Here is a 57,671-nt window from a genome sequence, read left to right as displayed (position 1 = left end):
ATCAAAATATGATTTTTTGGTTTGCATTACCAGCAGACCAAGTGCCAGTAGGAAGAACTGACTTTGTAACAGTTAATTCAGATGGAACAAATGTACAATGGAGTCATGGAGCAGGAGCAGGTGCAAATAAACCACTTCAACAAATGTGGGAATATGGAGTAAATGATCCTCATCGTTCACATGACTTTAAAATAAGAAATAGAAGTGGCCAAGTAATATATGACTGGCCAACTGTCCATATTTATTCTTTAGAAGATTTATCTAGAGCGAGTGATTATTTTAGTGAAGCTGGAGCGACACCTGCTACTAAAGCTTTTGGTAGACAAAATTTTGAATATATTAATGGTCAAAAACCTGCTGAATCACCGGGTGTTCCTAAAGTTTATACTTTCATCGGTCAAGGTGATGCAAGTTATACAATTTCATTTAAAACACAAGGTCCAACTGTTAATAAATTGTACTATGCAGCAGGTGGGCGTGCTTTAGAGTACAATCAATTATTTATGTTCAGTCAACTATACGTCGAATCAACGCAAGACCATCAACAACGTCTTAATGGTTTAAGACAAGTGGTTAATCGTACATATCGCATAGGTACAACTAAACGTGTAGAAGTGAGTCAAGGAAATGTACAAACGAAAAAGGTATTAGAAAGTACAAACCTAAATATAGATGATTTTGTTGATGATCCTTTAAGTTATGTTAAGACGCCGAGTAATAAAGTGTTAGGATTTTATTCGAATAATGCAAATACTAATGCTTTTAGACCGGGTGGAGCCCAACAATTAAATGAATATCAATTAAGTCAATTATTTACTGATCAAAAATTACAAGAAGCAGCAAGAACTAGAAACCCAATAAGATTAATGATTGGTTTCGACTATCCTGATGCTTATGGTAATAGTGAAACTTTAGTTCCTGTTAACTTAACGGTATTACCTGAAATCCAACATAATATTAAATTCTTTAAAAATGACGATACTCAAAATATTGCTGAAAAACCATTTTCAAAACAAGCTGGGCATCCAGTTTTCTATGTATATGCAGGTAACCAAGGGAATGCTTCCGTGAATTTAGGTGGTAGCGTAACATCTATTCAACCATTACGTATTAATTTAACAAGTAATGAGAATTTTACAGATAAAGATTGGCAAATTACAGGTATTCCGCGTACATTACACATTGAAAACTCGACAAATAGACCTAATAATGCCAGAGAACGCAATATTGAACTTGTTGGTAACTTATTACCAGGGGATTACTTACTTTGGAACGATACGTTTTGGACGTAAAGAACAATTATTCGAAATTCGTGTTAAACCACATACACCAACAATTACAACGACAGCTGAGCAATTAAGAGGTACAGCATTACAAAAAGTACCTGTTAATATTTCGGGAATACCGTTGGATCCATCTGCATTGGTTTATTTAGTTGCACCAACAAATCAAACTACGAATGGTGGTAGTGAGGCAGATCAAATACCATCTGGTTATACGATACTTGCGACTGGTACACCTGATGGGGTCCATAACACAATTACTATACAACCAAAAGATTATGTTGTATTCATACCACCAGTAGGTAAACAAATTAGAGCAGTAGTTTATTATAATAAAGTAGTTGCATCTAATATGAGTAATGCTGTTACTATTTTGCCAGATGACATTCCACCAACAATCAATAATCCTGTTGGAATAAATGCCAAATATTATCGTGGTGATGAAGTTAGCTTTACTATGGGGGTTTCAGATAGACATTCTGGATTAAAAAGTACAACTATTACGACATTGCCAAGTGGTTGGACATCAAATTTAACTAAATCCGACAACAAAAACGGCTCATTAGCTATTACAGGTAGAGTCTCTATGAATCAGGCATTTAACAGTGATATTACATTTAAAGTATCAGCGACAGACAATGTCAATAATACGACAAATGATAGTCAATCTAAACATGTGTCAATTCATGTAGGTAAAATTAGTGAAGATGCTCATCCGATTGTATTAGGAAATACTGAGAAAGTTGTAGTAGTCAATCCGACTGCTGTATCTAATGATGAAAAGCAAAGCATAATTACTGCCTTTATGAATAAAAACCAAAATATAAGAGGATATTTAGCATCAACTGATCCAGTAACTGTCGATAATAATGGTAATGTCACATTACATTACCGTGATGGCTCATCAACAACGCTTGATGCTACAAATGTGATGACATACGAACCAGTTGTGAAATCTGAATATCAAACTGCCAATGCAGCTAAAACAGCAACGGTAACGATTGCTAAAGGACAATCATTTAATATTGGTGATATTAAACAATATTTTACTTTAAGTAATGGACAAGCTATTCCAAGTGGCACATTTACAAATATTACATCTGATAGAACTATTCCAACTGCACAAGAAGTTAGTCAAATGAATGCAGGCACGCAGTTATATCACATAGTTGCTTCAAATGCATATCATAAAGACACTGAAGATTTCTATATTAGTTTAAAAATCGTTGATGTGAAACAACCTGAAGGCGATCAACGTGTCTATCGTACGTCAACATATGATTTAACTACTGATGAAATCTCAAAAGTAAAACAAGCTTTTATTAATGCAAATAGAGATGTAATTACACTTGCCGAAGGTGATATTTCAGTTACAAATACACCTAATGGTGCTAATGTAAGTACTATTACAGTAAATATTAATAAAGGTCGATTAACGAAATCATTCGCGTCAAACCTAGCTAATATGAATTTCTTGCGTTGGGTTAATTTCCCACAAGATTATACAGTGACATGGACGAATGCAAAAATTGCAAACAGACCAACAGATGGTGGTTTATCATGGTCTGATGACCATAAATCTTTAATTTATCGTTATGATGCTACATTAGGTACTCAAATTACGACGAATGACATTTTAACAATGTTAAAAGCAACAACTACAGTGCCTGGATTGCGAAATAACATTACTGGTAATGAAAAATCACAAGCAGAAGCTGGCGGAAGACCTAACTTTAGAACGACTGGTTATTCACAATCAAATGCGACAACTGATGGTCAACGTCAATTTACGTTGAATGGTCAAGTGATTCAAGTGTTAGACATCATCAACCCTTCAAACGGTTATGGTGGGCAACCTGTTACAAATTCAAATACTCGTGTAAACCATAGTAATTCAACTGTTGTTAACGTAAACGAACCGGCAGCTAATGGTGCTGGCGCATTTACAATTGACCACGTTGTAAAAAGTAATTCTACACATAATGCAAGTGATGCAGTTTATAAAGCACAGTTATACTTAACGCCATATGGTCCAAAACAATATGTTGAACATTTAAATCAAAATACAGGAAATACTACTGACGCTATTAACATTTATTTTGTACCAAGTGATTTAGTGAATCCAACAATTTCAGTAGGTAATTACACTAATCATCAAGTGTTCTCAGGTGAAACATTTACAAATACGATTACAGCGAATGATAACTTTGGTGTGCAATCTGTAACTGTACCAAATACATCACAAATTACAGGTACTGTTGATAATAACCATCAACATGTTTCTGCAACGGCACCAAATGTGACATCAGCAACTAGTAAGACAATCAATTTATTAGCAACTGATACAAGTGGTAATACAGCTACAACTTCATTCAATGTAACAGTGAAACCTTTGCGTGATAAATATCGAGTTGGTACTTCATCAACGGCTGCTAATCCTGTGAGAATTGCCAATATTTCGAATAATGCGACAGTATCACAAGCTGATCAAACGGCAATTATTAATTCATTAACGTTTACTGAAACAGTACCAAATAGAAGTTATGCAAGAGCAAGTGCGAATGAAATCACTAGTAAAACAGTTAGTAATGTCAGTCGTACTGGAAATAATGCCAATGTCACAGTAACTGTTACTTATCAAGATGGAACAACATCAACAGTGACTGTACCTGTAAAGCATGTCATTCCAGAAATCGTTGCACATTCGCATTACACTGTACAAGGCCAAGACTTCCCAGCAGGTAATGGTTCTAGTGCATCAGATTACTTTAAGTTATCTAATGGTAGTGCCATTCCAGATGCGACGATTACTTGGGTAAGTGGTCAAGCGCCAAATAAAGATAATACACGTATTGGTGAAGATATAACAGTAACTGCACATATCTTAATTGATGGTGAAACAACGCCGATTACGAAAACAGCAACATATAAAGTAGTAAGTACAGTACCGAAGCATGTCTTTGAGACGAATAGAGGCGCTGTGTTCCCAGGCGTATCTGATGTGTATGATGCGAAACAATATGTTAAACCAGTTAATGATTCTTGGACACAAAATGCGCAACGTATGAATTTCCAATTTACAAATTCATATGGACCAAGTAAAGATGTGGTTGGTATTTCAACAAGGGATATTCGAGTTGCTTATGATAATCACCAAACGCAAATTATCAAGATTTTAGCAAAAGTTAAACCAGATCCACCGCGAATTGATGGCAACTCTGTGACTTATAAAGCAGGTCTTACTAACCAACAAATTAAAATTAATAATGTGTTAAGTAGTTCATCTATTAAATTATTTAAAGCAGATAATACGCCATTAACGATTACAAACACGACTTATGGTAGTGGTAATACTGCAGTTGTAACGGTAAGTGATGCGTTACCAAATGGTGTGATTAAGGCAAGGTCTTCTATCACAATGAATAATGTGACGTACACTACTCAAGATGAACATGGTCGAGCGATAGATGTAACAAGAAATGAATCTGTTGATTCAAATGACAGTGCAACAGTAACAGTGACACCACAATTACAAGCAACTACTGAAGGCGCTGTATTTATTAAAGGTGGCGACGGTTTTGATTTCGGACACGTAGAAAGATTTATTCAAAACCCGCCACATGGGGCAACGGTTGCATGGCATGATAGTCCAGATACATGGAAGAATACAGTCGGTAACACTCATAAAACTGCGGTTGTAACATTACCTAGTGGTCAAGGTACGCGTAATGTTGAAGTTCCAGTCAAAGTTTATCCAGTTGCTAATGCTAAGGCGCCATCACGTGATGTGAAAGGTCAAAATTTGACACATGGTACAAACGCTATTGATTACATTACATTTGATCCAAATACTAATACGAATGGTATTACAGCAGCATGGGCAAATAGACAACAACCAAATAACCAGCAAGCAGGCGTTCAACATTTAAATGTCGATGTCACATATCCAGGTATTTCAGCTGCTAAACGAGTTCCTGTAACTGTGAACGTATATCAATTTGAATTCCCTCAAACTACTTATACAACAACAGTTGGTGGCACTTTAGCAAGTGGTACGCAAGCATCAGGATATGCACATATGCAAAACGCTAATGGTTTACCAACAGATGGATTTACGTATAAATGGAATAATGCAGCAACTGGTACAAACGATGCAAACTGGGCAGCTATGAATAAACCTAATATGGCTAAAGTCGTTAACGCAAAATATGACGTCATCTATAACGGACATACTTTTGCAACATCTTTACCAGCGAAATTTGTAGTAAAAGATGTGCAACCAGCGAAACCAACTGTGACTGAAACAGCGGCAGGAGCGATTACAATTGCACCTGGAGCAAACCAAACAGTGAATACACATGCCGGTAACGTAACGACGTATGCTGATAAATTAGTTATTAAACGTAACGGCAGTGTCGTGACAACATTTACACGTCGCAATAATACAAGTCCATGGGTGAAAGAAGCATCTGCAGCAACTGTAGCAGGTATTGCTGGAACTAATAATGGTATTACTGTTGCAGCAGGTACTTTCAATCCTGCTGATACAATTCAAGTTGTTGCAACACAAGGTAGTGGTGAAACAATCAGTGATGAGCAACGTAGTGATGATTTCACAGTTGTCGCACCACAACCGAACCAAGCGACTACTAAGATTTGGCAAAATGGTCATATTGATATCACGCCTAATAATCCATCAGGACATTTAATTAATCCAACACAAGCAATGGATATTGCTTACACTGAAAAAGTGGGTAATGGTGCAGAACATAGTAAGACAATTAATGTTGTTCGTGGTCAGAATAATCAATGGACAATTGCGAATAAGCCTGACTATGTAACGTTAGATGCACAAACTGGTAAAGTGACGTTCAATGCCAATACTATAAAACCAAATTCATCAATCACAATTACTCCGAAAGCAGGTACAGGTCACTCAGTAAGTAGTAATCCAAGTACATTAACTGCACCGGCAGCACATACTGTCAACACAACTGAAATTGTGAAAGATTATGGTTCAAATGTAACAGCAGCTGAAATTAACAATGCAGTTCAAGTTGCTAATAAACGTACTGCAACGATTAAAAATGGCACAGCAATGCCTACTAATTTAGCTGGTGGTAGCACAACGACGATTCCTGTGACAGTAACTTACAATGATGGTAGTACTGAAGAAGTACAAGAGTCCATTTTCACAAAAGCGGATAAACGTGAGTTAATCACAGCTAAAAATCATTTAGATGATCCAGTAAGCACTGAAGGTAAAAAGCCAGGTACAATTACGCAGTACAATAATGCAATGCATAATGCGCAACAACAAATCAATACTGCGAAAACAGAAGCACAACAAGTGATTAATAATGAGCGTGCAACACCACAACAAGTTTCTGACGCACTAACTAAAGTTCGTGCAGCACAAACTAAGATTGATCAAGCTAAAGCATTACTTCAAAATAAAGAAGATAATAGCCAATTAGTAACGTCTAAAAATAACTTACAAAGTTCTGTGAACCAAGTACCATCAACTGCTGGTATGACGCAACAAAGTATTGATAACTATAATGCGAAGAAGCGTGAAGCAGAAACTGAAATAACTGCAGCTCAACGTGTTATTGACAATGGCGATGCAACTGCACAACAAATTTCAGATGAAAAACATCGTGTTGATAACGCATTAACAGCATTAAACCAAGCGAAACATGATTTAACTGCAGATACACATGCCTTAGAGCAAGCAGTGCAACAATTGAATCGCACAGGTACAACGACTGGTAAGAAGCCGGCAAGTATTACTGCTTACAATAATTCGATTCGTGCACTTCAAAGTGACTTAACAAGTGCTAAAAATAGCGCTAATGCTATCATTCAGAAGCCAATAAGAACAGTGCAAGAGGTACAATCTGCGTTAACAAATGTAAATCGTGTCAATGAGCGATTAACGCAAGCAATTAATCAATTAGTACCTTTAGCTGATAATAGTGCTTTAAGAACTGCTAAGACGAAACTTGATGAAGAAATCAATAAATCAGTAACTACTGATGGTATGACACAATCATCAATCCAAGCATATGAAAATGCTAAACGTGCAGGTCAAACAGAATCAACAAATGCACAAAATGTTATTAACAATGGTGACGCGACAGACCAACAAATTGCCGCAGAAAAAACAAAAGTAGAAGAAAAATATAATAGCTTAAAACAAGCAATTTCTGGATTAACACCAGACTTGGCACCATTACAAACTGCAAAAACTCAGTTGCAAAATGATATTGATCAGCCAACGAGTACGACTGGTATGACAAGCGCATCTGTTGCTGCATTTAATGACAAACTTTCAGCAGCTAGAACTAAAATTCAAGAAATTGATCGCGTACTGGCTTCTCATCCAGATGTTGCAACGATTCGTCAAAACGTGACAGCAGCGAATGCCGCTAAATCAGCACTTGATCAAGCACGTAATGGCTTAACAGTCGATAAAGCGCCTTTAGAAAATGCGAAAGCTCAATTACAACAAAGTATTGATACGCAAACAAGTACAACTGGTATGACGCAAGACTCTGTAAATGCATACAATGCGAAGTTAACGGCTGCACGTAATAAGATTCAACAAATCAATCAAGTATTAGCAGGTTCACCAACAGTAGATCAAATTAATACAAATACGTCTGCAGCAAATCAAGCTAAATCTGATTTGGATCATGCACGTCAAGCTTTAACACCAGATAAAGCATCGCTTCAAACTGCGAAAACGCAATTAGAACAAAGCATTAATCAACCAACGGATACAACAGGTATGACGACCGCTTCGTTAAATGCGTACAACCAAAAATTACAAGCAGCGCGTCAAAAGTTAACTGAAATTAATCAAGTGTTGAATGGCAACCCAACTGTCCAAAATATCAATGATAAAGTGGCAGAAGCAAACCAAGCTAAGGATCAATTAAATACAGCACGTCAAGGTTTAACATTAGATAGACAGCCAGCGTTAACAACATTACATGGTGCATCTAACTTAAACCAAGCACAACAAAATAATTTCACGCAACAAATTAATGCTGCTCAAAATCATGCTGCGCTTGAAACAATTAAGTCTAACATTACGGCTTTAAATACTGCGATGACGAAATTAAAAGACAGTGTTGCGGATAATAATACAATTAAATCAGGTCAAAATTACACTGACGCAACACCAGCTAATAAACAAGCGTATGATAATGCAGTTAATGCGGCTAAAGGTGTCATTGGAGAAACGACTAATCCAACGATGGATGTTAACACAGTGAACCAAAAAGCAGCATCTGTTAAATCGACGAAAGATGCTTTAGATGGTCAACAAAACTTACAACGTGCGAAAACAGAAGCAACAAATGCGATTACGCATGCAAGTGATTTAAACCAAGCACAAAAGAATGCATTAACACAACAAGTGAATAGTGCACAAAACGTGCAAGCAGTAAATGATATTAAACAAACGACTCAAAGCTTAAATACTGCTATGACAGGTTTAAAACGTGGCGTTGCTAATCATAACCAAGTCGTACAAAGTGATAATTATGTCAACGCAGATACTAATAAGAAAAATGATTACAACAATGCATACAACCATGCAAATGACATTATTAATGGTAATGCACAACATCCAGTTATAACACCAAGTGATGTTAACAATGCTTTATCAAATGTCACAAGTAAAGAACAAGCATTGAATGGTAATACAAAGTTAAATGCTGCGAAACAAGAAGCGAATACTGCATTAGGTCATTTAAACAATTTAAATAATGCACAACGTCAAAACTTACAATCGCAAATTAATGGTGCGCATCAAATTGATGCAGTTAATACAATTAAGCAAAATGCAACAAACTTGAATAGTGCAATGGGTAACTTAAGACAAGCTGTTGCAGATAAAGATCAAGTGAAACGTACAGAAGATTATGCGGATGCAGATACAGCTAAACAAAATGCATATAACAGTGCAGTTTCAAGTGCCGAAACAATCATTAATCAAACAACAAATCCAACGATGTCTGTTGATGATGTTAATCGTGCAACTTCAGCTGTTACTTCTAATAAAAATGCATTAAATGGTGATGAAAAATTAGCACAATCTAAAACAGATGCTGCAAGAGCAATTGATGCATTACCGCATTTAAATAATGCACAAAAAGCAGATGTTAAATCTAAAATTAATGCTGCATCAAATATTGCTGGCGTAAATACTGTTAAACAACAAGGTACAGATTTAAATACAGCGATGGGTAACTTGCAAGGTGCAATCAATGACGAACAAACGACATTAAATAGTCAAAATTATCAAGATGCGACACCAAGTAAGAAAACAGCATACACAAATGCGGTACAAGCTGCGAAAGATATTTTAAATAAATCAAATGGTCAAAATAAAACGAAAGATCAAGTTACTGAAGCGATGAATCAAGTGAATTCTGCTAAAAATAACTTAGATGGTACGCGTTTATTAGATCAAGCGAAGCAAACAGCGAAACAGCAGTTAAATAATATGACGCATTTAACAACTGCACAAAAAACGAATTTAACAAACCAAATTAATAGTGGTACTACTGTCGCTGGTGTTCATACGGTTCAATCAAATGCCAATACATTAGATCAAGCCATGAATACGTTAAGACAAAGTATTGCCAACAAAGATGCGACTAAAGCAAGTGAAGATTACGTAGATGCTAATAATGATAAGCAAACAGCATATAACAACGCAGTAGCTGCTGCTGAAACGATTATTAATGCAAATAGTAATCCAGAAATGAATCCAAGTACGATTACACAAAAAGCAGAGCAAGTGAATAGTTCTAAAACGGCACTTAACGGTGATGAAAACTTAGCTACGGCAAAACAAAATGCGAAAACGTACTTAAACACATTAACGAGTATTACAGATGCTCAAAAGAACAATTTGATTAGTCAAATTAGTAGTGCGACAAGAGTTAGTGGTGTTGATACTGTAAAACAAAATGCACAACATCTAGATCAAGCTATGGCTAGCTTGCAAAGTGGTATTAACAACGAATCTCAAGTTAAATCATCTGAGAAATATCGTGATGCTGATACAAATAAACAACAAGAGTATGATAATGCTATTACTGCAGCGAAAGCGATTTTAAATAAACAACATGGTCCAAACACTGCGCAAAATGCAGTTGAAGCAGCATTGCAACGTGTGAATACTGCGAAAGATGCATTGAATGGCGATGCAAAATTAATTGCAGCTCAAAACGCAGCGAAACAACATTTAGGTACTTTAACGCATATCACTACAGCTCAACGTAATGATTTAACAAATCAAATTTCACAAGCTACAAACTTAGCTGGTGTTGAATCTGTTAAACAAAGTGCAAATAGTTTAGATGGCGCAATGGGTAACTTACAAACGGCTATCAACGATAAGTCAGGAACATTAGCGAGCCAAAACTTCTTGGATGCTGATGAGCAAAAACGTAATGCATACAATCAAGCTGTATCAGCAGCCGAAACCATTTTAAATAAACAAACTGGACCGAATACAGCGAAAACAGCAGTCGAACAAGCACTTAATAATGTTAATAATGCGAAACATGCATTAAATGGTACGCAAAACTTAAACAATGCGAAACAAGCAGCGATTACAGCAATCAATGGCGCATCTGATTTAAATCAACATCAAAAAGATGCATTAAAAGCACAAGCTAATGGTGCTCAACGCGTATCTAATGCACAAGATGTACAGCACAATGCGACTGAACTGAACACGTCAATGGGCACATTAAAACATGCCATCGCAGATAAGACGAATACGTTAGCAAGCAGTAAATATGTTAATGCCGATAGCACTAAACAAAATGCTTACACAACTAAAGTTACCAATGCTGAACATATTATTAGCGGTACGCCAACGGTTGTTACGACACCTTCAGAAGTAACAGCTGCAGCTAATCAAGTAAACAGCGCGAAACAAGAATTAAATGGTGACGAAAGATTAAATGAAGCAAAACAAAACGCCAATACTGCTATTGATGTATTAACACAATTAAATACACCTCAAAAAGCTAAATTAAAAGAACAAGTGGGACAAGCCAATAGATTAGAAGACGTACAAACTGTTCAAACAAATGGACAAGCATTGAACAATGCAATGAAAGGCTTAAGAGATAGTATTGCTAACGAAACAACAGTCAAAGCAAGTCAAAACTATACAGACGCAAGTCCGAATAACCAATCAACATATAATAGCGCTGTGTCAAATGCGAAAGGTATCATTAATCAAACTAACAATCCGACTATGGATACTAGTGCGATTACCCAAGCTACAACACAAGTGAATAATGCTAAAAATGGTTTAAACGGTGCTGAAAACTTAAGAAATGCACAAAACACTGCTAAGCAAAACTTAAATACGTTATCACACTTAACAAATAACCAAAAATCTGCCATCTCATCACAAATTGACCGTGCAGGTCATGTGAGTGAGGTAACAGCTGCTAAAAATGCAGCAACTGAGTTAAACACGCAAATGGGCAACTTGGAACAATCTATCCATGATCAAAACACAGTTAAACAAGGTGTTAACTTCACTGATGCAGATAAAGCTAAACGTGATGCGTATACAAATGCGGTAAGCAGAGCAGAAGCAATTCTGAATAAAACGCAAGGTGCAAATACGTCTAAACAAGATGTTGAAGCGGCTATTCAAAATGTTACAAGTGCTAAAAATGCATTGAATGGTGATCAAAACGTTACAAATGCGAAGAATGCAGCTAAAAATGCATTAAATAACTTAACGTCAATTAATAATGCACAAAAACGTGACTTAACAACTAAAATTGATCAAGCAACAACAGTAGCTGGTGTTGAAGCGGTATCTAATACAGGTACACAATTGAATACAGCGATGGCTAACTTGCAAAATGGTATTAATGATAAAGCGAATACTTTAGCGAGCGAAAACTATCATGATGCTGATTCAGATAAGAAAACTGCTTATACTCAAGCCGTTACGAACGCAGAAAATATTTTAAATAAAAATAGTGGATCAAATTTAGATAAAGCTGCCGTTGAAAACGCGTTATCACAAGTTGCTAATGCGAAAGGTGCCTTAAATGGTAACCATAATTTAGAGCAAGCTAAATCAAATGCAAACACTACTATAAACGGACTTCAACATTTAACAACTGCACAAAAAGATAAATTGAAACAACAAGTGCAACAAGCACAAAATGTTGCAGGTGTAGATAATGTTAAATCAAGTGCCAACACATTAAATGGTGCTATGGGTACATTGAGAAATAGTATTCAAGATAATGCGGCTACGAAAAATGGCCAAAACTATCTTGATGCTACAGAAAGTAACAAAACAAACTATAACAATGCTGTTGATAGTGCTAATGGTGTCATTAATGCAACAAGCAATCCAAATATGGATGCTCATGCAATTAACCAAATCGCTACACAAGTGACATCAACGAAAAATGCATTAGATGGTACACATAATTTAACGCAAGCGAAACAAACAGCAACAAATGCCATCGATGGTGCTACTAACTTAAATAAAGCGCAAAAAGATGCGTTAAAAGCACAAGTGACAAGTGCGCAACGTGTTGCAAATGTAACAAGTATCCAACAAACTGCAAATGAACTTAATACAGCTATGGGTCAATTACAACATGGTATTGATGATGAAAATGCAACAAAACAAACTCAAAAATATCGTGATGCAGAACAAAGTAAGAAAACTGCTTATGATCAAGCTGTAGCTGCTGCGAAAGCAATTTTAAATAAACAAACTGGATCAAATTCAGATAAAGCAGCAGTTGACCGTGCATTACAACAAGTAACAAGTACGAAAGATGCATTGAATGGTGATGCTAAACTGGCAGAAGCGAAAGCGGCAGCTAAACAAAACTTAGGCACTTTAAACCATATTACGAATGCACAACGTACTGACTTAGAAGGCCAAATCAATCAAGCGACGACTGTTGATGGCGTTAATACTGTAAAAACAAATGCCAATACATTAGACGGCGCAATGAATAGCTTACAAGGTGCAATCAATGATAAAGATGCGACATTAAGAAATCAAAATTATCTTGATGCAGATGAATCAAAACGAAATGCATATACGCAAGCTGTCACAGCGGCTGAAGGCATTTTAAATAAACAAACTGGTGGTAACACATCTAAAGCAGACGTTGATAATGCATTAAATGCAGTTACAAGAGCGAAAGCGGCTTTAAATGGTGCTGAAAACTTAAGAAATGCGAAAACTTCAGCAACAAATACGATTAATGGTTTACGACACTTAACACAATTACAAAAAGACAACTTGAAGCATCAAGTTGAACAAGCGCAAAATGTAGCAGGTGTAAATGGTGTTAAAGATAAAGGTAATACCTTAAATACTGCCATGGGTGCATTACGTACAAGTATCCAAAATGATAATACGACGAAAACAAGTCAAAATTATCTTGATGCATCTGATAGCAACAAAAATAATTACAATACTGCTGTAAATAATGCAAATGGTGTTATTAATGCAACGAACAATCCAAATATGGATGCTAATGCGATTAATGACATGGCAAATCAAGTCAATACAACAAAAGCAGCGTTAAATGGTGCACAAAACTTAGCTCAAGCTAAAACAAATGCGACGAACACAATTAACAACGCACATGACTTAAACCAATAACAAAAAGATGCATTAAAAACACAAGTTAACAATGCACAACGTGTATCTGATGCGAATAACGTTCAACATACAGTTACTGAATTGAACGGCGCGATGACAGCACTTAAAGCAACTATTGCGGATAAAGAAAGAACAAAAGCAAGCGGTAATTATGTCAATGCTGATCAAGAAAAACGTCAAGCTTATGATTCAAAAGTGACGAACGCTGAAAATATCATTAATGGTACACCAAATGCGACATTAACAGTCAATGACGTAAATAGTGCGGCATCACAAGTCAATGCGGCTAAAACAGCATTAAATGGTGATAACAACTTACGTGTAGCGAAAGAGCATGCCAACAATACAATTGACGGCTTAGCACAATTGAATAATGTACAAAAAGCAAAATTAAAAGAACAAGTTCAAAGTGCAACTACATTAGATGGTGTTCAAACTGTTAAAAATAGTTCTCAAACGTTGAATACAGCGATGAAAGGCTTAAGAGATAGTATTGCGAATGAAGCAACAATTAAAGCAGGTCAAAACTACACTGACGCAAGTCCAAATAATCGTAACGAGTACGACAGCGCAGTTACTGCAGCAAAAGCAATCATTAATCAAACATCGAACCCAACGATGGAACCAAATACTATTACGCAAGCAACATCACAAGTGACAACTAAAGAACATGCATTAAATGGTGCGCAAAACTTAGCTCAAGCTAAGACAACTGCGAAAAACAACTTAAATAACTTAACATCAATTAACAATGCACAAAAAGATGCGTTAACGCGTAGCATTGATGGTGCAACAACAGTAGCTGGTGTAAATCAAGAAACTGTCAAAGCAACAGAATTAAATAACGCAATGCATAGTTTACAAAACGGTATCAATGATGAGACACAAACAAAACAAACTCAGAAATACCTAGATGCAGAGCCAAGTAAGAAATCAGCTTATGATCAAGCTGTAAATGCAGCGAAAGCAATTTTAACAAAAGCTAGTGGTCAAAATGTAGACAAAGCAGCAGTTGAACAAGCATTACAAAATGTAAACAGTACGAAGACGGCGTTGAACGGTGATGCGAAATTAAATGAAGCTAAAGCCGCTGCGAAACAAACGTTAGGTATATTAACACACATTAATAATGCACAACGTACAGCGTTAGATAATGAAATTACACAAGCAACAAATGTTGAAGGTGTTAATACAGTTAAAGCCAAAGCGCAACAATTAGATGGTGCTATGGGTCAATTAGAAACATCAATTCGTGATAAAGACACGACGTTACAAAGTCAAAATTATCAAGATGCTGATGATGCTAAACGAACTGCTTATTCTCAAGCAGTAAATGCAGCAGCTACAATTTTAAATAAAACAGCTGGCGGTAATACACCTAAAGCAGATGTTGAAAGAGCAATGCAAGCTGTTACGCAAGCAAATACTGCATTAAACGGTATTCAAAACTTAGAACGTGCGAAACAAGCTGCTAACACAGCGATTACAAATGCTTCGGACTTAAATACAAAACAAAAAGAAGCATTAAAAGCACAAGTAACAAGTGCAGGACGCGTATCTGCAGCAAATGGTGTTGAACATACTGCGACTGAATTAAATACAGCGATGACAGCTATAAAACGTGCCATTGCTGATAAAGTTGAGACAAAAGCTAGTGGTAACTATGTCAATGCTGATGCGAATAAACGCCAAGCATATGATGAAAAAGTGACAGCTGCAGAACATATCGTTAGTGGTACATCAACACCAACGTTAACACCGTCAGATGTTACAAATGCAGCAACACAAGTAACGAATGCGAAGACGCAGTTAAACGGTAATCATAATTTAGAAGTAGCGAAACAAAATGCTAACACTGCAATTGATGGTTTAACTTCTTTAAATGGTCCGCAAAAAGCAAAACTTAAAGAACAAGTGGGTCAAGCGACGACGTTGCCAAATGTTCAAACTGTTCGTGATAATGCACAAACATTAAACACTGCAATGAAAGGTCTACGAGATAGCATTGCGAATGAAGCAACGATTAAAGCAGATCAAAACTACACAGATGCAAGTCAAAACAAACAAAATGACTACAACAATGCAGTCACTGCAGCAAAAGCAATCATTGGTCAAACAACTAGTCCATCAATGAATGCACAAGAAATTAATCAAGCGAAAGACCAAGTGACAGCTAAACAACAAGCGTTAAACGGTCAAGAAAACTTAAGAACTGCGCAAACAAATGCGAAGCAACATTTGAATGGCTTAAGTGACTTAACTGACGCTCAAAAAGATGCAGTGAAACGTCAAATCGAAGGTGCAACGCATGTTAATGAAGTAACACAAGCACAAAATAATGCGGATGCATTAAATACAGCTATGACGAACTTGAAAAATGGTATTCAAGATCAAAATACGATTAAGCAAGGTGTTAACTTCACTGATGCAGATGAAGCGAAACGTAATGCATATACAAATGCAGTGACGCAAGCTGAACAAATTTTAAATAAAGCACAAGGTCCAAATACTGCAAAAGACAATGTTGAATCTGCGTTACAAAATGTACAACGTGCTAAAAACGAATTGAACGGTAATCAAAATGTTGCGAACGCTAAGTCAACTGCGAAAAATGCATTGAATAATCTAACATCAATTAACAATGCACAAAAAGAAGCGTTGAAAACACAAATTGAAGGTGCGTCAACAGTTGCAGGTGTAAATCAAGTGTCTACAACGGCATCTGAATTAAATACTGCAATGAGCAACTTACAAAGCGGTATTAATGATGAAGCAGCTACAAAAGCAGCTCAGAAATATACTGATGCAGATAGAGATAAACAAACTGCATACAATGACGCTGTAACAGCAGCTAAAACATTATTAGATAAAACAGCTGGTTCAAATGACAATAAAGCAGCAGTTGAACAAGCATTACAACGTGTGAATACTGCTAAAACAGCATTAAATGGTGACGCGCGATTAAATGAAGCGAAGAACACAGCTAAACAACAATTAGCGACAATGTCACATTTAACTAATGCTCAAAAAGCAAACTTAACAGAACAAATTGAACGCGGTACGACTGTTGCTGGTGTTCAAGGTATTCAAGCTAATGCCGGTACTTTAGATCAAGCAATGAATCAATTAAGACAAAGTATTGCTTCTAAAGATACGACTAAATCAAGCGAAGATTATCAAGACGCGAATGCAAATCTACAAAATGCATACAATGATGCGGTAACTAATGCTGAAGGTATTATTAGTGCAACGAATAACCCTGAAATGAATCCTGATACAATTAACCAAAAAGCGAGCCAAGTGAACAGTGCGAAGTCTGCATTGAACGGTGATGAAAAATTAGCAGCAGCAAAACAAACTGCGAAATCAGATATCGGTCGTTTGACAGACTTGAACAATGCACAACGAACTGCGGCAAATGCTGAAGTGGATCAAGCACCAAATCTTGCAGCTGTCACAGCGGCTAAAAATAAAGCAACATCGTTAAACACAGCGATGGGTAATTTGAAACATGCACTTGCTGAAAAGGATAATACGAAACGTAGTGTCAATTACAAAGATGCGGATCAACCAAAACAACAAGCGTATGATACTGCGGTTACACAAGCAGAAGCAATTACTAATGCTAATGGCAGCAACGCGAATGAAACACAAGTTCAAGCAGCACTAAACCAATTGAATCAAGCTAAAAATGACTTGAATGGTGATAATAAAGTTGCTCAAGCAAAAGAGTCAGCGAAACGTGCATTAGCTTCATATAGTAACTTGAATAATGCGCAATCAACTGCAGCAACTAGTCAAATTGACAATGCAACGACAGTAGCAGGTGTAACTGCTGCACAAAATACTGCTAATGAATTAAATACAGCAATGGGTCAACTTCAAAATGGTATTAATGACCAAAACACTGTTAAACAACAAGTGAACTTTACAGATGCTGACCAAGGTAAGAAAGATGCTTACACAAATGCTGTTACGAATGCTCAAGGTATTTTAGATAAATCAAACGGTCAAAATATGACAAAAGCACAAGTTGAAGCTGCATTAAATCAAGTAACGACTGCTAAGAATGCTTTAAACGGTGATGCAAATGTAAGACAAGCAAAATCAGATGCGAAAGCAAACTTAGGTACATTAACACACTTAAATAATGCACAAAAACAAGATTTAACATCACAAATCGAAGGTGCAACAACAGTCAACGGTGTAAATAGTGTTAAAACGAAAGCACAAGACTTAGATGGTGCAATGCAACGATTAGAGACAGCAATCGCAAATAAAGATCAAACTAAAGCGAGCGAAAACTACATCGACGCAGATCCAACTAAGAAAACAGCATTTGATAATGCCATCATACAAGCTGAATCTTACTTAAATAAAGATCATGGTGCGAATAAAGATAAGCAAGCTGTTGAACAAGCAATTCAAAGTGTAACGTCTACTGAAAATGCTTTGAACGGTGACGCAAACTTACAACGCGCTAAAACTGAAGCTACACAAGCTATCGATAACTTGACACATTTGAATACGCCACAAAAAACAGCATTAAAACAACAAGTGAACGCTGCGCAACGTGTATCAGGTGTAACTGATCTGAAAAATAGTGCTACATCACTTAATAATGCGATGGATCAATTAAAACAAGCAATTGCTGATCATGACACAATTGTTGCTGGTGGTAATTACACTAACGCGAGTCCTGATAAGCAAGGTGCTTATACTGATGCATATAATGCTGCGAAAAACATTGTAAATGGTTCACCTAATGTGATTACAAATGCAGCAGATGTTACAGCAGTAACACAACGTGTTAATAATGCTGAAACAGGTTTAAACGGTGATACAAACTTAGCAACTGCGAAGCAACAAGCTAAAGATACATTACGTCAAATGACACATTTATCTGATGCACAAAAACAAAGTATTACTGGTCAAATTGATAGCGCGACACAAGTAACTGGCGTCCAAAGTGTGAAAGACAACGCGACAAATCTTGATAATGCAATGAATCAACTTCGAAATAGTATTGCGAATAAAGATGAAGTTAAAGCAAGTCAACCATATGTTGATGCAGATACGGATAAACAAAATGCATACAACACAGCTGTTACAAGTGCTGAAAATATCATTAATGCAACGAGTCAGCCGACACTTGATCCATCTGCAGTAACACAAGCAGCTAATCAAGTGAACACTAACAAAACTGCGCTTAATGGTACTCAAAACCTTGAAAAAGCTAAACAACACGCAAATACAGCAATTGACGGTTTAAGCCATTTAACAAATGCACAAAAAGAGGCATTAAAACAATTGGTACAACAATCGACTACTGTTGCAGAAGCACAAGGTAATGAGCAAAAAGCAAACAATGTTGATGCAGCAATGGACAAATTACGTCAAAGTATTGCAGATAATGCGACAACAAAACAAAACCAAAATTATACTGATGCAAGTCAGAATAAAAAGGATGCGTACAATAATGCTGTCACAACTGCACAAGGTATTATTGATCAAACTACAAGTCCAACTTTAGATCCGACTGTTATCAATCAAGCTGCTGGACAAGTAAGCACAACTAAAAATGCATTAAATGGTAATGAAAACCTAGAGGCAGCGAAACAACAAGCGTCACAATCATTAGGTTCATTAGATAACTTAAATAATGCGCAAAAACAAACAGTTACTGATCAAATTAATGGCGCGCATACTGTTGATGAAGCAAATCAAATTAAGCAAAATGCGCAAAACTTAAATACAGCGATGGGTAACTTGAAACAAGCGATAGCTGACAAAGATGCTACGAAAGCGACAGTTAACTTCACTGATGCAGATCAAGCAAAACAACAAGCATATAACACTGCTGTTACAAATGCTGAAAATATCATTTCAAAAGCTAATGGCGGCAATGCAACACAAGCTGAAGTTGAACAAGCAATCAAACAAGTTAATGCTGCAAAACAAGCATTAAATGGTAATGCCAACGTTCAACATGCGAAAGATGAAGCAACAGCATTAATTAATAACTCTAATGATCTTAACCAAGCACAGAAAGATGCATTAAAACAACAAGTACAAAATGCAACTACTGTAGCTGGTGTAAACAATGTTAAACAAACAGCACAAGAGTTAAACAATGCGATGACACAATTAAAACAAGGCATTGCAGATAAAGAACAAACGAAAGCTGATGGTAACTTTGTCAATGCAGATCCTGACAAGCAAAATGCATATAAACAAGCAGTAGCGAAAGCTGAAGCATTAATTAGTGGTACGCCTGATGTTGTCGTTACACCTAGCGAAATTACTGCAGCGTTAAATAAAGTTACGCAAGCTAAAAATGATTTAAATGGTAATACGAACTTAGCAACGGCGAAACAAAATGTTCAACATGCTATCGATCAATTGCCAAACTTGAATCAAGCGCAACGTGATGAATACAACAAACAAATTACGCAAGCAACTCTTGTACCAAACGTCAATGCTATTCAACAAGCGGCGACAACGCTTAATGACGCGATGACACAATTGAAACAAGGTATTGCGAATAAAGCACAAATTAAAGGTAGCGAGAACTATCACGATGCTGATACTGACAAGCAAACAGCATATGATAATGCAGTAACAAAAGCAGAAGAATTGTTAAAACAAACAACAAATCCAACAATGGATCCAAATACAATTCAACAAGCATTAACTAAAGTGAATGACACAAATCAACCACTTAACGGTAATCAAAAATTAGCTGATGCCAAACAAGATGCTAAGACAACACTTGGTACACTAGATCATTTAAATGATGCTCAAAAACAAGCGCTAACAACTCAAGTTGAACAAGCACCAGATATTGCAACAGTTAATAATGTTAAGCAAAATGCTCAAAATCTGAATAATGCTATGACTAACTTAAACAATGCATTACAAGATAAAACTGAGACATTAAATAGCATTAACTTTACTGATGCAGATCAAGCTAAGAAAGATGCTTATACTAATGCGGTTTCACATGCAGAAGGTATTTTATCTAAAGCAAATGGCAGCAATGCAAGTCAAACTGAAGTGGAACAAGCGATGCAACGTGTGAACGAAGCGAAACAAGCATTGAATGGTAATGACAATGTACAACGTGCAAAAGATGCAGCGAAACAAGTGATTACAAATGCAAATGATTTAAATCAAGCGCAAAAAGATGCATTAAAACAACAAGTCGATGCTGCGCAAACTGTTGCAAATGTAAACACGATTAAGCAAACAGCACAAGATTTAAATCAAGCAATGACACAATTGAAACAAGGTATTGCAGATAAAGACCAAACTAAAGCAAATGGTAACTTTGTCAATGCTGATACTGATAAGCAAAATGCATATAACAATGCGGTAGCACATGCTGAACAAATCATTAGTGGTACACCAAATGCAAACGTGGATCCACAACAAGTGGCTCAAGCGTTACAACAAGTGAATCAAGCTAAGGGTGATTTAAACGGTAACCATAACTTACAAGTTGCTAAAGACAATGCAAATACAGCCATTGATCAGTTACCAAACTTAAATCAACCACAAAAAACAGCATTAAAAGACCAAGTGTCGCATGCAGAACTTGTTACAGGTGTTAATGCTATTAAGCAAAATGCTGATGCGTTAAATAATGCAATGGGTACATTGAAACAACAAATTCAAGCGAACAGTCAAGTACCACAGTCAGTTGACTTTACACAAGCGGATCAAGACAAACAACAAGCATATAACAATGCGGCTAACCAAGCACAACAAATCGCAAATGGCATACCAACACCTGTATTGACGCCTGATACAGTAACACAAGCAGTGACAACTATGAATCAAGCGAAAGATGCATTAAACGGTGATGAAAAATTAGCACAAGCGAAACAAGAAGCTTTAGCAAATCTTGATACGTTACGCGACTTAAATCAACCACAACGTGATGCATTAAGAAACCAAATCAATCAAGCACAAGCGTTAGCTACAGTTGAACAAACTAAACAAAATGCACAAAATGTGAATACAGCAATGGGTAACTTGAAACAAGGTATTGCAAACAAAGATACTGTCAAAGCAAGTGAGAACTATCATGATGCTGATGCCGATAAGCAAACAGCATATACAAATGCAGTGTCTCAAGCGGAAGGTATTATCAATCAATCGACAAATCCAACGCTTAACCCAGATGAAATAACACGTGCATTAACTCAAGTGACTGATGCTAAAAATGGCTTAAACGGTGAAGCTAAATTGGCAACTGAAAAGCAAAATGCTAAAGATGCCGTAAGTGGGATGACGCATTTAAACGATGCTCAAAAACAAGCATTAAAAGGTCAAATCGATCAATCGCCTGAAATTGCTACAGTGAACCAAGTTAAACAAACAGCAACGAGCCTAGATCATGCAATGGATCAATTATCACAAGCTATTAATGATAAAGCTCAAACATTAGCGGACGGTAATTACTTAAATGCAGATCCTGACAAACAAAATGCGTATAAACAGGCAGTAGCAAAAGCTGAAGCATTATTGAATAAACAAAGTGGTACTAATGAAGTACAAGCACAAGTTGAAAGCATCACTAATGAAGTGAACGCAGCGAAACAAGCATTAAATGGTAATGACAATTTGGCAAATGCAAAACAACATGCAAAACAACAATTGGCGAACTTAACACACTTAAATGATGCACAAAAACAATCATTTGAAAGTCAAATTACACAAGCGCCACTTGTTACAGATGTCACTACGATTAATCAAAAAGCACAAACGTTAGATCATGCGATGGAATTATTAAGAAATAGTGTTGCGGATAATCAAACGACATTAGCGTCTGAAGATTATCATGATGCAACTACGCAAAGACAAAATGACTATAACCAAGCTGTAACAGCTGCTAATAATATCATTTATCAAACTACATCGCCTACGATGAATCCAGATGATGTTAATGGTGCAACGACACAAGTGAATAATACGAAAGTTGCATTAGATGGTGATGAAAACCTTGCAGTAGCTAAACAACAAGCAAACAACAGACTTGATCAATTAGATCATTTGAATAATGCGCAAAAGCAACAGTTACAATCACAAATTACGCAATCATCTGATATTGCTGCAGTTAATGGTCACAAACAAACAGCAGAATCTTTAAATACTGCGATGGGTAACTTAATTAATGCGATTGCAGATCATCAAGCCGTTGAACAACGTGATAACTTCATCAATGCTGATACTGATAAACAAACTGCTTATAATACAGCGGTAAATGAAGCAGCAGCAATGATTAACAAACAAACTGGTCAAAATGCGAACCAAACAGAAGTAGAACAAGCTATTACTAAAGTTCAAACAACACTTCAAGCGTTAAATGGAGATCATAATTTACAAGTTGCTAAAACAAATGCGACGCAAGCAATTGATGCTTTAACAAGCTTAAATGATCCTCAAAAAACAGCATTAAAAGACCAAGTTACAGCTGCAACTTTAGTAACTGCAGTTCATCAAATTGAACAAAATGCGAATACGCTTAACCAAGCAATGCATGGTTTAAGACAGAGCATTCAAGATAACGCAGCAACTAAAGCAAATAGCAAATATATCAACGAAGATCAACCAGAGCAACAAAACTATGATCAAGCTGTTCAAGCCGCAAATAATATTATCAATGAACAAACTGCAACATTAGATAATAATGCGATTAATCAAGCAGCGGCAACTGTGAATACAACGAAAGCAGCATTACATGGTGATGTGAAATTACAAAATGATAAAGATCATGCTAAACAAACGGTTAGTCAATTAGCACATCTAAACAATGCACAAAAACATATGGAAGATACGTTAATTGATAGCGAAACAACTAGAACAGCAGTTAAGCAAGATTTGACTGAAGCACCAGCATTAGATCAACTTATGGATGCATTGCAACAAAGTATTGCTGACAAAGATGCAACACGTATGAGCAGTGCATATGTCAATGCAGAACCGAATAAAAAACAAGCCTATGATGAAGCAGTTCAAAATGCTGAGTCTATCATTGCAGGATTAAATAATCCAACTATCAATAAAGGTAATGTATCAAGTGCGACTCAAGCAGTAACATCATCTAAAAATGCATTAGATGGTGTTGAACGATTAGCTCAAGATAAGCAAACTGCTGGAAATTCTCTAAATCATTTAGATCAATTAACACCAGCTCAACAACAAGCGCTAGAAAATCAAATTAATAATGCAACAACTCGTGATAAAGTGGCTGAAATCATTGCACAAGCGCAAGCATTAAATGAAGCGATGAAAGCATTAAAAGAAAGTATTAAGGATCAACCACAAACTGAAGCAAGTAGTAAATTTATTAACGAGGATCAAGCGCAAAAAGATGCTTATACGCAAGCAGTACAACACGCGAAAGATTTGATTAACAAAACAACTGATCCTACATTAGCTAAATCAATCATTGATCAAGCGACACAGGCAGTGACTGATGCTAAAAACAATTTACATGGTGATCAAAAACTAGCTCAAGATAAGCAACGTGCAACAGAAACGTTAAATAACTTGTCTAACTTGAATACACCACAACGTCAAGCACTTGAAAATCAAATCAATAATGCAGCAACTCGTGGCGAAGTAGCACAAAAATTAACTGAAGCAGAAGCACTTAACCAAGCAATGGAAGCTTTACGTAATAGCATTCAAGATCAACAGCAAACGGAAGCGGGTAGCAAGTTTATCAATGAAGATAAACCACAAAAAGATGCTTACCAAGCAGCAGTTCAAAATGCAAAAGATTTAATTAATCAAACTAACAATCCAACGCTTGATAAAGCACAAGTTGAACAATTGACACAAGCTGTTAACCAAGCTAAAGATAACCTACACGGTGATCAAAAACTTGCAGACGATAAACAACATGCGGTTACTGATTTAAATCAATTAAATGGTTTAAATAATCCACAGCGTCAAGCACTTGTAAGTCAAATAAACAATGCAGCAACTCGTGGCGAAGTAGCACAAAAATTAGCTGAAGCAAAAGCACTTGATCAAGCAATGCAAGCATTACGTAATAGTATTCAAGATCAACAACAAACAGAATCTGGTAGCAAGTTTATTAATGAAGATAAACCGCAAAAAGATGCTTACCAAGCAGCAGTTCAAAATGCACAAGATTTAATTAACCAAACAGGTAATCCAACACTCGACAAATCACAAGTAGAACAATTAACACAAGCAGTAACAACTGCAAAAGATAATCTACATGGTGATCAAAAACTAGCTCGTGATCAACAACAAGCAGTAACGACTGTTAATGCATTACCAAACTTAAATCATGCACAACAACAAGCATTAACTGATGCAATTAATGCAGCGCCTACAAGAACAGAGGTTGCACAACATGTTCAAACTGCTACTGAACTTGATCACGCAATGGAAATATTGAAAAATAAAGTTGATCAAGTGAATACAGATAAGGCTCAACCAAATTACACTGAAGCGTCAACTGATAAAAAAGAAGCAGTAGACCAAGCGTTACAAGCTGCAGAAAGCATTACAGACCCTACTAATGGTTCAAATGCAAATAAAGATGCTGTAGAACAAGCGTTAACTAAGCTTCAAGAAAAAGAAAATGAGTTAAATGGTAATGAGAGAGTCGCTGAAGCTAAAACACAAGCGAAACAAACTATTGACCAATTAACACATTTAAATGCTGATCAAATTGCAACTGCTAAACAAAACATTGATCAAGCGACGAAACTTCAACCAATTGCTGAATTAGTAGATCAAGCAACGCAATTGAATCAATCTATGGATCAATTACAACAAGCAGTTAATGAACATGCTAACGTTGAGCAAACTGTAGATTACACACAAGCAGATTCAGATAAGCAAAATGCTTATAAACAAGCTATTGCTGATGCTGAAAATGTATTGAAACAAAATGCGAATAAGCAACAAGTGGATCAAGCGCTTCAAAATATTTTAAATGCAAAACAAGCATTAAATGGTGATGAACGTGTAGCACTTGCTAAAACAAATGGTAAACATGACATCGACCAATTGAATGCATTAAACAATGCTCAACAAGATGGATTTAAAGGTCGCATCGATCAATCAAACGATTTAAATCAAATCCAACAAATTGTAGATGAGGCTAAGGCACTTAATCGTGCAATGGATCAATTATCACAAGAAATCACTGGCAATGAAGGACGCACGAAAGGTAGCACGAACTATGTCAATGCAGATACACAAGTCAAACAAGTATATGATGAAGCGGTTGATAAAGCGAAACAAGCACTTGATAAATCGTCTGGGCAAAACTTAACTGCAGAACAAGTTATCAAATTAAATGATGCAGTCACTGCAGCTAAGAAAGCATTAAATGGTGAAGAAAGACTTAATAATCGTAAAGCTGAAGCATTACAAAGATTGGATCAATTAACACATCTAAACAATGCTCAAAGACAATTAGCAATCCAACAAATTAATAATGCTGAAACGCTAAATAAAGCATCTCGAGCAATTAATAGAGCAACTAAATTAGATAATGCAATGGGTGCAGTACAACAATATATTGACGAACAGCACCTTGGTGTTATCAGCAGCACAAATTACATCAATGCAGATGACAATTTGAAAGCAAATTATGATAATGCAATTGCGAATGCAGCACATGAGTTAGATAAAGTGCAAGGTAATGCAATTGCAAAAGCTGAAGCAGAGCAATTGAAACAAAATATTATCGATGCTCAAAATGCATTAAATGGAGACCAAAACCTTGCAAATGCCAAAGATAAAGCAAATGCGTTTGTTAATTCGTTAAATGGATTAAATCAACAGCAACAAGATCTTGCACATAAAGCAATTAACAATGCCGGTACTGTATCAGATGTAACAGATATTGTTAATAATCAAATTGACTTAAATGATGCAATGGAAACATTGAAACATTTAGTTGACAATGAAATTCCAAATGCAGAGCAAACTGTCAATTACCAAAACGCTGACGATAATGCTAAAACAAACTTCGATGATGCCAAACGTCTAGCAAATACATTGCTAAATAGTGATAACACAAATGTGAATGATATTAACGGCGCAATTCAAACAGTCAATGATGCAATCCATAATCTTAATGGTGATCAACGACTACAAGATGCTAAAGACAAGGCAATTCAATCTATTAATCAAGCTTTAGCTAATAAGCTAAAAGAAATCGAAGCTTCAAATGCGACGGATCAAGACAAGCTTATTGCGAAAAATAAAGCAGAAGAATTGGCAAACAGCATCATCAACAACATTAATAAAGCAACAAGTAATCAGGCTGTATCTCAAGTTCAAACAGCAGGCAACCACGCGATTGAACAAGTGCATGCCAATGAAATACCAAAAGCAAAAATTGATGCCAATAAAGACGTTGATAAGCAAGTACAAGCATTAATTGACGAAATTGATCGAAATCCAAATCTAACAGATAAGGAAAAACAAGCACTTAAAGATCGTATTAATCAAATACTTCAACAAGGTCATAACGACATTAACAATGCGCTGACTAAAGAAGAAATTGAACAAGCTAAAGCACAACTTGCGCAAGCATTACAAGACATCAAAGATTTAGTGAAAGCTAAAGAAGATGCGAAACAAGATGTTGACAAGCAAGTTCAAGCATTAATTGACGAAATCGATCAAAATCCAAATCTAACAGATAAGGAAAAACAAGCACTTAAAGATCGTATTAATCAAATACTTCAACAAGGTCATAACGACATTAACAATGCGATGACAAAAGAAGCAATTGAACAAGCAAAAGAACGTTTAGCGCAAGCATTACAAGAAATTAAAAATTTAGTGAAAGCTAAAGAAAATGCGAAACAAGATGTTGATAAACGTGTACAAGCTTTAATTGATGAAATCGATCGAAATCCAAATCTAACAGATAAGGAAAAACAAGCGCTTAAAGATCGAATTAACCAAATACTTCAACAAGGTCATAACGACATTAACAATGCGATGACTAAAGAAGAAATTGAACAAGCCAAAGCACAACTTGCACAAGCATTACAAGACATCAAAGATTTAGTGAAAGCTAAAGAAGATGCGAAAAATGCAATAAAAGCCTTAGCTAATGCGAAGCGTGATCAAATCAATTCAAATCCAGATTTAACACCTGAGCAAAAAGCAAAAGCGCTCAAAGAAATTGACGAAGCTGAAAAACGAGCACTACAAAACGTTGAGAATGCTCAAACTATAGATCAATTAAATCGAGGATTAAACTTAGGTTTAGATGACATTAGAAATACACATGTATGGGAGGTTGATGAACAACCTGCTGTAAATGAAATTTTTGAAGCAACACCTGAGCAAATCCTAGTTAATGGTGAACTCATTGTACATCGTGATGACATCATTACAGAACAAGATATTCTTGCACACATAAACTTAATTGATCAGCTTTCAGCAGAAGTTATTGATACACCATCAACTGCAACGATTTCTGATAGCTTAACAGCAAAAGTTGAAGTTACATTGCTTGATGGATCAAAAGTGATTGTTAATGTTCCTGTAAAAGTTGTAGAAAAAGAATTGTCAGTAGTCAAACAACAGGCAATTGAATCAATCGAAAATGCGGCACAACAAAAGATTAATGAAATCAATAATAGTGTGACATTAACACTGGAACAAAAAGAAGCTGCAATTGCAGAAGTTAATAAGCTTAAACAACAAGCAATTGATCATATTAACAATGCACCTGATGTTCATTCAGTTGAAGAAATTCAACAACAAGAACAAGCGCATATTGAACAATTTAATCCAGAACAATTTACGATTGAACAAGCAAAATCAAATGCAATTAAATCGATTGAAGATGCAATTCAACATATGATTGATGAAATCAAAGCTCGTACTGATCTAACAGATAAAGAGAAGCAAGAAGCTATTGCTAAGTTAAATCAATTAAAAGAACAAGCAATTCAAGCGATTCAACGTGCGCAAAGCATCGATGAAATAACTGAGCAATTGGAACAATTTAAAGCTCAAATGAAAGCAGCTAATCCAACAGCAAAAGAACTAGCTAAACGCAAGCAAGAAGCTATTAGTAGAATTAAAGACTTTTCAAATGAAAAAATAAATAGTATTCGAAATAGTGAAATTGGCACAACTGATGAAAAACAAGCAGCAATGAATCAAATTAACGAAATTGTGCTTGAAACAATTAGAGATATTAATAATGCGCATACATTACAGCAAGTTGAGGCTGCATTGAACAATGGTATTGCTCGAATTTCAGCAGTACAAATTGTAATATCTGATCGTGCTAAACAATCGTCAAGTACTGGAAATGAATCTAATAGCCATTTAACAATTGGTTATGGAACTGCAAATCATCCATTTAACAGTTCGACTATTGGACATAAAAAGAAAATTGATGAAGATGATGACATTGATCCACTTCATATGCGTCACTTTAGTAATAATTTCGGTAATGTTATTAAAAACGCTATTGGTGTGGTGGGTATCTCTGGCTTACTAGCTAGTTTCTGGTTCTTCATTGCCAAACGTCGTCGTAAAGAAGATGAAGAGGAAGAATTAGAAATAAGAGATAATAATAAAGATTCAATAAAAGAGACTTTAGACGATACAAAACATTTACCACTTTTATTTGCGAAACGTCGCAGAAAAGAAGATGAAGAAGATGTTACTGTTGAAGAAAAAGATTCGCTAAATAATGGCGAGTCACTCGATAAAGTTAAACATACGCCGTTCTTCTTACCAAAACGTCGTCGTAAAGAAGATGAAGAAGATGTGGAAGTTACAAATGAAAACACAGATGAAAAAGTGTTGAAAGATAACGAACATTCACCACTCTTATTCGCAAAACGACGCAAAGATAAAGAGGAAGATGTTGAAACAACAACTAGTATTGAATCTAAAGATGAGGACGTTCCTTTATTATTGGCTAAAAAGAAAAATCAAAAAGATAACCAATCCAAAGACAAAAAGTCAGCATCAAAAAATACTTCTAAAAAGGTAGCAGCTAAAAAGAAGAAAAAGAAATCTAAGAAAAATAAAAAATAATTTGTTTCTTTGATAAATAGAGGAGCACCGATTGACATCACATCAGTCGGTGCTCCTTTTATTTATTCTTTTTAATTAATTTATACAATGCCTGTTGAGCGTGTTGATTCGCTTCTTTGTTTTGTTCTCTCGGTATCCATTTAACAAATAATAAATCAAAATCTTTTTCAAATATTTCTATTTGATCAAAATAAGGTTTGAAATTTGCGTTTTTCACATAACCAGCTTCAATGCTATCTGCAATTAGCTTTGAGTCTGTATATAATAGTGCGTTTTGAACATTTAATTCACGTGCATGTTCTAGTGCATAAATACATGCAGCCCATTCTGCAGTGTGGTTATCCATTTCGCCTAACTCATGTGTATATGTATAATGCTGCTCATCTTCTTTGATTACAATGGCACATGTACTTATGCCTGGATTTCCTTTCGTCGCAGCATCAAAATTTATTTTCGCCATAATAAACCTACTTTCTATTCAATACTTAGTTAAAGTTACTATTACTGTAATACAAAATATGTTGGGTAATCCATTAAAAAACACGCATCACTTAAATAAGTAACACGTGTTTAAAATACTCGCTGATTCAAAGATGATTTTCTAATAAGTAGTACTGTAATATACTTCCTAAAAAAATCATCTTCAGGCTGGGACATAAATCAATGTTCTATGCTCTACTATGTTATATTGGCAGTAGTTGACTGAACGAAAATGCGCTTGTAACAAGCTTTTTTCAATTCTAGTCAGGGGCCCCAACACAGAGAATTTCGAAAAGAAATTCTACAGGCAATGCGAGTTGGGGTGTGGGCCCCAACACAGAAGCTGACGAAAAGTCAGCTTACAATAATGTGCAAGTTGGGGATGGACCCCAACAAAGAGAAATTGTATTCCCAATTTCTACAGACAATGCAAGTTGGGGTGGGACGACGAAATAAATTTTGCGAAAATATCATTTCTGTCCCACTCCCTTAAAACTTATTCTTTAGTGTGGTAAGTGCGTTAATAGCCTTGATCTAACTTATCAATCTTACCTTTACGATAAAATGATTTAGCAATATATCCAAATGGTACATTGAAAACTGTTGAAGCTAATTTTAGTACGTACGTTGTAATAAATATTTCAAATACAACTGTACCAGGTAAACTTCCGATAAATGCGATAGCTACAAATAAAGCTGTATCAATTATTGAGCTTAAAAATGTACTACCATATGCACGGATGAAAAACGTTTTATCAGAACTAAATACTTTTTTAATTAGTGAAAAGATAAATACATCAATATGTTGACCAATAATATATGCGACGATTGAGCCTAAAGCAATACGTGGCACAACATCAAAGATTGCGTGTAATGCTTTTTGTGCCATATCTTCTGGTGCAGGAATAAAATGTAATGACAATTGCATAACAATAATCATAATTAATGTTGATGAAAAGCCTAACCAAACTGCTCTTTTTGCAACTCTACGCCCATAAATATCGTTTAATATATCTGTTGCTAAATAAATAGAAGCAAACATGACATTACCTAAAGTTGCTGAAATACCAAAGATTTCTACAGTTTTAATCACTTGTATGTTTGCAATGATTGTGCCAATTGCAACCCATGCAATTAAACCTTGTTTACCAAAAAAGCGATACATAAGTACCATAAGCACGAACGTTGCAATAAACGTAACTAGTCCTAAAATTTCATTATACATATTAAAATGTCCTCCTAAATTTTGATCATGCGGGTGTTTAGAAACCGCTCAATAAATAACTAACTCATTTTACTGAAAAATCGTTTGCGATGCAATAGCATTTGAATATAAATACATTTTACGTATAGAATTGTAAAAGGTTTCATTCAAATCTTAGGGTCAAAAATGTTATAATATTTTTATGTCAAATTTAAAACAGTAACACTTATTTACAAGGTTGCAATATTTTGAAGTAATAAAGGAAGTGTCGCGTATTTTAACTTTTTCAGAGCAAAATGCACTCGCGAAAATAGATGATTTAATGAATACTTATTGCAATCAATGTCCAATCAAAACTCGTCTGCGTAAATTAGAGGGGAAAACGAAGGCGCATCATTTTTGTATCAATGAGTGTTCAATAGGGAAAGAAATAAAACAATTAGGAAATGAACTTCAATAGGAGGAAGTCAAATGAAAATTATATCTATATCAGAAACACCGAACCACAACACAATGAAGATTACACTTAGTGAAAGCAGAGAAGGTATGACATCAGATACGTATACTAAAGTTGATGATTCACAGCCAGCATTTATTAATGACATCTTAAAGGTTGAAGGCGTTAAATCAATTTTCCATGTTATGGACTTTATTTCAGTAGATAAAGAAAATGACGCAAATTGGGAAACAGTATTGCCAAAAGTAGAGGCTGTATTCGAATAAATTTTTCATCAACTAGTATTCGGGGGGAATAAAGTATATGGAAATTTTACGTATAGAGCCAACACCAAGTCCAAATACAATGAAAGTTGTTTTGTCATATACAAGAGAAGACAAGTTATCTAATACTTATAAAAAAGTAGAAGAAACACAACCAAGATTTATAAATCAGTTGTTATCTATAGATGGTATCACTTCCATTTTTCATGTCATGAACTTCTTAGCTGTTGATAAGGCACCAAAAGCTGATTGGGAAGTCATATTACCTGATATTAAAGCTGCTTTTTCTGATGCGAATAAGGTTTTAGAATCTGTAAATGAACCTCAAATTGACAATCATTTTGGTGAAATTAAAGCTGAATTATTAACTTTTAAGGGTATACCGTATCAAATTAAGCTAACTTCTGCTGACCAAGAATTAAGAGAACAATTACCACAAACATATGTTGATCATATGACTCAAGCGCAAACAGCACATGACAATATTGTTTTTATGCGTAAATGGCTAGATTTAGGAAATCGCTATGGAAATATTGAAGAAGTAATGGATGGTGTCCTAGAAGAAGTGCTAGCTACCTATCCAGAATCACAGTTACCCGTATTGGTAAAACATGCTTTAGAAGAAAATCACGCAACTAATAATTATCATTTCTATCGACATGTCTCTTTGGATGAATATCATGCAACTGATAATTGGAAGACTCGATTACGAATGTTAAACCATTTTCCAAAGCCGACTTTTGAAGATATACCGCTACTTGATTTAGCTTTATCTGATGAAAAAGTACCGGTTAGACGTCAAGCGATTGTATTATTAGGTATGATTGAAAGTAAAGAAATTTTACCGTATTTATATAAGGGGCTTCGTGATAAAAGTCCTGCTGTATGAAGAACAGCAGGGGATTGCATAAGCGATTTAGGGTATCCAGAGGCACTACCAGAAATGGTGCTACTATTAGATGATCCACAGAAAATCGTTAGGTGGCGTGCTGCTATGTTTATCTTTGATGAAGGTAATGCAGAGCAGCTTCCCGCACTAAAAGCCCATATTAATGACAATGCGTTTGAAGTTAAATTACAAATTGAAATGGCCATATCTCGTATTGAAAACGGAGATGAGGCACTTGGTTCAGTATGGAAACAAATGGCAAACAGAACAATTTAATTGGAGGAATTAAATATGAATGCATATGATGCTTGTATGAAAGAAATTGCGCAACAAATGCGTGGCGAATTAACTCAAAATGGTTTTACAAGTTTAGAAACGAGCGAAGCAGTATCGGAGTATATGAACCAAGTAAATGCTGATGACACTACTTTTGTAGTTATTAACTCTACATGCGGCTGTGCAGCTGGATTAGCAAGACCAGCTGCAGTAGCAGTTGCAACACAAAATGAACATAGACCTACAAATACAGTTACAGTTTTTGCTGGGCAAGATAAAGAAGCAACTGCTACAATGCGAGAATTCATTCAGCAAGCACCATCTAGTCCTTCGTATGCTTTATTCAAAGGTCAAGATTTAGTTTATTTTATGCCTAGAGAATTTATCGAAGGTAGAGATATTAATGACATTGCAATGGACTTAAAGGATGCCTTTGACGAAAATTGTAAATAGTACACATAAATAAATATAAAGGTTAACACATTTTATAATATTAAAAATGGTGTCTGTCATTGAAAATAGAGAATATAGTTGTATTCTATTTGTTAAATAAAGTCCGTTTTTACCAACTATATTTTCTAGAAATTTAACTGTTTTAATAGGACATCAAACATAATATTCAAATCATGTGTTAACCTCTTTTTTAAAATTTTTTAGCATTAAAGTTATAGATTTGGGTAAACAATTACCAATTGGAAACATATATCACGTTACGATGTGGTAGGTACTTAATCAGCATTTTATAAATAAAGTAACGGAATTCATGATATTAATATCATATTCCTAAAATGAGTGATAACAAAATGCTACATAAAATTAAGTTATATCAAACTAAATATACATACTATAAATAATGAAAATGAGGTGTTATCGCATATGTTGAATTCATTTGATGCAGCATATCACAGTCTTTGTGAAGAAGTTTTAGAAATAGGAAATACACGAAATGATCGCACAAATACAGGTACGATTTCGAAATTTGGTCATCAACTTCGCTTTGACTTATCTAAAGGATTTCCACTATTAACGACAAAGAAAGTTTCTTTTAAATTAGTAGCAACCGAATTATTATGGTTCATTAAAGGAGATACAAACATCCAATACTTATTAAAATATAATAATAATATTTGGAACGAATGGGCTTTTGAAAATTATATAAAATCAGACGAGTATAACGGTCCAGATATGACAGATTTCGGGCATCGTGCATTGAGTGATCCTGAATTTAACGAACAATATAAAGAACAAATGAAACAATTTAAGCAACGTATTCTTGAAGATGATACTTTTGCGAAGCAATTCGGTGATTTAGGAAATGTTTATGGTAAACAATGGCGAGATTGGGTTGATAAAGATGGTAATCATTTTGATCAACTTAAAACAGTAATTGAACAAATTAAGCATAATCCAGATTCAAGACGACACATCGTATCTGCATGGAATCCAACAGAAATTGATACAATGGCACTTCCGCCTTGTCATACCATGTTCCAGTTTTATGTCCAAGATGGTAAGTTAAGTTGCCAGTTATACCAACGTAGCGCAGATATCTTTTTAGGTGTGCCATTTAATATCGCAAGCTACGCTTTATTGACACACCTTATTGCCAAAGAATGTGGACTTGAAGTAGGAGAATTTGTGCATACATTTGGAGATGCACATATTTATTCAAATCATATTGATGCGATTCAAACACAATTAGCACGTGAAAGCTTCAATCCTCCAACATTAAAAATTAACAGTGACAAGTCTATTTTCGACATAAATTATGAAGATTTGGAAATTGTTGACTATGAATCACATCCAGCAATAAAAGCTCCAATAGCAGTGTAGTCATTGCATAGTTAGCTAACCATATAGACATCAAAATGACATCATAGTATTTTCAAGTGCAAAAAAGTACTTTTTTGTGTTAAACGTTTTCATAAATTATGCAAAATCATTATTTCTATCACACTTTATGATAAAAATTGTGTTAAATTAAAGATAACTTAGTAATAAAAAATGAAATGATAGAAGAAGGAGGATAATTATGACTTTATCCATTCTAGTTGCACATGACTTGCAACGAGTAATTGGTTTTGAAAATCAATTACCTTGGCACCTACCAAATGATTTGAAACATGTTAAAAAATTATCAACAGGTCATACTTTAGTAATGGGTCGTAAGACATTTGAATCGATTGGTAAACCACTACCGAATCGTCGAAATGTTGTACTTACTTCAGATACAAGTTTCAACGTAGAGGGCGTTGATGTAATTCACTCTATTGAAGATATTTACCAACTACCGGGCCATGTTTTCATATTTGGAGGGCAAACATTATTTGAAGAAATGATTGATAAAGTGGACGACATGTATATTACTGTTATTGAAGGTAAATTCCGTGGTGATACGTTCTTTCCACCTTATACATTTGAAGACTGGGAAGTTGCCTCTTCAGTTGAAGGTAAACTAGATGAGAAAAATACAATTCCACATACCTTTCTACATTTAATTCGTAAAAAATAAGGGGGAAAACGATCATGACAAAACAGATTATAGTAACAGACTCAACATCCGATTTATCTAAAGAATACTTAGAAGCAAACAACATTCATGTAATTCCTTTAAGTTTAACTATTGAAGGAGCTTCATACGTTGACCAAGTAGATATTACATCAGAAGAATTTATTAATCATATTGAAAATGATGAAGATGTAAAGACAAGTCAGCCAGCCATAGGTGAATTTATATCTGCTTATGAAGAACTAGGAAAAGATGGCTCTGAAATCATAAGTATTCATCTTTCTTCAGGATTAAGTGGTACATATAACACTGCTTACCAAGCAAGTCAAATGGTAGATGCTAATGTAACTGTTATTGATTCAAAATCTATTTCTTTTGGTTTAGGGTATCAAATACAACACCTAGTAGAGCTTGTAAAAGAAGGTGTCTCAACTTCTGAAATAGTTAAAAAGTTAAATCATTTAAGAGAAAACATTAAATTATTTGTAGTTATAGGGCAATTGAATCAATTAATTAAAGGTGGCAGAATTAGTAAAACAAAAGGTTTGATTGGTAATCTTATGAAAATTAAACCAATTGGTACACTAGATGATGGTCGCTTAGAGCTTGTGCACAATGCGAGAACTCAAAATTCTAGTATCCAATACTTGAAAAAGGAAATTGCTGAATTTATAGGAGATCATGAAATCAAATCCATTGGTGTCGCACATGCTAACGTCATTGAATATGTTGATAAATTGAAGAAAGTTTTTAATGAAGCTTTTCATGTGAATAATTACGATATAAATGTAACTACACCAGTTATTTCTGCACATACTGGTCAAGGTGCGATTGGCCTCGTAGTCCTTAAGAAGTAAATTTAATCTTTTCAGTGTTAATTACTTCCATTTCAATCCTTTATAGACTAAATTTATAATTAGATAGATAGAGGAGGTAATTCATATGACAAAAGAATATGCAACATTAGCAGGAGGATGTTTCTGGTGCATGGTTAAACCATTTACATCATATCCAGGCATCAAGTCAGTCGTATCTGGTTATAGTGGCGGTCATGTTGACAACCCAACTTATGAACAGGTATGTACGAATCAAACCGGCCATGTCGAAGCAGTACAAATTACGTTTGATCCAGAGGTTACTTCCTTTGAAAATATATTAGACATATATTTCAAAACATTTGACCCAACTGATGATCAAGGGCAATTTTTCGATAGAGGCGAAAGCTATCAACCAGTCATTTTCTATCATGATGAACATCAGAAAAAGGCTGCTGAGTTTAAAAAGCAACAATTAAATGAACAAGGTATTTTCAAGAAACCAGTGATTACACCTATTAAACCATATAAAAATTTCTATCCAGCTGAAGACTACCATCAAGATTATTACAAAAAGAACCCGGTACATTATTACCAATATCAACGTGGTTCAGGTAGAAAAGCGTTTATAGAATCACATTGGGGGAATCAAAATGCTTAAAAAAGATAAAAGTGAACTAACAGATATAGAATATATTGTTACACAAGAAAACGGCACTGAACCACCATTTATGAATGAATATTGGAATCATTTTGCTAAAGGAATTTATGTAGATAAAATTTCTGGTAAACCTTTATTTACATCTGAAGAAAAGTTTCATTCTGAATGTGGATGGCCTAGCTTTTCCAAAGCGCTTGATGACGATGAAATTATAGAATTAGTCGACAAATCATTTGGTATGTTGAGAACTGAAGTGCGTTCAGAAGAATCAAATAGTCATTTAGGACATGTCTTTAATGATGGACCTAAAGAAAGTGGCGGCTTAAGATACTGTATCAATTCCGCTGCAATTCAATTTATTCCATATGAAAAGTTAGAAGAATTGGGTTATGGCGATTTAATATCACATTTTGATAAGTAGGAGTGGAAAGTATGTTTAAAAAATTATTCGGAAAAGGCAAAGAAGTTCAGAAAGATATCGCAATTTATGCACCATTAACTGGAGAATTCGTGAAAATTGAAGATATTCCAGATCCTGTATTCGCACAAAAAATGATGGGCGAAGGTTTTGGTATTAATCCAACTGAAGGAGAAGTTGTGTCTCCAATTGCAGGACGTGTTGACAATGTCTTTCCAACTAAGCATGCGATTGGGTTAAAAGCAGATAACGGATTAGAATTATTAGTTCATATCGGTTTAGACACAGTTCAATTAGACGGTGAAGGATTTGAAGTGTTAGTGTCTAGTGGTGACGAAGTTAACGTCGGAGATCCATTAGTAAGATTCAACCTTGAATATATTAATAATAACGCTAAATCTGTAATTTCACCAATTATAATTACTAACACTGATCAAGCAGCTTCAATTAATATTTATGATGAAAATGCTGTGATTAAAGGTGAAACAAAAGTGATTGATGTGACAATGAACTAATGAAAAACTATTCGTTTTATCAATTTGTCATGACAGTTCGTGGTCGACACGACGATAAAGGTCGTCTAGCAGAAGAGATATTTGACGATCTTGCTTTCCCAAAACACGATGATGATTTTAACATACTGTCTGATTATATTGAGACACATGGTGATTTCACATTGCCAATGTCTGTATTTGATGATTTATATGAAGAATATACGGAATGGCTAAAATTTTAATATAATTTTTAATAATAATAGTTAGAACCAGGGTGATGCAATTCGTTATCCTGGTTTTAATTTAAAATAAACTAAGTTGTGACTAAAAATTAATCAATTATAGTGAAATATGGTGCGCTATCTTGCATAAATTGATATGATTAACTACACAGAATTTAAAAGTACATAATAAGGAAGTGATACAATGGATGATAAGCAACACACATCTTCATCCGATGATGAACGCGCTGGAATTGCAACAAGCAATCAAGACCAAGAAACTAATTCATCGAAACGCGTTCACTTAAAACGTTGGCAATTCATATCAATATTAATTGGTACAATCCTAATAACAGCTGTCATCACAGTTGTTGCATATATTTTTATAAATCAAAAAATAAGTGGTTTAAACAAAACTGATCAAGCAAACTTAAATAAAATTGAAAATGTGTATAAAATCTTAAATAGTGATTATTACAAAAAACAGGACTCTGACAAGTTAAGTAAAGCTGCAATTGATGGCATGGTCAAAGAATTAAAAGATCCTTATTCTGAATATTTAACAAAAGAACAAACGAAATCCTTTAATGAAGGTGTTTCAGGTGATTTTGTAGGTATTGGTACAGAAATGCAAAAGAAAAATGATCAAATTATGGTTACTAGTCCTATGAAGGGATCTCCAGCAGAACGTGCTGGCATTCGTCCTAAAGATGTCATTACTAAAGTAAATGGAAAATCAATTAAAGGTAAAGCATTAGATGAAGTTGTCAAAGATGTTCGTGGTAAAGAAAACACTGAAGTCACTTTAACTGTTCAACGAGGTAGTGAAGAAAAAGACGTTAAGATTAAACGTGAAAAAATTCATGTTAAAAGTGTTGAGTATAAGAAAAAAGGTAAAGTTGGAGTTATTACTATTAATAAATTCCAGAATGATACATCAGGTGAATTGAAAGATGCAGTTCTAAAAGCTCACAAAGATGGTTTGAAAAAGATTGTTTTAGATTTAAGAAATAATCCAGGTGGACTACTAGATGAAGCTGTTAAAATGGCAAATATTTTTATCGATAAAGGAAAAACTGTTGTTAAACTAGAAAAAGGTAAAGATACTGAAGCAATTCAAACTTCTAATGATGCGTTAAAAGAAGCGAAAGACATGGATATATCCATCTTAGTGAATGAAGGTTCAGCTAGCGCTTCTGAAGTGTTTACTGGTGCGCTAAAAGACTATAATAAAGCTAAAGTTTATGGGTCAAAAACATTCGGCAAAGGTGTCGTACAAACTACAAGAGAGTTTAAGGATGGTTCATTGTTAAAATATACTGAAATGAAATGGTTAACGCCAGATGGTCATTATATTCACGGTAAAGGCATTAAACCAGACGTTACTATTGACACACCTAAATATCAATCTTTAAATGTCATTCCTAATACGAAAACATTTAAAGTTGGAGACGATGATAAAAATATTAAAACTATTAAAATTGGTTTATCAGCTTTAGGTTATAAAGTTGATAATGAATCAACGCAATTTGATAAAGCTTTAGAAAATCAAGTTAAAGCTTTCCAACAAGCGAATAAACTTGAGGTAACTGGTGAATTTAATAAAGAAACGAATAATAAATTTACTGAGTTATTAGTTGAAAAAGCTAATAAACATGATGATGTTCTCGATAAATTGATTAATATTTTAAAATAAGAGATACACACTGCTAAAATTGTATTATTATTATGTTAATGACACGCTCAGGCTGGAACATTAAGTTCTTAGGCAATGTAAAAAAGCTGATTTCTATTAATTATTTGATAGAAATCAGCTTTTCTTCAACTAAGTCACGATATAGTGTTTTTGAATTTTCGTTCAATTTCGATTCGTGATTTGGAATACTTTTCTTCCACACAAATGTATACCTATTGGCATTAGCTTCTACTTTTGTACCATCAATAAAAATTGAATTATGATCAATAAGATTTTGCTTTAAACATTGACTATGAAACTGGATAAATAAAGATTCAATTAATGCATCAGTATTAGGATTTACTCTAAAACGATTAATAGTTTTATAAGAAGGTGTTTGATTTTGAGCTAACCACATCATTCGAATACTGTCATGAAGTAATTTCTCTATTCTACGACCAGAAAATACAGATTGAGTGTATGCATATAAGATAATTTTTAACATCATTTTTGGATGATAGGATGTTGCGCCACGATGATGTCTGAATTCATCGAATTCGCTATCAGGTATCGTTTCAACAATTTCATTAACATATCGTGAAATATCATTTTGAGGAATTCTAACAGAAGTTTCTATTGGTAGTGTAAGTTGGGCAAAGTGTCTTATTTTTTTAAAGTATTTAAAAGTAAAATTACATGTTAATACGTAGTATTAATGGCGAGACTCCTGAGGGAGCAGTGCCAGTCGAAGACCGAGGCTGAGACGGCACCCTAGGAAAGCGAAGCCATTCAATACGAAGTATTGTATAAATAGAGAACAGCAGTAAGATATTTTCTAATTGAAAATTATCTTAATGCTTTTTTTAGGGATGTATGTCCCAGCCTCGGCGTGTTTATTTTTATTGACGTCTAACTCTAAAAGATATAAATTAGACATTTATAAATGATGTAAATAACGCAATTTCTATCATTGCTGTTAATAATTCATGCTTTAATATACTATGAGCATATACTTTTTAAATAGTATTATTCACAAGTTTTAACAATCAATTAATTGGTATATGATACTTTTATTGGTTATTTTCATCCCATAGTGTGATAATTACTATTTTTCATTCATAATAAAGGTTTAAAGCATGTTAATAGTGTGTAAGATTAACATGTACTGAAAAACATGTTTAACATAACGATATAAGGAGTGACGTACATGATCCGTCTAGGTAAAATGTCAGATTTAGATCAAATCTTAAATCTAGTAGAAGAAGCAAAAGAATTAATGAAAGAACACGACAACGAGCAATGGGACGATCAGTACCCACTTTTAGAACATTTTGAAGAAGATATTGCTAAAGATTATTTGTACGTATTAGAGGAAAATGACAAAATTTATGGCTTTATTGTTGTCGACCAAGACCAAGCAGAATGGTATGATGACATTGACTGGCCAGTAAATAGAGAAGGCGCCTTTGTTATTCATAGATTAACTGGTTCGAAAGAATATAAAGGAGCTGCTACAGAATTATTCAATTATGTTATTGATGTAGTTAAAGCACGTGGTGCAGAAGTTATTTTAACGGACACCTTTGCGTTAAACAAACCTGCACAAGGTTTATTTGCCAAATTTGGATTTCATAAGGTCGGTGAACAATTAATGGAATATCCGCCATATGATAAAGGTGAACCATTTTATGCATATTATAAAAATTTAAAAGAATAGAGGTAATATTAATGACGAAAATCGCATTTACCGGAGGGGGAACAGTTGGACACGTATCAGTAAATTTAAGTTTAATTCCAACTGCATTATCACAAGGTTATGAAGCGCTTTATATTGGTTCTAAAAATGGTATTGAAAGAGAAATGATTGAATCACAACTACCAGAAATTAAGTATTATCCTATTTCGAGTGGTAAATTAAGAAGATATATTTCTTTAGAAAATGCCAAAGACGTATTTAAAGTATTGAAAGGTATTCTTGATGCTCGTAAAGTTTTGAAAAAAGAAAAACCTGATCTATTATTTTCAAAAGGTGGATTTGTATCTGTGCCTGTTGTTATTGCAGCCAAATCATTAAATATACCAACTATTATTCATGAATCTGACTTAACACCAGGATTAGCGAATAAGATAGCACTTAAATTTGCCAAGAAAATATATACAACATTTGAAGAAACGCTAAACTACCTACCTAAAGAGAAAGCTGATTTTATTGGAGCAACAATTCGAGAAGATTTAAAAAATGGTAATGCACATAATGGTTATCAATTAACAGGCTTTAATGAAAATAAAAAAGTTTTACTCGTTATGGGTGGAAGCTTAGGAAGTAAAAAATTAAATAGCATTATTCGCGAAAACTTAGATGCATTATTACAACAATATCAAGTGATACATTTAACTGGTAAAGGATTAAAAGATGCTCAAGTTAAAAAATCAGGATATATACAATATGAATTTGTTAAAGAGGATTTAACAGATTTATTAGCAATTACGGATACAGTAATAAGTAGAGCTGGATCAAATGCGATTTATGAGTTCTTAACATTACGTATACCAATGTTATTAGTACCATTAGGTTTAGATCAATCCCGAGGCGACCAAATTGACAATGCAAATCATTTTGCTGATAAAGGATATGCTAAAGCGATTGATGAAGAACAATTAACAGCACAAATTTTATTACAAGAACTAAATGAAATGGAACAGGAAAGAACTCGAATTATCAATAATATGAAATCGTATGAACAAAGTTATACGAAAGAAGCTTTATTTGATAAGATGATTAAAGACGCATTGAATTAATGGGGGGTAATGCTTTATGAGTCAATGGAAACGTATCTCTTTGCTCATCGTTTTTACATTGGTTTTTGGAATTATCGCGTTTTTCCACGAATCAAGACTTGGGAAATGGATTGATAATGAAGTTTATGAGTTTGTATATTCATCAGAGAGCTTTATTACGACATCTATCATGCTTGGGGCTACTAAAGTAGGTGAAGTCTGGGCAATGTTATGTATTTCATTACTTCTTGTGGCATATCTCATGTTAAAGCGCCACAAAATTGAAGCATTATTTTTTGCATTAACAATGGCATTATCTGGAATTTTGAATCCAGCATTAAAAAATATATTCGATAGAGAAAGACCTACATTGCTGCGTTTAATTGATATAACAGGATTTAGTTTTCCTAGCGGTCATGCTATGGGATCAACTGCATATTTTGGAAGTGGTATCTATCTATTAAATCGATTAAATCAAGGTAATTCAAAAGGTATTCTTATAGGGTTATGTGCAGCTATGATTTTATTGATTTCCATATCACGTGTATATCTAGGTGTACATTATCCAACAGATATTATTGCCGGCATTATTGGTGGCGTATTTTGCATTATTTTATCAACGTTATTACTTAGAAATAAATTAATAAATTAAATAGTAAAAAAACAAAAGCAGTAAACCTAAAGTGTCGTAAGGGTTTACTGCTTTTATAAAACGTTGTTATAACGTATATTGTCTTTTACGGGCATATAAAAGGGGAATATTTGAAAATGACCAATCCAACAAGAACGAAACGTTGTGGGGGGGATGTTCTATGTGGTATTGATAATCATTTTCAACTACTATTATACATTAGTGAGAATCATTGTCAATTAGAAACTAAAACTTTTTTTGAATATTTTTTAAGAATAGTAAATAAAACGCATGATTACGCTATTTTAGAAAATAAAAAAATTTGTATTTCTCATTAGAATTAGAATATTTAAAAGTGATGAGGTTTAAACATTATATTGTTTACATACTCCTTTTGAATTCATACATTATGAAATGTTACTTCCAAGTTCAAAATCGCACATTGAAATGATGTGTGAAATGTTTAAACTACGGTCATTTTGTGAAAATAAAGATAATAACTATTCATTTTACAATAGTGAAAAGTCAGTATATGACAACAATTAATATTGCGGTAAGGCCTTGTGTTACAGTATTCTATATTTAAGTACTGCAATCAGAATTAACAGAATGCCATTAACTGATTATTAAATATTTGAGTTAATAAATAATTAATGATTGTAGCTTGAAAAATTTAAAACATGGTTATTGATTTGTGATAAAATTTAAACGTAAACAAACTAATTTAAAAAGCAACTATTGTATAGAAAAATACAAAATTTAAAATATATTACCTTATTAGAAAAAGTCGTAATATGAGGTGTACAAATGACGCAAATTTTAATAGTAGAAGATGAACAAAACTTAGCAAGATTTCTTGAATTGGAACTCACACATGAAAATTACAATGTGGACACAGAGTATGATGGACAAGACGGTTTAGATAAAGCGCTTAGCCATTACTATGATTTAATCATATTAGATTTAATGTTGCCGTCAATTAATGGCTTAGAAATTTGTCGCAAAATTAGACAACAACAATCTACACCTATCATTATAATTACAGCGAAAAGTGATACGTATGACAAAGTTGCTGGGCTTGATTACGGTGCAGACGATTATATAGTTAAGCCGTTTGATATTGAAGAACTTTTAGCAAGAATTCGTGCAATTTTACGTCGTCAGCCACAAAAGGATATTATCGATGTCAACGGTATTACAATTGATAAGAATGCTTTTAAAGTGACGGTAAATGGCGCAGAAATTGAATTAACAAAAACAGAGTATGATTTACTATATCTTCTAGCTGAAAATAAAAACCATGTTATGCAACGGGAACAAATTTTAAATCATGTATGGGGTTATAATAGTGAAGTAGAAACAAATGTCGTAGATGTTTATATAAGATATTTACGAAACAAGTTAAAACCATACGATCGTGACAAAATGATTGAAACAGTTCGTGGCGTTGGGTATGTGATACGATGACAAAACGTAAATTGCGCAATAACTGGATTATTGTTACCACGATGATTACGTTTGTCACGATATTTTTGTTTTGTTTAATTATTATTTTTTTCTTGAAAGATACACTGCATAATAGTGAGCTTGATGATGCAGAACGAAGCTCAAGCGATATTAATAATTTATTTCATTCTAAGCCTGTTAAAGATATATCTGCATTAGACTTGAATGCATCTTTAGGTAATTTTCAAGAGATAATTATTTATGATGAGCATAATAATAAATTATTTGAGACATCGAATGATAACACAGTGAGAGTTGAACCAGGTTATGAACACCGTTATTTTGACCGCGTAATAAAAAAACGCTATAAAGGCATTGAATATTTAATTATTAAAGAACCAATTACAACGCAAGATTTCAAAGGGTATAGCTTGTTAATTCATTCACTAGAAAATTATGATAACATCGTAAAATCATTGTATATCATTGCGCTGGCATTTGGAGTGATTGCAACAATTATAACTGCCACAATCAGTTATGTATTTTCAACACAAATTACTAAACCGCTTGTCAGTTTATCAAATAAAATGATTGAGATTCGACGAGATGGTTTTCAAAATAAATTGCAATTAAATACAAATTATGAAGAAATAGATAATTTAGCAAATACGTTTAATGAGATGATGAGCCAAATTGAAGAATCATTTAATCAACAAAGACAATTTGTTGAAGATGCGTCACATGAATTACGAACACCATTACAAATTATTCAAGGTCATTTAAATTTGATTCAGCGATGGGGAAAAAAAGACCCAGCAGTATTAGAAGAATCGTTAAATATTTCTATTGAAGAAATGAATCGTATCATAAAATTAGTCGAAGAATTACTTGAATTGACTAAAGGAGATGTAAATGACATTTCTTCTGAAGCGCAGACCGTGCATATTAATGATGAAATTCGCTCGCGAATACACTCATTAAAACAATTGCATCCTGATTATCAATTTGATACGGATCTGACATCTAAAAATCTAGAAATTAAAATGAAACCTCATCAATTCGAACAATTATTTTTAATCTTTATTGATAATGCAATCAAATATGATGTGAAGAATAAGAAAATTAAAGTTAAGACAAGGTTAAAAAATAAGCAAAAAATAATTGAAATTACAGATCATGGAATTGGTATTCCAGAGGAAGATCAAGATTTCATTTTTGATCGCTTTTATCGAGTGGATAAATCTCGTTCAAGAAGTCAAGGCGGTAATGGACTCGGATTATCTATTGCTCAAAAAATCATTCAATTAAACGGAGGATCGATTAAAATTAAAAGTGAAATTAACAAAGGAACAACGTTTAAAATCATATTTTAATCATGACTGAGACGTCAATCAAAGTCATAGGATCAATTTTTTAAGTACACACTAGCTGTGACTAATGTATAAGAACAACTATAAAACAAATAAACAGTGGTTCTTTATCAATTCTGTTGTACTCCCAAAATTTACAATAAAATACATCTATAAACCTAGAAGAATCAACGCTTTTGTTGATTCTTCTTTTTAGCAGATAAATAGGTAAATCTACTTTAACAAATAACTAAATAGTGATATTATTACATTGTAAGCGTTTCAACATTTTTGTGGAGGGTGTAAAATGACTAACGAAAGAAAAGAAGTTTCAGAGGCTCCTGTAAACTTCGGTGCGAATTTAGGTCTAATGTTAGATCTATATGATGACTTTTTACAAGATCCATCATCTGTACCAGAAGATTTACAAGTCTTATTCAGCACAATTAAGAATGATGACTCAATTGTACCAGCTTTAAAAAGTAAAAGTAGTCAAAATAGCGACGGCACAATTAAGCGTGTCATGCGTTTAATTGATAATATTCGCCAATACGGGCATCTTAAAGCCGATATTTATCCTGTAAATCCTCCAAAAAGGAAACATGTACCTAAATTAGAGATTGAAGACTTTGATTTAGATCAACAGACTTTGGAAGGTATATCAGCAGGAATTGTTTCAGATCACTTTGCCGACATTTATGATAATGCTTATGAAGCAATTTTAAGAATGGAAAAACGTTACAAAGGACCAATTGCATTTGAGTATACACATATTAATAACAATACCGAACGTGGTTGGTTAAAAAGAAGAATTGAAACGCCATATAAAGTAACGTTAAATAATAACGAAAAAAGGGCACTATTCAAACAATTAGCGTATGTTGAAGGGTTTGAAAAATATCTTCATAAAAACTTCGTTGGTGCAAAGCGTTTTTCAATTGAAGGGGTAGACGCACTTGTACCGATGTTACAACGTACTATTACGATTGCTGCGAAAGAAGGTATTAAAAATATACAAATAGGCATGGCTCACCGTGGACGTTTAAACGTTTTAACGCATGTCTTAGAAAAACCGTACGAAATGATGATTTCAGAATTTATGCATACAGATCCAATGAAATTCTTACCTGAAGATGGTAGCTTGCAGTTAACTGCTGGATGGACTGGTGATGTGAAATATCACCTTGGTGGCATTAAAACTACTGATTCATACGGTACAATGCAGCGTATTGCACTGGCTAACAATCCAAGTCACTTGGAAATTGTTGCACCTGTTGTTGAGGGGCGTACGAGAGCAGCACAAGATGATACACAACGTGCTGGGGCTCCGACGACTGATCATCATAAAGCAATGCCAATTATTATACATGGCGATGCTGCTTATCCTGGTCAAGGAATTAACTTCGAAACAATGAACTTAGGAAACTTGAAAGGCTATTCTACGGGTGGTTCATTGCATATTATTACTAACAATAGAATTGGATTTACTACAGAACCAATTGATGCACGTTCAACAACTTATTCTACAGATGTGGCCAAAGGTTATGATGTGCCAATATTCCATGTCAATGCTGATGACGTTGAAGCTACTATTGAAGCAATTGATATTGCAATGGAATTTAGAAAAGAGTTTCATAAAGACGTCGTTATTGATTTAGTAGGTTATCGTCGTTTCGGTCATAACGAAATGGATGAACCATCAATTACTAATCCAGTTCCTTATCAGAATATTCGCAAACATGACTCTGTTGAATATGTGTTTGGTAAAAAGCTTGTTAATGAAGGTGTCATTTCAGAAGATGAAATGCATTCATTTATAGAACAAGTCCAAAAGGAACTAAGACAAGCACATGATAAAATTAATAAAGCTGATAAAATGGATAATCCAGATATGGAAAAACCTGCAGAACTTGCATTACCGTTACAAGCAGACGAACAATCATTTACGTTTGATCATTTGAAAGAAATAAATGATGCATTGTTAACATATCCGGATGGCTTTAACATTTTGAAAAAGTTAAACAAAGTTCTTGAGAAGCGTCATGAGCCGTTTAATAAAGAAGATGGTTTAGTTGATTGGGCACAAGCAGAACAACTTGCATTTGCGACAATTTTACAAGATGGTACACCGATTCGCTTAACTGGTCAAGATAGTGAACGTGGTACATTCAGTCATAGGCATGCCGTGTTACATGATGAGCAAACAGGTGAAACATATACACCTTTACATCATGTTCCTGATCAAAAAGCGACATTTGATATACACAATTCTCCGCTTTCAGAAGCAGCAGTAGTTGGTTTTGAATACGGCTATAATGTGGAAAACAAAAAAAGCTTCAATATTTGGGAAGCGCAATATGGTGATTTTGCAAATATGTCACAAATGATTTTTGACAACTTCTTATTCAGTTCTCGCTCAAAATGGGGAGAACGTTCAGGATTAACATTATTCTTACCTCATGCATATGAGGGTCAAGGACCTGAACATTCATCAGCAAGATTAGAGCGATTTTTACAATTAGCTGCTGAAAATAATTGCACAGTTGTCAACTTATCTAGTTCAAGTAATTATTTCCACTTATTGCGTGCACAAGCAGCTAGTTTAGATTCTGAACAAATGCGACCATTGGTTGTTATGTCACCAAAAAGCTTATTGAGAAATAAAACAGTTGCCAAACCAATTGATGAGTTTACTTCTGGTGGATTTGAGCCAATTTTGACAGAATCATATCAAGCGGATAAGGTTACAAAAGTTATTTTAGCAACTGGTAAAATGTTCATTGATTTAAAAGAAGCATTAGCTAAAAATCCAGACGAATCAGTGTTACTCGTTGCGATTGAAAGATTGTATCCATTCCCAGAGGAAGAGATTGAAGCATTACTAGCACAATTGCCAAACCTTGAAGAAGTGTCATGGGTACAAGAAGAACCTAAAAATCAAGGTGCATGGTTATATGTCTATCCATATGTTAAAGTGCTAGTTGCAGATAAATATGATTTAAGTTATCATGGCAGAATTCAAAGGGCTGCTCCAGCTGAAGGCGATGGAGAAATTCATAAACTTGTTCAAAATAAAATTATAGAAAATGCATTAAAAAATAACTAGGGGGAAATAAGTCATGCCAGAGGTTAAAGTTCCAGAATTAGCAGAATCTATTACAGAAGGTACCATTGCAGAATGGTTGAAAAACGTAGGGGATAGCGTAGAAAAAGGTGAAGCTATTCTTGAATTAGAAACTGATAAAGTTAATGTCGAAGTTGTATCTGAAGAAGCAGGTGTATTATCTGAACAACTTGCAAGTGAAGGCGACACTGTAGAAGTTGGACAAGCAATTGCTATCATCGGCGAAGGTAGTGGCAATGCTTCTAAAGAAAATAGTAACGACAATACTCCACAACAAAATGAAGAAACAAATAATAAAAAAGAAGAAACAACAAATAATTCGGTAGATAAAGCTGAAGTCAATCAAGCAAATGATGACAATCAGCAACGTATTAATGCTACGCCTTCTGCGCGTCGATATGCTCGTGAAAATGGTGTGAATCTTGCTGAAGTAAGTCCGAAAACAAATGATGTGGTTCGTAAAGAAGATATTGATAAGAAACAACAGGCACCGGCATCAACACAAACAACACAACAAGCACCTGCAAAAGAAGAGAAAAAATACAATCAATATCCTACAAAACCAGTGATTCGTGAAAAAATGTCACGCAGAAAGAAAACAGCTGCCAAAAAATTATTAGAGGTATCTAATAATACAGCTATGTTAACAACATTTAACGAAGTTGACATGACAAATGTTATGGAATTGCGTAAACGTAAGAAAGAACAATTTATGAAAGATCATGATGGTACTAAATTAGGATTTATGTCATTCTTTACTAAAGCTTCTGTAGCAGCTTTGAAAAAGTATCCAGAAGTTAATGCAGAAATCGATGGCGACGACATGATTACGAAACAATATTATGATATTGGTGTAGCTGTTTCTACAGATGATGGATTATTAGTACCATTTGTAAGAGATTGTGATAAAAAGAATTTTGCAGAAATCGAAGCAGAAATTGCTAATTTAGCAGTTAAAGCACGAGAGAAAAAACTTGGCTTAGATGATATGGTTAATGGTTCATTTACGATTACAAATGGCGGTATTTTTGGATCAATGATGAGTACGCCAATTATCAATGGTAATCAAGCTGCAATCTTAGGCATGCATTCAATTATTACAAGACCAATTGCGATTGATCAAGATACAATCGAAAATCGTCCAATGATGTATATTGCATTAAGCTATGATCATAGAATTATTGACGGTAAAGAAGCAGTTGGATTCTTAAAAACAATTAAAGAATTAATTGAAAACCCAGAAGACTTATTATTAGAATCTTAATCCACAACACAAAATAGTTTACTATTCCTAAAAACGTAATCAAATCAATAACAAACAGCAGTAAGATTATTTTCTAGTCGAAATATCTTACTGCTGTACTTTATTTTTATAATGCTTCGTATTAAAATGTGAGTTTAATTTTGACAACTTAAAAAATATATCATTTTTATTGAAATAGACTCACAATAGAAATATAGGTGGAATGGCGTGTTTCAATATGCTAATGAAATCATTTTAGATAATAACAAGCGATGAAATTTATGAATTCTATAAGCGCCTTTAGTTAATTTAAAATCATCTGAACAAGATGTAAATTCACTTTATGGATACGACATGTATATGTTTTTTATGTACTACATAAAACGAAATATTCAATTGCTATATACAGATACTCATTAATGACATACTCAATAGCAACCATAACAATATTATGTTACCTATTTAAATGAAATAGTTCTTTTAAAGAAATACATTTTTCACATATTAATCTATAATCAAAATCAACTGACCGATATTCTATAATTTATGATTAAAATAAGTTATAATATAATAGTAAAGATAAAGATAGAGGTGGCTATAATGTGTGGACTTAGAAGTATAACATTAGGTACAACAAATATAGAACAGACAAAACATTTCATGGTTGACATATTAGGATTAAATTATGAAGAACTTCTTGAAAACTCAATTCGTTTCGGCGATGCAGATATAAGCCCAGGAACAAGACTTCAATTTATACAAGTTCCAAGTGAGCAATTAGAAGAATCTCACTTTGTGGGTATTGGATTACGTACACCAACTGACTCAGGTTTAGAGGAGTATGCGGAAATATTATCGAATAAGGATATTCCATTTACAACAGTTAAAGAATTAAATGGCAATAAATATTTCAGTCTCGAAGATAACAATGGTCATATTTTCTCAATATATTCAAACGAGAATAATTATGGCGTTGGTTTAGGTATGCCTTCTTTTGAGAGTGCGGTCAATCCGTTACATCAAGTGCAAGGTTTAGGACCAGTGATTCTTAAAGTGAATCATGTAGATATTACAGGTCAAATTTTAACAAATATATTCGGACTTGAAGTATTTGCAGAATACCAACCCTTCGACAATGCTGACTATCATGTCCAAGTATTCAAAGTTGGAACGGGTGGTCTAGGTGGCGAAATACATTTAATGCCTGTAGAAACAGAAATGACAATGCCGGAATATGGCGCAGTCGATCAAGTTGAGTTTGAAACGAAAGATGCAGATTTCTTTAATCAAGCGAAATCGCGCTTAGATGAAGTGGAAATACCATATCAAACGCTTGAGCAAGATGATATTGAATCAATTAGAATTACTGAAAACAGTGGATTATCGTTTATATTCACTTTACAAAAATAATTTTTTTACGATAGTGAGGACAAAATTTATGTTACATGAAACTTGGAAAGAACGTACACCAATCAAGAAAGTAGAAGTCATTAATACAGATGCAAAGAAATTTACAGTTTCTGACATGTTAACGGTTGGCAAACAATATGATGTTATCAACGAAACTGAAGAATATTATCAAATAATAGATAATTCTGGATTAGTTGGCGGTTACTATAAAACATATTTCAAAGAAGTTTAAACGCATAATTATTGAAATGAAGCCTAATATGAGATTTTCAATTAGTAAATTTGGTAAAATATAAACAATTCGCATACTAAGTATTGCGTTTTATATCAGAATAGAATAGTAAACTAAGGCATTTGAAGAACTTATTCCATGTCTTAGTTTTTTAATTTATTTAAAGGAGAACGTTTTAAAATGGCACTAAAACATTATAAGAATTCAGATTCAACAGTTTTCAATGATGCGAAGGCATTATTTGATTTAAATAAAAATATTTTACTTAAAGGTCCAACAGGTTCAGGGAAAACAAAGTTGGCAGAAACATTAAGTGAAGTTGTTGATACACCCATGCATCAAGTCAATTGTTCTGTTGATTTAGATACAGAAAGCTTATTAGGCTTTAAAACAATTAAAACAAATGCGGAAGGTCAACAAGAAATTGTCTTTGTAGATGGTCCAGTTATTAAAGCTATGAAAGAGGGGCATATTTTATATATTGATGAAATAAATATGGCTAAACCTGAAACATTGCCTGTATTAAATGGTGTATTAGATTATCGTCGTCAAATTACGAATCCATACACTGGTGAAGTAATCAAAGCTGTACCAGGATTTAACGTTATAGCAGCGATAAATGAAGGTTATGTTGGTACTTTGCCAATGAATGAAGCACTAAAAAATCGCTTTGTTGTTATTCACGTTGATTATATTGACGGGGACATTTTAAAAAATGTGATTAAAGAGCAAAGTTTATTACAAGATGATAAACAAATTAAACAAATTATTAAGTTTAACGAAGATTTACGTACTATGTCTAAGCAGGGACAAATTTCTGAAGAAGCCGCTAGTATCCGTGCATTATTAGACTTGTGTGATTTAATCACTGTAATGCCAGTTGAACGTGCAATTAAACGTACAATTATTGATAAATTGGAAGATGAACGTGAACAACAAGCAATATATAATGCTGTAGAACTAAACTTTTAAAGAGGGATAAAACATGAGTGATCGTTTCATAAAATTTAACGACGAACAGTTAGATGCCAAGCAAGTAATGATGTTGCAAGACTTAGCTCGACTCTTATTAAAAAATGAACAAACACAAGTTAAAATCCAAAAATTCCCTTACTATAATCCTGTTCAAAATGTTTTGATTACGAGTTGGTTTTGGTCACATCGACCAAGCCATATCGAAATGGCTGGTTTAAAAACAGATGTTATGTTAGCTGCTTACGGTTATCATATGATGGATGTACAAATTGTAAATGAAGTAGTACAAGATAAAACTTTTAAACACCCTAAATTTTATCAACAACTTTTTAAATTATTAGAAGATATGCGCGTATTAAATTCTATTAAAGTTGAGCGCCCAAGTACTGCTAAATTAATTGATCTTCGCTTAGATACACGGGTATCATATACGGAATCTCAAATTAAAGTGTATCGTACTAAAACACAATATACAGATTTATTATTTTTGTATTTAGAACATGCATTTTTAAGTCAAGATTTCTTTGATATACCATCTATACATTCAGATTTAGATGATATTTTAGTAAATATGTTCTTATATTTACCTAATTTTTTCCAAAATCAAAATTCTGAAGATAATATGTATCTGGCTCAAAGAATTATGTATCAAGTAGATGATATTTTAAAAGAAGATATGCTAAACGAATATTATTACTTACCTAAAACACTATATAATACATTAGCTAGTCCAGAGTTTGATGATTTAAAGAGAACTGATGCAAGTCAAGTCGATGGGCAAGATGATACTTCAGAAGATGATGATAACGAAAGTGAAAAAGCTGACTCTAAATCTGCAGATAGTGAGTCAAAAGGTGGCGCCTATTTAGAAATGGAGCTTCACGAAGGACAAAATAGTGAAACATTAGGTAATGATGAAGCACGTGAAGGCGATGCTACAGATGATATGACTGATATGATGACCAAAAAGGGCAAAGGATCAAACGATACGCTAAATCGTGAAGAAGGCGATGCTGTTGGTCAAAGCCAAGCATTTCAACTTGATGGTGTGAACAAAAATGTAGAAATAAAATGGCAAATTCCTGAAATTGAGCCACAATATGTTTTAGAATATCAAGAATCGAAACAAGACGTACAATATGAAATCAAAGACTTAATTCAAATTATAAAGAAAACGATTGAACGAGAACAACGAGATGCACGTTTTAATTTAACAAAAGGGCGATTACAAAAGGATTTAATTAATTGGTTTATCGACGATCAATATAAATTGTTTTACAAAAAACAAGATTTAAGTAAATCATTTGATGCGACATTTACATTGTTAATTGATGCGTCAGCAAGTATGCATGATAAAATGGCTGAAACGAAGAAAGGTGTAGTGTTATTCCACGAGACGTTAAAAGCATTGAACATTAAACATGAAATTTTATCATTCAGTGAGGATGCCTTTGATTCAGACGAGCATGCACAACCAAATATCATTAATGAAATTATTAACTATGATTACTCAACCTTTGAAAAAGATGGCCCACGTATTATGGCACTTGAACCTCAAGATGATAATCGTGATGGTGTTGCTATTAGAGTTGCAAGTGAACGATTAATGCGTCGAAATCAACATCAACGATTTTTAATCGTATTTTCAGACGGCGAACCGTCTGCATTTAATTATAGTCAAGATGGTATTATTGATACGTATGAAGCTGTAGAAATGTCACGTAAATTTGGTATTGAAGTATTTAATGTATTTTTGAGTCAAGATCCAATAACTGAAGATGTTGAACAAACAATTCATAATATTTATGGTCAATATGCTATTTTCGTTGAAGGTGTTGCGCATTTACCTGGACATCTCTCTCCATTATTAAAAAAATTACTACTTAAATCTTTATAAATAAATTTAAAATATGAGTTTATATGAAATTGTGAATAAAAGTCATCAGTTACTATTTAAAAAGTGGATTTGAAGAATTTTATTTTCTGACATAATTTGATTTAAACAACACATGTGTTTTGTTTCTGCTATGTACAACATATTTCATATAGACTCTTTATTATTTTTTGTGCTAAAATATTTACTTGTAAATTATTTCGTGTTTTAAAAAAGGAGTAACTCTATGAATAAAAATACATGGGTCATTGGGTTTACGCTCTTCGCTATGTTTTTTGGCGCAGGCAATCTAATTTTTCCTCCTAATCTCGGATTGGATAGTGGTCAATTTTTCTGGCCCGCCATTTTAGCGTTTGTTCTAACTGGGATTGGTTTACCATTATTAGGTGTGATTGTAGGTGCACTTGATAAAGAAGGATATATTGGCGCATTAAATAAAATTTCACCTAAATTTTCAATATTGTTCTTAATCATCATTTATTTGACTATAGGACCACTTTTTGCAATACCTAGAACTGCATCTACATCTTTTGAAATGACAATTACACCAATTATACATAGCAATAGTAGTATCGCTTTATTTATATTTACGATTATCTACTTCATAGTCGTTTTGTATATTTGTTTAAATCCATCTAAGTTAATCGATCGTATTGGTTCATTATTAACACCATTATTATTGATTACTATTTTAGCGATGATTATTAAAGGATACTTAGACTTTAGCGGTAATAGTGCTGGAAAGGGCAATGAAGCACTATATCATTCTAATTTTTCAAGTTTTGCTGAAGGCTTTACACAAGGCTATTTAACAATGGATGCCATTGCAGCAATTGCTTTTTCAATGATTGTTGTTAATGCAGTAAAACTAACAGGCATTACTAAAACAAATCAAATATTCAAACAAACTTTGACTGCTGGTTTAATTGCAGCCGTAGCTTTAATTTTCATATATATTTCATTAGGTTATATTGGTAATCATATGCCAGTAAGTGACATGGCGTTAGATCAATTGAAATCCAAAGATCGAAACATTGGGACATATTTATTAACGACAATGGCTTCAACAGGATTTGGTTCATTCGGAAAATATTTATTGGGCATCATTGTGGCGCTGGCATGTCTAACTACAGCATGCGGGCTTATTGTTGCAGTTTCTGAATATTTCCATAGAATCGTACCTAAAGTATCATACAAAGCATTTGTATTAGTTTTCATTTTAATGAGTTTTATTATTGCTAACCAAGGTTTAAATGCTGTTATCTCAATGTCAATTCCGGTATTAAGCATTGTATACCCAGTAGCAATAACTGTTGTATTATTAATTTTAATTGCCAAATTCATACCGACAAAACGCATTTCACAACAAATTCCAGTTATTATCGTATTTATATTGTCGATTTTCAGTGTTATTAGTAAGTTAGGTTGGCTGAAAATTAACTTTATAGAATCATTGCCTCTAAGAGCGTATTCTTTAGAGTGGTTCCCAGTAGCAATTATTGCAACGATATTAGGCTATCTAGTCGGCATATTTGTAAAACAAGATCCAATTAAATATCAACAGGAATAACGAATAATATAAAACATACTAAGATTAGCTATGAAGAAATCTATGACGATAGATTTTTTCATAGCTATTTTTTATAGTTATAGAGAGGAGTAGACTGTGCGTTCTCTTGGGTCTTAAACCCGTATAAAAAACAAGTCAGCTTTACTCTCGCCTTTTGAAATTCGTTTGAAGTATGTTGGGTTCTTGAAACCGTGTAGAGGAAAATGAAATGAGAAAGGTTAAGTAAAGTTCTCACTTCTCAATTTTTTAAAGGAGGCTATATTTATCAATTACTTAGGTGTTGATATTAGTAAAAGAAGTAGTGTCGTAGCTCATTATCATAACGATCAATTTCAAAGAGAATTTACCATTCAAAATAATAAAAATGGTTATAATTATTTATTAAAGTATTTGAATGATTTAGACCACCTACAAATCATTTTTGAATCTACTGGTATTTATTCAAGAGGTATGACTCGATTTTGTCGCATAAATCAAATTAATTATATTGAGATGAACCCGTTAGAAGCTAAATTCAGAACAAGTTCTTTAAGATCATGGAAAACCGATCAAGCTGATGCACATAAACTTGCGCAATTAGCACCTACTTTAAAAGCAATG

At 34.0% G+C, this 57,671-nt stretch carries 28 protein-coding genes and 3 pseudogenes (2 of these 31 running past the window's edge); 28 read left to right on the top strand and 3 right to left on the bottom strand.

Annotated features, from left to right (window positions below):
* A pseudogene (ebh, locus tag KI230_RS07155) lies at positions 1-30,057 on the top strand (hyperosmolarity resistance protein Ebh) (it extends 1,066 nt beyond the left edge of the window).
* 58 nt (positions 30,058-30,115) lie between these two features.
* On the opposite strand, the gene KI230_RS07150 reads toward ebh, so the two are convergent.
* Together KI230_RS07150 and KI230_RS07145 are read right to left on the bottom strand one after the other, a co-directional pair.
* On the bottom strand, positions 30,116-30,517 hold the full coding sequence (locus tag KI230_RS07150; protein WP_001062936.1) for a ribonuclease HI family protein: 402 nt from the start codon (positions 30,515-30,517) through the stop codon (positions 30,116-30,118).
* 540 nt (positions 30,518-31,057) lie between these two features.
* Positions 31,058-31,762, bottom strand: coding sequence for a queuosine precursor transporter (locus KI230_RS07145; protein WP_000282171.1), 705 nt, complete (start codon positions 31,760-31,762; stop codon positions 31,058-31,060).
* Positions 31,763-32,006: 244 nt separating this feature from the next.
* Here KI230_RS07145 and KI230_RS07140 point away from each other — a divergent pair, with 244 nt between their 5' ends.
* The 12 genes and pseudogenes from KI230_RS07140 (at position 32,007) to KI230_RS07085 (ending at position 40,440) form a co-directional block, all read left to right on the top strand.
* Positions 32,007-32,201, top strand: coding sequence for a zinc-finger domain-containing protein (locus KI230_RS07140; RefSeq protein ID WP_001795441.1), 195 nt, complete (start codon positions 32,007-32,009; stop codon positions 32,199-32,201).
* 11 nt (positions 32,202-32,212) lie between these two features.
* Complete coding sequence (locus KI230_RS07135; RefSeq protein WP_000691942.1) at positions 32,213-32,464, top strand: NifU N-terminal domain-containing protein; 252 nt, start codon at positions 32,213-32,215, stop codon at positions 32,462-32,464.
* Positions 32,465-32,501: 37 nt separating this feature from the next.
* Positions 32,502-33,626, top strand: a pseudogene (locus KI230_RS07130) (virulence factor).
* A gap of 15 nt (positions 33,627-33,641) precedes the next feature.
* The gene (gene brxA / locus KI230_RS07125; RefSeq protein ID WP_214958243.1) at positions 33,642-34,079 is read left to right on the top strand and encodes a bacilliredoxin BrxA; all 438 of its coding nucleotides are present in this window, start codon (positions 33,642-33,644) and stop codon (positions 34,077-34,079) included.
* A gap of 423 nt (positions 34,080-34,502) precedes the next feature.
* The gene (locus tag KI230_RS07120) at positions 34,503-35,459 is read left to right on the top strand and encodes a thymidylate synthase (protein ID WP_000934894.1); all 957 of its coding nucleotides are present in this window, start codon (positions 34,503-34,505) and stop codon (positions 35,457-35,459) included.
* Positions 35,460-35,658: 199 nt separating this feature from the next.
* Positions 35,659-36,138 carry a dihydrofolate reductase gene (locus KI230_RS07115; protein ID WP_000175746.1) on the top strand — a complete coding sequence of 160 codons (480 nt, stop codon included), beginning with the start codon at positions 35,659-35,661 and terminating at the stop codon, positions 36,136-36,138.
* A gap of 14 nt (positions 36,139-36,152) precedes the next feature.
* Positions 36,153-36,992 (top strand): fatty acid kinase binding subunit FakB2, encoded by an 840-nt coding sequence (gene fakB2 / locus KI230_RS07110; protein ID WP_000166059.1) that lies wholly within the window; start codon positions 36,153-36,155, stop codon positions 36,990-36,992.
* An 85-nt stretch (positions 36,993-37,077) separates the two neighbouring features.
* Positions 37,078-37,611 (top strand): peptide-methionine (S)-S-oxide reductase MsrA, encoded by a 534-nt coding sequence (msrA, locus tag KI230_RS07105; RefSeq protein WP_000159902.1) that lies wholly within the window; start codon positions 37,078-37,080, stop codon positions 37,609-37,611.
* Positions 37,604-38,032 (top strand): peptide-methionine (R)-S-oxide reductase MsrB, encoded by a 429-nt coding sequence (msrB, locus tag KI230_RS07100; RefSeq protein ID WP_000913315.1) that lies wholly within the window; start codon positions 37,604-37,606, stop codon positions 38,030-38,032. The genes msrA and msrB overlap by 8 nt, the downstream gene beginning before the upstream one ends.
* 11 nt (positions 38,033-38,043) lie before the next feature.
* Positions 38,044-38,544 (top strand): PTS sugar transporter subunit IIA, encoded by a 501-nt coding sequence (locus KI230_RS07095; protein WP_000473652.1) that lies wholly within the window; start codon positions 38,044-38,046, stop codon positions 38,542-38,544.
* On the top strand, positions 38,544-38,765 hold the full coding sequence (locus KI230_RS07090; protein ID WP_000801007.1) for a YozE family protein: 222 nt from the start codon (positions 38,544-38,546) through the stop codon (positions 38,763-38,765). Before KI230_RS07095 ends, KI230_RS07090 begins: the two co-directional genes overlap by 1 nt.
* A 184-nt stretch (positions 38,766-38,949) precedes the next feature.
* On the top strand, positions 38,950-40,440 hold the full coding sequence (locus tag KI230_RS07085; RefSeq protein ID WP_214958242.1) for a S41 family peptidase: 1,491 nt from the start codon (positions 38,950-38,952) through the stop codon (positions 40,438-40,440).
* A 112-nt stretch (positions 40,441-40,552) separates the two neighbouring features.
* Here KI230_RS07085 and KI230_RS07080 read toward each other — a convergent pair.
* Positions 40,553-41,086: pseudogene (locus KI230_RS07080) on the bottom strand (transposase); the annotation flags it as partial.
* Between the two features lie 540 nt (positions 41,087-41,626).
* Here KI230_RS07080 and KI230_RS07075 point away from each other — a divergent pair.
* The 15 genes from KI230_RS07075 to KI230_RS07005 all read left to right on the top strand — a co-directional run.
* The gene (locus tag KI230_RS07075) at positions 41,627-42,136 is read left to right on the top strand and encodes a GNAT family N-acetyltransferase (protein ID WP_000620194.1); all 510 of its coding nucleotides are present in this window, start codon (positions 41,627-41,629) and stop codon (positions 42,134-42,136) included.
* Between the two features lie 11 nt (positions 42,137-42,147).
* Positions 42,148-43,218, top strand: a complete 1,071-nt coding sequence (gene murG, locus KI230_RS07070) for an undecaprenyldiphospho-muramoylpentapeptide beta-N-acetylglucosaminyltransferase (RefSeq protein ID WP_000160904.1) — start codon at positions 42,148-42,150, stop codon at positions 43,216-43,218.
* Between the two features lie 16 nt (positions 43,219-43,234).
* Positions 43,235-43,849 (top strand): phosphatase PAP2 family protein, encoded by a 615-nt coding sequence (locus tag KI230_RS07065; protein WP_000084781.1) that lies wholly within the window; start codon positions 43,235-43,237, stop codon positions 43,847-43,849.
* Between the two features lie 116 nt (positions 43,850-43,965).
* Positions 43,966-44,166 (top strand): hypothetical protein, encoded by a 201-nt coding sequence (locus KI230_RS07060; RefSeq protein WP_000184336.1) that lies wholly within the window; start codon positions 43,966-43,968, stop codon positions 44,164-44,166.
* Positions 44,167-44,242: 76 nt separating this feature from the next.
* Positions 44,243-44,374, top strand: coding sequence for a hypothetical protein (locus KI230_RS07055; protein ID WP_001788795.1), 132 nt, complete (start codon positions 44,243-44,245; stop codon positions 44,372-44,374).
* A 261-nt stretch (positions 44,375-44,635) separates the two neighbouring features.
* On the top strand, positions 44,636-45,295 hold the full coding sequence (gene arlR, locus KI230_RS07050) for a response regulator transcription factor ArlR (RefSeq protein ID WP_000192137.1): 660 nt from the start codon (positions 44,636-44,638) through the stop codon (positions 45,293-45,295).
* On the top strand, positions 45,292-46,647 hold the full coding sequence (arlS, locus tag KI230_RS07045) for a sensor histidine kinase ArlS (protein WP_000166801.1): 1,356 nt from the start codon (positions 45,292-45,294) through the stop codon (positions 46,645-46,647). The genes arlR and arlS overlap by 4 nt, the downstream gene beginning before the upstream one ends.
* Before the next feature lie 283 nt (positions 46,648-46,930).
* Positions 46,931-49,729 (top strand): 2-oxoglutarate dehydrogenase E1 component, encoded by a 2,799-nt coding sequence (locus KI230_RS07040; RefSeq protein ID WP_214958241.1) that lies wholly within the window; start codon positions 46,931-46,933, stop codon positions 49,727-49,729.
* 13 nt (positions 49,730-49,742) lie between these two features.
* Positions 49,743-51,011 carry a dihydrolipoyllysine-residue succinyltransferase gene (gene sucB, locus KI230_RS07035; RefSeq protein ID WP_001115439.1) on the top strand — a complete coding sequence of 423 codons (1,269 nt, stop codon included), beginning with the start codon at positions 49,743-49,745 and terminating at the stop codon, positions 51,009-51,011.
* 579 nt (positions 51,012-51,590) lie between these two features.
* The gene (locus KI230_RS07030) at positions 51,591-52,400 is read left to right on the top strand and encodes a VOC family protein (protein ID WP_000334518.1); all 810 of its coding nucleotides are present in this window, start codon (positions 51,591-51,593) and stop codon (positions 52,398-52,400) included.
* A 28-nt stretch (positions 52,401-52,428) separates the two neighbouring features.
* Entirely contained in the window at positions 52,429-52,632 is a 204-nt protein-coding gene (locus KI230_RS07025; protein ID WP_000902175.1) for a DUF6501 family protein, read from the top strand.
* 180 nt (positions 52,633-52,812) lie between these two features.
* A complete protein-coding gene (locus KI230_RS07020; protein ID WP_053520973.1) occupies positions 52,813-53,604 on the top strand; it encodes an ATP-binding protein in 792 nt (263 codons plus the stop codon).
* Between the two features lie 13 nt (positions 53,605-53,617).
* Positions 53,618-55,504 (top strand): nitric oxide reductase activation protein NorD, encoded by a 1,887-nt coding sequence (locus KI230_RS07015; RefSeq protein WP_001283679.1) that lies wholly within the window; start codon positions 53,618-53,620, stop codon positions 55,502-55,504.
* Positions 55,505-55,727: 223 nt separating this feature from the next.
* Positions 55,728-57,071: a branched-chain amino acid-like transporter carrier protein BrnQ3 gene (gene brnQ3, locus KI230_RS07010; RefSeq protein ID WP_001039271.1), complete on the top strand. Its 1,344-nt coding sequence runs from the start codon at positions 55,728-55,730 to the stop codon at positions 57,069-57,071.
* 264 nt (positions 57,072-57,335) lie between these two features.
* Positions 57,336-57,671, top strand: partial view of an IS110 family RNA-guided transposase gene (locus KI230_RS07005; RefSeq protein ID WP_276392259.1) — the beginning only. The gene runs 864 nt beyond the window's last position; 336 of the gene's 1,200 nt are visible here — the first part of the coding sequence; it begins with the start codon at positions 57,336-57,338; the stop codon falls past the right edge of the window.

The organism is Staphylococcus sp. MZ3, from assembly GCF_018622755.1.
Taxonomy (GTDB): domain Bacteria; phylum Bacillota; class Bacilli; order Staphylococcales; family Staphylococcaceae; genus Staphylococcus; species Staphylococcus aureus.
Note: the sequence above shows the minus strand (reverse complement) of the source record. Positions and strands in the feature narration are given on the sequence as shown.

What these genes read in the sequence shown, in the direction of transcription:
- fakB2 (WP_000166059.1), top strand. Translation starts at nt 36,153, where the DNA reads ATGACAAAACAGATTATAGTAACAGACTCAACATCCGATTTATCTAAA.
- KI230_RS07030 (WP_000334518.1), top strand. Translation starts at nt 51,591, where the DNA reads ATGTGTGGACTTAGAAGTATAACATTAGGTACAACAAATATAGAACAG.
- KI230_RS07115 (WP_000175746.1), top strand. Translation starts at nt 35,659, where the DNA reads ATGACTTTATCCATTCTAGTTGCACATGACTTGCAACGAGTAATTGGT.
- KI230_RS07090 (WP_000801007.1), top strand. Translation starts at nt 38,544, where the DNA reads ATGAAAAACTATTCGTTTTATCAATTTGTCATGACAGTTCGTGGTCGA.
- KI230_RS07055 (WP_001788795.1), top strand. Translation starts at nt 44,243, where the DNA reads ATGTTACTTCCAAGTTCAAAATCGCACATTGAAATGATGTGTGAAATG.
- KI230_RS07120 (WP_000934894.1), top strand. Translation starts at nt 34,503, where the DNA reads ATGTTGAATTCATTTGATGCAGCATATCACAGTCTTTGTGAAGAAGTT.
- arlS (WP_000166801.1), top strand. Translation starts at nt 45,292, where the DNA reads ATGACAAAACGTAAATTGCGCAATAACTGGATTATTGTTACCACGATG.
- KI230_RS07015 (WP_001283679.1), top strand. Translation starts at nt 53,618, where the DNA reads ATGAGTGATCGTTTCATAAAATTTAACGACGAACAGTTAGATGCCAAG.
- KI230_RS07145 (WP_000282171.1), bottom strand. Translation starts at nt 31,762, where the DNA reads ATGTATAATGAAATTTTAGGACTAGTTACGTTTATTGCAACGTTCGTG.
- KI230_RS07095 (WP_000473652.1), top strand. Translation starts at nt 38,044, where the DNA reads ATGTTTAAAAAATTATTCGGAAAAGGCAAAGAAGTTCAGAAAGATATC.
- murG (WP_000160904.1), top strand. Translation starts at nt 42,148, where the DNA reads ATGACGAAAATCGCATTTACCGGAGGGGGAACAGTTGGACACGTATCA.
- arlR (WP_000192137.1), top strand. Translation starts at nt 44,636, where the DNA reads ATGACGCAAATTTTAATAGTAGAAGATGAACAAAACTTAGCAAGATTT.
- KI230_RS07040 (WP_214958241.1), top strand. Translation starts at nt 46,931, where the DNA reads ATGACTAACGAAAGAAAAGAAGTTTCAGAGGCTCCTGTAAACTTCGGT.
- KI230_RS07025 (WP_000902175.1), top strand. Translation starts at nt 52,429, where the DNA reads ATGTTACATGAAACTTGGAAAGAACGTACACCAATCAAGAAAGTAGAA.
- KI230_RS07020 (WP_053520973.1), top strand. Translation starts at nt 52,813, where the DNA reads ATGGCACTAAAACATTATAAGAATTCAGATTCAACAGTTTTCAATGAT.
- sucB (WP_001115439.1), top strand. Translation starts at nt 49,743, where the DNA reads ATGCCAGAGGTTAAAGTTCCAGAATTAGCAGAATCTATTACAGAAGGT.
- KI230_RS07085 (WP_214958242.1), top strand. Translation starts at nt 38,950, where the DNA reads ATGGATGATAAGCAACACACATCTTCATCCGATGATGAACGCGCTGGA.
- msrB (WP_000913315.1), top strand. Translation starts at nt 37,604, where the DNA reads ATGCTTAAAAAAGATAAAAGTGAACTAACAGATATAGAATATATTGTT.
- KI230_RS07135 (WP_000691942.1), top strand. Translation starts at nt 32,213, where the DNA reads ATGAAAATTATATCTATATCAGAAACACCGAACCACAACACAATGAAG.
- KI230_RS07075 (WP_000620194.1), top strand. Translation starts at nt 41,627, where the DNA reads ATGATCCGTCTAGGTAAAATGTCAGATTTAGATCAAATCTTAAATCTA.
- KI230_RS07060 (WP_000184336.1), top strand. Translation starts at nt 43,966, where the DNA reads ATGACCAATCCAACAAGAACGAAACGTTGTGGGGGGGATGTTCTATGT.
- brnQ3 (WP_001039271.1), top strand. Translation starts at nt 55,728, where the DNA reads ATGAATAAAAATACATGGGTCATTGGGTTTACGCTCTTCGCTATGTTT.
- brxA (WP_214958243.1), top strand. Translation starts at nt 33,642, where the DNA reads ATGAATGCATATGATGCTTGTATGAAAGAAATTGCGCAACAAATGCGT.
- msrA (WP_000159902.1), top strand. Translation starts at nt 37,078, where the DNA reads ATGACAAAAGAATATGCAACATTAGCAGGAGGATGTTTCTGGTGCATG.
- KI230_RS07065 (WP_000084781.1), top strand. Translation starts at nt 43,235, where the DNA reads ATGAGTCAATGGAAACGTATCTCTTTGCTCATCGTTTTTACATTGGTT.
- KI230_RS07150 (WP_001062936.1), bottom strand. Translation starts at nt 30,517, where the DNA reads ATGGCGAAAATAAATTTTGATGCTGCGACGAAAGGAAATCCAGGCATA.